This window comes from Bacillus sp. EB600 (assembly GCF_024494385.1).
In the GTDB taxonomy this organism is placed as follows: Bacteria; Bacillota; Bacilli; order Bacillales; family Cytobacillaceae; genus JAEVLT01.
This window is the reverse complement of record NZ_JAEVLT010000019.1, coordinates 1-57,671: the sequence shown is the minus strand read 5'-3', so window position 1 is coordinate 57,671 and position 57,671 is coordinate 1. Positions and strand designations below refer to the sequence as shown.

Genomic DNA, 57,671 nt, shown 5'->3' with positions numbered 1-57,671 from the left:
CCAATTGAATTGGCTGGGTTTATTAATGAATTTCTTATTCCAATGAAAGAAGATAGAGTTAAACCATCCATATTCCCGACAGACAATAATACAGCGGTGGTCGAAATAGATGTAATTTTAAGGGACTTAAATAATGAGTTAGAAAATTATTAATTAAAGACTATTTTTGAGAATCAGAAGTTTGTGAAAAAATGTACTTACGCTAACCCTTTACTTTAATAATGGTATTCAGCAATTGGGCGCTATTCCAGTGCAAGGGATTGTGTCCTTTTTAGTTAACATTTTTGACAAGAGTACTGCACAATTGACTCAGAGGAGGGAAGTATTCGAATTGAGAAACTTATTGTTGATCCCAATTTTTATTAGCATTATTATTTCATTTTCAACAGGCTGTTCGCATAATAAACCTAACGGAACAACCTCCACAACTGGGGTGGCAAATGGAATAAAAGACGAAGACCAATTCATCAAAGCCCAAAAGTGTGTTGGTAATGAAAGTAATTTTGAAGAATTTAGAAAAATCACAAATGGAAAGCAAGTCCATAAAGTAAAGGAAATTCTAAATGAACTTAAATGGGAATATGCAAAAAGAGATACTCTTCAACCGCCTGATTATCAATTTGTTTTTCAACCTAAAGACCCTAAAATAAAGGTACATGCAATATTGAACAAAATTTGGATTACTCCTGATAAAGACAGATTGGTGATTGGTCGAGGTGATAATCAGTATGCTCTTCAATTAACAAAAGAACAGTCAGCAGTTTTATTTGAAATTATATCAGGTGAAAAATTAGTGAAATGAGCACAGACAATGTTACTACTTTCTTATTCAACCCAGCTAATAGAAACTACCCAGTTATTCCATTAAAGGGCGCTTTTATGAAGTAACTAAAGCCTAATTTCTCGGTGTTGTAAACGAGAAATTAGGCTTTTTTATATTTGTTGGTTGACCCTAGGATAGCACGTTTTTTCTTGATCAGGTTAACTAAGTTAACTTAGTTTTATTGTTAACCTTTAATGATTCGATTTCTTTTTCGTTCGCCTGGAACATTTCTCCAAGGGTATTTATTTATATATCTAACCAGTTGTGAACCAGTCCTTTAATATTGCCTGTACTATCTTGAAGTTCATCAAAGATTATAGAAAGGAGGGCGAAACAAGAAATTTCTTCATTGTAGGGATTATTTTTATTGATATATTTTAAAGATAGCCATATGTGTTTAAAGGTCTTTTACCAACATGCATAACAGGGGACGGACATCGCTCCGTTCCCTGTTTTTAACTTATTTATTTTCTGTTTTTCCTTTACCTGTATCTTCATTACGATCAAATTTTTCATACAATCGAGCGAGTTTTTCATTGTATTGATCATGCACTTCTTGAAGCTTTTCTTGATATTTTCTTTCCACTTCTAAGATAGCACGTTCTCTTTCTATATCTTTCGAGTTGGTTAACTGAGTTAACTGGTTTTCAAAGTTAACCTTTAATGATTCGGTTTCTTTTTCGTTTACTTGGATCGTGCTGCTGAGCTTTTCTGTCAACTGCTCAACTTGTTTACGTTGATCTTGAACTGTTGCTTTTAATTGATGGATAGAAGATTCAAAATTACTTTCTTTTTGTTCAAATTCTGATTTCATTTGTTCTTTTTCTGCTGCATATTTCTCTTTCAACTCAACGTTCTCCGTAGCAAACCCTTTATATTCATTTACTAATGATGATAACGTATCGATCTTTTCTTTGTATTCCTGAATAAGGGCCTGGTTATTATCGTTTGTGGATCTTAATCCTTCCACTTGTTCAGATAAAGCTTGTTTGTCATTCTCAGATTGCTTTGAATCATCTTCTAATCGTTTTAATTCATCTTTTAATGTTTTAACATTACCCTGCAACTCAGAAATAGTTAACTCCTTGCTTTCTAGCTTGGTTTCTAATCCCTTCATTGCATCATCTTTTAAGTAATTAGCACGTTGAATCATATTGGCCACTAACTCATAAATGCGGGTAGTGTGCTTCTCTAATTCTGTTAAATCTTGCTTATAATCTCCGGAACCGTCCTTTAAGCTTTGAACCTCACTTACTGCTACAACTTTTTCAAACCACTCTTTTGAAGAAATCCCGGAAATATCGATCATATTCTTTACTTTGTCATATATTTCTTCACTTACTTTTACCCCAAACGTTTTGTCGGACATTTTTTTCACTCTCCAAAAGTTAACTTATTAACTATTATATATCAATAGGTTAACCGTGTTAACTAAAGTTAACCATTAAAGCAAAAATATATAAATAAATCCTAACAATTGTCACCTGTTATCCACCAGTCGAGCATTTTCCCATCATCTTCATCCCAGCATACCCAAATTTCCGTATTGTGACCTATATCCTCTTCTAACCATTCAAATCCTTCAATCAACACATAATCATTTAATTCATCATCCCAATCCATAACGGGGATTTTTAAAAGACCTGGTAGTTCTGCATCTTCGGTAAAATAATTTTTAGAAATCCATTCATGTAATTTGGTACCATCGGAAAATTCATCAACTGTAAATTTTTCTAAATCAAATTTCAATTTCCTTCCTTTCCTCCCTATAATTGATTCATTTTATTAATTAAGTCGTCTTTACTGGGGTTGGTATAAAGCAAAGTCGTATGAATATTGGAATGTCCTGCCTGGTTAGCCACTTCGTGAACGCTCATGCCTTTATTAATTGCATGAGAACAAAAGAAATGCCGTAAATCATGTGGAGTAATATCTTTCCGAAGCTTTTCAGCGTATTCTTTAAAGAGTTTATTAACCGTTGTTCTATCCATTTGTTTATTTCGATTGCTTACAAAGAGCTGTTCATTTTCAATGCCTTCTTTTTCACGTTCCTTTAACCAGGATTGAAGAGCTGCTTTTACTTTATCATTCATAAATACTGTTCTTGATTTACTACCTTTTCCGTTTTTTACAAGAATCTCACGAGACGTAATATTAAAATCATCCAATTTGAGGTTAAGAGCTTCAGAGATCCGTAATCCGGCATAAGCAAGAAGGGTCACAAGGGCATAATTTCGTTTATTCCCACTATCAAGTACCATCTGGCGAAACTTCTCAACATCTTTATACTCCACTTTGGCCAGTGAAGCATACTGCTGCTGAACTTTTACAAAATCTTTTTTCGTTAGAACCATGTCCTCCTGCATGTTGGATTCAATCAGGAATTCATTGAACTTGACTAGGGCGTTGATTTTGGTATTAATCGTTTTGGGTTTTGAATTTTTTATTGTTTTTAGGAACGAAAGATATTCTCTTATGTTTTCATGATGTAACCTCTGAAATTCGACTCCTTTTGATTGATCAAACCATTTTAGAAATCCGGAAACTGATTGAACGTATCCTTTGATTGTATTTTCACTTTTTCCATCCTTTTGGAGATATTGAATAAAGGAATCCATCCTTTTGCCACTCCCTATAAACTATGTAGAATTCTATTTTAGTAGTTCCCTTATAAACTATGTTGAAAAATATACCTAAATCATACCATCAACAGCACGAAAACTCAACATAGTTGACATTATGTTGAAAAGACTTATGAGAATAAATTTGGTTGATTTTAAATAAAACTCTTCTTATTATTAAGCTTATGTTTGCGGGAGAGTCCTGTTTATAAACTTATTAACGAATATGAAAGAAATTATTTCATAGTAAAAATCACACTTTATTAGGAAATATATAACTTCATTCTTAAGTTTTTTGTGAAAAGAAAGTATATTATTATTATTAAGATCTGTTTATGTATACTACTTCATTAGAATGACTTAATTGACTGTTAGAGATGTTATTTAGATGAATTGAGGTGTATATTATGACATTTGACTTTAGTAAATTCCTAAATCAAACAACGAAACCTAGGGAAGTCGATCCGATTAAATTATATGATAGCCTTCCAAAAGGACAAGTTAACGATTTGTGGAGGGGTCAGTACTTGGCGTTAGAAGGTTTGTCTTCAAATAGTGACAAGACAAATGTAGTGGTTAACTTAAACACCGGAGGGGGCAAAACAGTAATTGGGCTTTTAAAAGGCCAGTCCATGGCTAATGAGTCAGAAGGTCGTATTTTTTACTTGTGTGGGTCAAATCAGTTAATTAAGCAGACTGCGGCCGCTGCTGAAAAATTAGGATTAAAGGTTGCAACCTACTTTAATGGGGTTATGCAAAATGAACGTGAATTCAATCTCGGTCAGGTGCAGTGTTTAACAAACTATCAGACTCTATTTAACGGTAAAAACCGTCGCTTTCGTGATGACGTTCAAGGCATTATATTTGACGATGCTCATGTGGCTTCACATATTGTTAGAGATAACTTTACATTACGAATTACAGAGAACGAATTTCCAAGTACATATGCAACGGTTGTTGGACAAGTCCGTCCTTATTTTGAATCGATTTTTCGCACTCAAGAATTTGATCAAGTGGTAACATTCAAGGATGATCCTTCAGTTATATTCATTCCTCTTTTCGTATGGCATAACATAGTGGGAAGAGTTATAGAGGCATTAACCACTGAAGGTGTTTCATCTAATAGAAATACTTTGTTTACATGGGAACATTTACGGGATAATCTTGATCTTTGCTCTGTGTTTATAACCGGCGATACGATTGAATTTTCGACTTTTTTGCCTCCTGTGCACGAACTGCCTTTTATGTCTCATAATATTAGAAAAATATTCTTATCAGCTACTGTACAAGATGAGCCTGAATTTGTTCGTACGTTCGGTTTTTCACCAGACGCTCATGTAGACCCTAAAACAAGTGCTGGTGAGTCCGAACGATTAATAGTTGCGTCGTATATGAATCCAAAAATAAAAGATGAAATTTTTAATTATATTGTTCAACTAAGCCGTGAACAGAAAATATTAGTTATTCCCAAAAGCGATTATCGAGCTCGCAGATGGAGAGAGCATGAGATGCAGTTTTCAACGAACGACTTTTCAGATAAAGTTGAGGAATTCAAACGCGCATCATCTGGCATGTTAGTTGCGCCAGCACGTTTTGAAGGGATGGACTTTCCTGGTGATACCTGTCGTTTATTAGTTATTGATGGGCTTCCTTCTGGAACAGGGCTAATGGAGAAATTCCTGTGGAATAATTTAGGGGATAATAAATTTTTACAAGGTACAGTAGCTTCTCGGCTGGTACAATCAATGGGTAGAATTTCTCGTGGAAATGATGACTACGGTGCTGTTTTTTTACTTGGAGATGACATAGGAGATTGGATTACACGAAGAGCTAATCGTAATGCGCTCCCTCCTTTCACTAAAGCACAACTTAAGCTTGGAGAGGATTTGACCAAGGATTTAACATCCATTGAAGATCTTGCAGGTTTGGTTTCAACAGTGTTGTCTGTCCCTCGTAATGAAGGATGGACATCCATACACAAAGCACGTGTTCAACCGTTTTCAGCCACCTCTGAAGGTGTAACAAATGAAGAGGAATATCAAGGGGAGACTTTACAAACAAGGGTAGCCTTTGCGGAACGTCATTTCCTTAAACACTTATGGGATCGTAATTACAACAGAGCTATTCATGCCTTAGAACCAACTCTTGAAGAGCTTTTTCAGAATGACAAAGCGCAAGCAGCATGGCATGCTCACTGGATTGGATACGTTTATCTACTTAGTGGTAATAATTCTGCAGCAGAACGGTTTTTCAATAGATCTGGGAATGCATATCGAGCACTTGGACGAATTAGTTATCAACAGCAGTCAACACCTTCTTTGCCAATATTGATTAGTGGTGAGACACAAGCTGATCGTATTGCTAAAGTACTTAGTGAACGAGGTGATTTTAATTATGGATCATTTAGTGAGATGGACGGGCGTTTCGCAGCACTTTTTTCTGAAAAGAATTCATCAAATCAATACGAAGAAGCTCTTTATTGGCTCGGTCGTTATTTAGGGTTTGAAGCTAGTCGCCCTGATCAACTTTCAGGAATAGGACGTGGGCCAGATGTGTTTTGGTCTTCTCTGGAAGTTGACATTCTTCTCGAAAGCAAAGAAGACAAAAGAGATACTTCACAATACTCCAAAAAAGATATTGGACAATCTCACAATCATAAAGTTTGGTATAGTGAAGAGTTTCCAGAATCCCATCGGCTTAACAAGCTAATGATTATTGGACCAGATGTTCCTGCTAATCCAGCAGCTAGTCCAGGCGATATTATGCATATTTGGATGCCAAATGAAATTGCAAAGTTGGCTTCTCGAATCCGTGCATTACTGCTTGATACTTATCGTGAAACTGAGAGTGCAACATTTGTAGCTAAATTAAGTAGAAATTTAGAAGAGGTGGGACTTACATATCATGCTATATATGAGTCTCTTCCTAATAGGCCTATTAAGAGAGTTAAAGAATAATATTGCAAAGAGAATGCATTATAGCTAAAATATATGTTTCATTTGAAGCAAATAGAGAAGGTGATCTAGTAATAGGTTCACCTTTTTTTAGTTCGGACTTTTTGTTTATTTTTAGGTATTCCCTGCCCGAATTCGATTTAGGTTTTACCTAAAAATCCTTTAACCATACAATACCAAAATGTCAAATTGTTGGGCGGATTATCTCTACTCTGTTTTTATCGTATCATTCATGAATACGGTTCTTGAGTTGCTTTCTTTTCCATTATTCAATAAACTTCACGAGAAAGGACACTAAAGTTCTTTATTTTAAGTCAATCCTAGTACTATGTGAATGATATAATGGAACAAAAAGGAAGAATTACTATTGTGGTCTAAGATGGAAGGTTAGCTTACTAGGCCAATCTGAGTTTCAGTGAAGTAAAGAAAGTTACCGCTGAAGACAAGATGGATGAAGTTTAATGAGGGGGGAAGATTTTTGGGTAAAAAAGTTTTTACAAAAAAAGAGATAAATAAATTGTTATTTAGTGAAACACTTAAAAGAAGTAATCTTCCTTGGCTTATGGAATTATTAAAGAATAATAAAAATCTTAGTTATAGTGACTTAAATGTTACACAGAAACAAATTTTAAATGAAATGCGTTCAGATTTATTAAATAATTCTATTGAGGAATGGGGCACCACACTAGCTACAAACAACCGTTTAACTCTTGATCTAGGTCCTAATGAAGAAAAATGGGTAAAATGCCAGCTATGTGGAACAAAGAATCGATATATTCACTATATAAAAAATAAAATTACAAAAAATGTTATAAATGTCGGTAGTGATTGTATTGAAGAATTTGGTGCAATTGGTGAAATTGCTCATAAGGATAAAAGAAACTTAGTCTCTGATCAAATAAAGAATCGTCGTCTATTGAAACTGTTAGAAACTATACCCGATGCTAAAAGTAGAATTGAAAACTGGAATAAATTTTTAGGTGAAATAGATATTGTTCTTCCAAATAGAATTGAAATGCCCTACATAAATTTAGGAAAAAAAGCGGAAAAATTGTTCAAATCGATATTAAGTAAAAGCCAAAATGAAAAGGAAGTACACATATTAAAAACAATGTTTCTAAAGCAAAATGAATTTAAAGAAAAAATCCTAAAATATGTAGATAGAAACAAAAATCGAACCTTTGTGATGACAAGAGAAATTGACAGCTGGTTAAAATTTAATAAAGCAAATGAATATGCGAGAATTAGAGAAGTGATTAAACAAAGTGGTAATGGTTTCATCACATCTGAAATAGCATATGAAATAAATGAGCCGAAATTTTTGAAAATGATAGCAAACGAATACAACAAAAATATTGATAATAATATCATGAAAGTCGAACATGTTACTAATAATGGGTTTGTAATTTCAGTTTATCCTTTTTTAAACATTTATCTAGAGATTACAAATAGGGTTTTTACAAATAAATATGGTAAATTTGCCTTTGGAGAAAAAAATGAATTTGATATTGAATTCTTATTGACTAATTCTCGATGTTATAGAAACAAAGATAGGGATAAACTAATTGATGAATTGAAAAAAATGTTAAGTCATGTAGGCATGAAGATAGTTAAGATTGATATGAAAAATAATCGTATGGACATTGAATATTCTAGCAAAAAAATATTTATTAGGTTTGAATTAGAAAAATTTATTGAGAGCAACAAACATCACATTTATTTAAATAAACATCAGGAACTACAAACAGTAATAATAAAAAATAACAATACTTTTTCAGAATGGGAATATAGAAATCTTGTTAAGAAAGAAAAAGACATTAAAGAAGTTTATTATGGCGATACTACAAAGAAAAAAAGAAAATAATTTCTAAATAGTCACGGAACAACCCTGTTTGCGAGACCATTTACGAAAAGAAATTGAACAGTGTAATGATATCCTTTTTTGTGAAAAAGAGGGAAATAAGATATAATTTACGCTGGATGAACTTGAAAAGAATAAGCTGCCGGAAGCCCTAAAGTAATATATAAGGAGCGTTTTTGCCCAAAATTGAAGATAGTAGTTGACATTATAGTCAGTAAATAAAAATATATCAAAATTTACTTTTTTAACTGAGCCAAGTATATAAAAAGTGAAAGAGCCTACCAAATGATATGGTAGGCTCTTATTCAGCACACGGTCAAGAAAGTTTTCGAACAAGTATGTAAAACCGTGGCGCATGTCAGTTAGAAATGACCACATCTAACATGTCAGATGGGCAATGTAGTTTTTAACTTTAACTCTTTATAAGAATTTTATAGGAAAATATATACTTTGTCAATTTATTGATAAAGTATATGTTTTTTCTCGAGTACTTATTTGTTGATACTCTGAAACTCTAATATTTGTTTTTTCATTTTCTCATTTTCTTTTTGAAGCTGTTCTATTACTGTATTTAAGTGAATGTTTTGGTGAAAGATATCTGGAGCATAATGATAGCAAAGCTTTGCTTCAATTACCTGTTTTAAATTAGCTCCATAAGGAATAACAGTTGTTTTCATCTTTTTGTTCAATTCATCCACTGTGTCATTTGGAACTATGTATTGATCAACATTACAATTTAAATCGTTGATGATACGATTCTTTGATACACATCGCATTTGATGAAGTTCAATAATTGTATCTTGTGGAAACACGATACCATCTTTAGGGACAGAAATGATAACTTTTTCAATCTCTTTATCTAGTAACCCATCGTCCTCTGAAGTTGTAGGTGCAACAAGAACAAGGTCTTTAAAATTGTGTATTACTATTGCTGGGTGTGGCAAAGAGGATTCTCTTCCAGCATTCAGCCCAAAATCCACAAATACCTTTCTTCCTCTTGAGTACCTTTTCCCTGAAACTGCCCGAACAGGATGGTTTTTTGAGAGACCAAAAAACCCTATCTTGTTCCAAGTATCATTCCAAAATATAAAAGGTACTACCTCTTTAACTAGGTTATTATCTAGTATTGAGCTAGTATCGTTTAAAGTATATCTTAATTGGTTAGCAACATCTTTTTCTTGAGATACTATCTTTGTAGGATTGGTTGTTTTTAACTGCAACAGTCTCTTCGTGTTAATAGGCAAAATTTAAACGTCCTTTCTTCCAAAATATGAAAATATTATATCATGTTTTATGAAACAAAGAATGTTATATATTAATATCGATTTTATAGGGCTAGATGAGAGAAAGTATCCATCATTGAAGGAATAGCTTAACTGATTTGTCCCTTCTCTCGGCTTTCTTGCCCAAAAGATAAATTTTTTCAGATTAACCTTTAGTGAAAAGAGTTTTTTTAAAATAAACAAGTTGTAGTTTTTGAGGTATGTCCATAACTTAAAACTTCAGATCATTGAGGATATAGTCATGTAATATGTTTTTTTGTTATAGTATAGATGAACTAATATATAATTCGGTAAATAGTAGAAGTGATAATATTTTTAATTTTATAATGGAGAAATGAAACTATTTCTTTTTTTAATTTAAAAGTTACATTCAAGCAAGTTGTTTTTTTGTAACATAAATCGAAAGGATCAGAAATTATGGTTAATAAAGCAGTAGAAATTGACAACCCTGATTTTATCAACGACGACGGCACCAAGCTGTTTAATCATTTATACCAGGCTTGTAACATCCTCCGTGGCCCTGTAGCCGCAGATGAGTACAAGACCTATTTATTTCCAATGATGTTTTTTAAACGCTTATCTGACGTATATGATGACGAAACCCGTATTGCTTTGGAGGAGTCTGATGGAGATGAGGAATATGCAAACTTCCCTGAAAACCATCGCTTTGTAATCCCGGAGGGGTGCCATTGGAACGATGTCCGTGAAAAAATCTTCAACACAGGTGCGGCGATTCAATATGCAATGCGTGGTATCCAAAAAGCTAACCCTGACACACTCTTTGGGATCTTTGATGACTTTGACGAGGCGAAGTGGACGAATAAAGAAAAATTAAATGATGAGCGATTAAAAGACCTTATTGAGCACTTTTCTTCTTTAAGTTTAGATAACCGTTCTTTTTCCGCAGATGTAATGGGACAGGCCTATGAGTACCTCATTAAGAAGTTCGCTGATATTACAAAAGACAGCGCTGGAGAGTTTTATACTCCTCGAGCAGTTGTAAAACTACTGGTAAAGTTGCTAGACCCAAAGGCTGGAGACACTATCTATGACCCTGCCTGTGGTACAGGTGGGATGCTTATTGAAGCAAAAAACCATATAGGTGAAAAGAACCTCACTCTTGGTAAACTCTATGGCCAAGAGAAAAATTTATCCACTTCAGCTATTGCTCGAATAAATCTATTTCTTCATGGTGCAGATGATTTTAAAATTATGCGTGGCGATACATTGCGCAACCCTGCCTTCATTATGGATGACCGTTTGCAGACCTTTGACTGTGTTATAGCCAATCCGCCGTTTTCTTTAAAAAACTGGGGCGATGATATGTGGACTAGTGACCCGTATGGGAGAAACATTTTTGGTGTTCCAAATGCCAGCAATGGCGACTATGCCTGGGTACAACACATGATCAGCTCCATGGCTGCAAAAACTGGCCGTATGGCAGTTGTTTTACCGCAAGGAGTACTGTTTCGTGGCAGCAAAGAAGGTGATATCCGGAAAAAACTGCTTGAGTCTAATATGCTAGAATGCATTATTGGCCTTGCGGGGAATTTGTTCTATGGGGCCTCTCTAGCTGCATGTATCCTTGTGTTGAAAAAAAGTAAACCACTTACTATGCACCATAAGGTAATGATGGTGGATGCATCTGAAATTTACAAACCTGGTCGTGCGCAGAATTTCTTGTTGGACGAGCACGTTGAAAGGATTTTTCGGTATGCAACAGAAGAAAAAGACGTAGAAGGATTCTGCAAAGTTGTTTCTTTTGATGAAATCCGAAAACAAGATTATAACCTAAATATTCCACGCTATGTTGAAAAGGTGTCTGAGGAAGATCCGATTACCATCAATGAAGCCATAGAAAATCTAAAGAACAGCGCTGTAGAGGCTTATGCTACAGAAGAGCGCTTTATTTCGTTATTAAAGGAGGCGAGACTATACAATGAGTAGAATTACTCTCCAAGATTTAGAGAGATATTTGTGGGGCTCCGCTATTATCCTGCGAGGTACCATGGCAGCGGGTAGTTATAAAAATTATATTTTTCCTTTACTTTTTTATAAAAGAATTTGCGACGTTTATGATGAAGAATGCGAAATAGCACTGAATGAATCTGATGGTGATGTAGCCTACGCAAAGTTTGCAGAAAACCACCGTTTTCAAGTACCTGAAAATGCACATTGGAATAAAATTCGTGAAGTATCAATGAACATTGGACATGCAATTCAAAAAGCTTTACGTGATATTGAGCGAGCCAATTATGAGTTACTAAGTGGTGTATTTGGCGATGCAGCATGGACAAATAAAGAGAGACTACCGGACAATATACTGAAAGAACTTATTGAGCATTTCAGTTCTCAGGTTCTATCCATAGAAAACTGCCCTGAAGATGAGCTCGGTAACGGCTATGAATACCTTATCAAGCAGTTCGCTGATGACAGCGGACATACAGCACAGGAGTTTTACACAAACCGCACAGTAGTACACCTAATGACTGAGCTGTTGAAGCCAAAACCAGGAGAGTCAATTTACGACCCAACCTGTGGGAGTGCTGGTATGCTTATTTCTTCCATTGCATATCTCAAAGAACAGAATAAAGAATGGCGTACTGTCGAGCTATATGGCCAAGAGTTAAATCTATTAACCGCTGCGATCGGCCGTATGAATTTGTTCCTACATGGAGTTGAGAATTTTAAAATTGTACATGGAGATACTTTGAAGAATCCATATTTCTTAGACGATATAGGTAAACTACGCCAATTCGATATGGTGCTGGCCAATCCACCATATTCAATCAAGCAGTGGGATCGAGAAGCATTTTCTAGCGACAGCTATGGTCGTAACTTTCTTGGCACACCACCGCAGGGCCGTGCAGATTATGCCTTTTTACAGCATATCCTCTCAAGTATGAAGCCTGATACTGGACGGTGTGCAATTTTATTTCCACATGGAGTGCTGTTCCGTAATGAAGAGGCAGTCATGCGAAAAAAATTGGTTGAAATGGATTTGGTTGAGTGTGTAATCGGTATCGGTCAAAATCTTTTTTATAATTCACCAATGGAAGCCTGTATTGTAATCTGTCGAAATAATAAACCCAACCAACGCAAAAATAAAATATTGTTTATTAATGCAAGGGATGAAGTAACAAAAGATCGTTCATTTAGTTACCTTGAAGATACGCATATTCACAAGATTTCTGCAGCTTACGAGAATTTTGTATCTATACAGGGGTTTGCTGCTGTTGTAGGTAAGGAGGATGTTCTTAATAATAATGGTCTTCTCAGTATTCCTTTATTTGTGCGAGATGCTACAGTAGGTCTGACAGACGAAGCTGAGCAAGAATTTGAAGAGATCCTTAATGATTGGTTACTATGCCGAACAGAATTACACAGTAGATTAGAAGATTTGTTATCATCACTGGAAGGTGGTGGAAATAATGGTTAATAAAAGCAAATGGGCCAAGGTGAAACTTGGAGATGTTGCAAAGGAAAGCAAATTATCTGCCAAGTTTCCTTATGGTGATGGTTTTGACTGCATCGTGGGACTTGAACACTTAGATCCTTCATCTTTGAAAATCAAGCGGTGGATAGATATAACAGATAATACCGAGACAACGTTTACAAAGCTATTTAAGAAAGGCCAAGTATTATTTGGCCGTCGTAGAGCCTATCAAAAGAAAGCCTCCGTTGCTGAATTCAATGGCGTTTGTTCTGGTGATATTATAGTAATCGAATCTAATGGCAGAATTGATCCAGCATTATTACCATTCATCATTCAAAATGACTCACTTTTTAATTATGCTATGTCCATGTCCAATGGTTCTTTATCACCAAGAGTTAAGTGGGCTGATCTTTCAAAGTATGAATTCCTACTGCCACCCCTTGAGGAACAAAAACGAATTGCAGAGCTTTTATTGGCAGCAGATGAAGTTATACAGTCGTACAATAATAAGCTTAACGCTGAAATAAGGTTAAAACGGAAAATGGAAGATAAATATTTTTTACTACACGAAGTAATTAAAAAAACTCCCTGTTTGCCTTTGGATTGGAAAATAGGACATATTGATGAACTGCGGAAATTGACCCTCGGTTACCAAAGGGGAGTAACTATGATTTTGTTTCTTTTTTACCGATGGACACGGTTCATGAGGACGGTTCAGTTGGAAAAATCGAAATTAAAGAATTTGACAAAGTAAAGAAGGGTTATACCTATTTTGCTGACAACGATATTTTGTTCGCAAAAATTACTCCGTGTATGGAAAATGGTAAGGGTACCCTCGTAAGAAGCCTCCACAATGGTGTTGGTTATGGTAGTACAGAGTTTTTTGTTATACGGCCTAAAGAACAAAGTGATGAACTATTTCTCTACTATTTAACAATGTCTCGTGCATTTCGTAATAGGGCTGAGCGATGGATGCAGGGAACAGCTGGCCAGCGTAGGGTCCCAAAAGACTTTTTTATAAAAAGGCCAATTGCTATTCCTCTAGCTGAAGAAAGAGAAAAAATTGGAAAATTGTTTGATGATATCGAAACCAATATTCAATATTCAAAAAACATGTATCTCAAAGCTGGGCAAATGTTATCCTCACTGATAGCTTTCCATTTAGGATAAAGAGGTGAACTGCAATGTTTAATGAAGATAACACAATTGAAAAGTTAATCATAAAAACAGCAGTTTCCAATGGCTGGTCATACAGCGAAGCAGAAAACCTGCCCCGCCAGTATTCTGCTGTGCTGGTGGAGCAATATGTTTTTGACGCACTTATTAGACTAAATCCAGAAATTGCCGCTAAACCAGAGCGAGCTGACGAAGTGATGTACAAACTTCGCGCTATCCTACTCTCTTGTGAAGGGGAAGGCTTGGTACGTGCAAATGAGCATTTCATGGAATGGGTTCGCGGTGAAAAAACTATGCCATATGGGAAAAATGGTGACCACACTCAGGTGAAGCTCGTTGATTTTGACGATCCCAGTAATAACAAGTACATTGTCACAAACCAATGGGTATATCCTCGTATTGAGGGGGGACGTAGGTTTGACATCACTTTGCTGATAAACGGAATACCTGTGGTCATCGGTGAAACAAAAACTCCTGTTCGTCCATCAATCACATGGGTAGATGGTGCTAATGATATCAGTAGATATGAAAAAAGTGTTCCGCAGATGTTTGTTCCAAACGTTTTTAACTTTGCTACAGAGGGCAAATGTTATCGTTATGGCTCTGTAAAAATGCCGCTAAACCTATGGGGTCCATGGCATACCGGTGAGGATAAATCAGAAGGTACAATGGCAGATGTTAACCGTAGCATTACCATGATGTTAACACCAGAAATTGTGTTAGATTTCCTTATGAATTTCACCATGTTTGCCAATGATAAGAAATTCCGACGTATTAAGATTATTGCCCGTTATCAGCAATACGAGGGAGCAAATATGATCGTTGGGCGTGTTGTCGCAGGTTATCCCAAACGGGGACTTATTTGGCACTTTCAAGGTTCCGGTAAATCCCTGTTGATGGTATTTGCGGCACAGAAACTGCGGATGCATAAGCAGTTGAAAAATCCGACGGTAATCGTTGTTGTTGACCGCATTGATTTAAATACGCAAATCACTGCCACCTTTAATGCCTCAGAGATCCCCAACATGATCGGCGCAGATTCCCGTGAAGACCTTCGAAAATATCTTCAGCAGGATTTGCGAAAGATAATAATCACAACTATTCATAAATTCGGTGAAGCAGACGGGCTAATAAATAACAGCTCTAATATCATTGTTATGGTTGATGAAGCACACAGGACTCAAGAAGGTGACCTCGGCCGAAAGATGCGTAATGCTTTGCCGAATGCATTTATGTTTGGTCTTACGGGTACTCCTATCAACAAGGCAGATAGGAATACATTCTGGGCCTTTGGTGCTACCGAAGATGAAAATGGTTATATGAGCCGTTACACCTTCCAAGATTCCATACGAGATAAAGCTACACTACCATTACATTTTGAAGCAGTTGATGTAAAGCTTCATATCAATCGTGAAGCTATCGACGAAGCTTTTTCCGAAATGACCAATCAGTTATCTGAGGAGGACAAAGACGACTTAACCAAAAAGGCCGCCAAGATGGCTGTTCTTATTAAGTCACCTGATCGCGTCCGCGCAATTTGTGAACATATAACACGTCACTTTACTGAAAAAGTTCGACCCAATGGTTTCAAGGCACAAGTTGTAACTTTCGACCGTGAATGCTGTGTTCTTTACAAGGCTATGCTAGACGAACTCATTGGACCAGAGCATTCTGCTATTGTGATGCATACAGCAGGTGGTAAAGCAGATAAATTTGCAAAGTGGAAACTAAGCAAGGATGAGGAAGAAAAACTCCTTGATCGTTTTAGAGATCCAGCGGATCCATTGGAACTATTAATTGTTACGTCCAAGTTGCTAACTGGTTTTGATGCACCTATATTGCAAACGATGTATTTAGATAAGCCGATGAAAGACCATAATTTACTGCAGGCCATTTGCCGTACAAACCGCCTTTATGAAGGTAAGACACATGGCCTAATTGTTGACTATTTAGGAATCTTCGATGATGTAACTGCTGCGCTTGATTTTGATGAGAAGGCTGTCAGGAAGGTGGTTACAAACATTGATGGTATAAAAACTGATTTTCCAATTTGGTTAGCGAAGTGTATTAACTATTTCCCTGGTGTAGATCGTACAAAATCTGGTTTTGAGGCTTTGATGGAGGCACAAGAGTGTCTTGCTGACGTTAAGGTCAAAGATGCCTTTGCATCTGATTTTTCCGTTCTACATAAGGTGTGGGAAGCATTGTCACCAGATCCGATTTTGGCTACGTACCAATCAGACTATAAATGGCTGTCACAAGTTTATGAATCTGTGAAACCAGTCTCTGGAATTGGGGCACTTTTGTGGCATTCATTTGGTGCAAAGACCATAGAACTTGTTCATCAGAATGTCACAATAGATGATGTGCGTGATGATCTTGACGCACTGGTTTTGGATGCAGATATTTTGCAGGAATTCTTGGAAACGAATGATCCAAAAAAGAAAAGCCGCGAAGTTGAAATCAAATTAATCGCTAGGCTTCGAAAACACGCCAACGACCCTAAGTTTATTGCCTTAGGCGAAAGGCTTGAAAAGCTGCGTGAAAAGCATGAACAGGGGTTAATTCATAGTATCGAGTTCCTCAAATCCTTGTTGGAACTAGCTAAGGACGTTGTAAAAGCAGAGCAAGGTGTTGATCCACAAGAGGAAAAAGACAAAGCTAAAGCTGCTCTGACAGAATTGTTCACAGCAGTTCGTTCTGAAAAAACTCCAGTTATCGTTGAGAAAATTGTAAATGATATTGATGAAATTGTCCGTTCAGTCCGGTTCCCTGGGTGGCAGAAAACTACGGAGGGAGTTCGAACAGTTAAACAAAGTTTGCTAAAAACTATTCGCCTAAAGTATAAGATTCTCGATCAGGAAGTTTATGACAAGGCATATTCCTACATTGAAATGTACTATTAATTTGACCACTAAATATAGTTGGAATCATGTAATAATGCTGTAAAAGCATTTTGTAATGTTTTCTGTAATAAATTATCTACTTGATTTAATAACCAAATAGCTTAAATTAAAAGTGAGCAACAGGATGTTTATGCTAAAATCTTATTAAGATGAGTTATCTTTCGAGTGATAGTTATTAATGATATATGCAAACAAAAGGGCTGTTAACGGCCCTTTTGTATATTCTTCCCTTTCATATGAACTTAACTAGTCATATAATATACATTATATACGTTCATAACCCGATTTCTTATGTTATACTCATCATATAAGGTTAAAAATACTATTCTTTTAACCTGTTTTTTTCATACATAAACTCAGCATATAAGTTAAGGTCGTGAAGAAATTGTATCAAGATTATATTTTATATCTTCAGAAACAAGGAAAATCAAAAAATACCATCATTTCCTATTCAAATGATTTAAACAGTTTTTTCCATGAAACCAATATTAAACTGGATGATTATGTCACAGCAGCGGACATTCGAAAGTGGATCCACTCGATGCTGAATCCGATGGATATAAAACCACTTGCGACTTCAACTATAAACCGACGTCTCAATTCCTTGCGCAGCTTTTATACCTGGGCCACCAAAAATAAAAAAATACAGCAGAATCCGATGCAAGAAATACAAGACTTAAAATCTGCAGATGAAGATTCTGAAAAGATCATGTGGCTGACGGAAGATGAGTTTGAAGATTTACTTTATATAATTAGGAAGAAACCCGTCAAAAGCAGGGGAGTGAATCCGGAAGAAAAGTATCGCCGTGATCGGGCGATTATTTATTTGCTTACTTACGCCGGCTTACGCGTGGATGAACTTTCAAATTTAAAATTAACTAACATCGATTTAGACTTGAAGAGGATTCGAATCGTTGGAAAAGGGATGAAGGTCAGAACCATTCCTATTTCGAATACGCTGCTGGATGAAATTCAAGATTGGCTGACCTTCCGGGCAGAAATGGCGAATCAGAAACCGCAAGTAGAGGATTCTCCTTATGTTTTTTACAGCCAACGATCACCAAAGTTTACGGTACGTGGGATTCAGACGATGGTCGAAAATTACAGCTTGCCAAATAAAAAACTAACTCCCCATATGTTCCGTCATACGTTTTGCAAATGGATGCTAAAAGCGACGAATAATGATATTGAAAAAGTAAGAAGACTCGCCGGCCACAGTAACATCGCGACAACAAGTAGATACTTGAAGGATTCGTATAGTGATTTGGCAGATGCAGTGGATGCATTGCCTAAATTTTAGAAATGTGTAGACTATTTTTTTACCCTTTATCTTGAGGCGATGGTGTTTTCTTCAGAAGTGAGACCTTCAAATTCATTTTAGGAGAACAGCGCTCAGACTGATAAAAAGTAAAGAACGCTATCTGTCATGCTCCACAATCGGGCCATTTAATTGAATAACTTACTTTAAATAAAACTGGATATTTATGTAAAAAAATAAGTTAGATTGTAAAGGGTTGAACTAACGGTCAGTTGAATAAGAAGTAGAAATATCAGTATAGAATTATTATTACTTATCATTTTTTTCGAAGAAAATAAATGTAAACAAGCTTAATATTTTTCCGTTTTAGCACAAGCAAATATGTTATTGAGGACATACTCTTTTAATTATAAAGGAGATGATATATTTGGTGTTTAATGGAAAAAATTTTATAGGATGTTGTCCATTGGTTCCGATTCCAAAACCGCCACAGCAAAGATGCATCTGTCCTCCTGGACCACGGGGAGCTATCGGGCCAAGAGGAGCAACAGGAGCTACCGGACCACAGGGACCAGTAGGAGCAACAGGAGCTACCGGACCACAGGGACCAGTAGGAGCAACAGGAGCTACCGGACCACAGGGGCCAGTAGGAGCAACAGGAGCAACAGGAGCTACCGGACCACAGGGGCCAGCTGGAGGAGTATTAGCGTTTGCAGATTTTTTTGCATTGATGCCTCCTGATAATGCAGCAACAGTTGCTCCCGGTACTGACGTAAGTTTTCCACAAGATGGACCTACTAGTGGGACTGATATTACCCGTACTGGTCCCAGTACATTTAACTTGTCTGAAATTGGCACTTATCAGGTATTGTTCCAGGTAAGTGTGACCGAACCGGGCCAACTGATTTTAACTCTCAATGGCGCTGACCTGGCCTATACGGTGGTCGGACGAGCAACCGGTACTTCTCAGATAGTAGGAATGGCTCTTGTGACAACGACAAGCATCAATTCAATACTCACTGTACGAAATCCTGCTGGCGAATCCACAGCACTAACCATCACTCCTCTCGCTGGAGGAACAAGGCCTGTTTCAGCACACCTTGTTATCACGCGACTCCAATAGAAGGGGAAAATAGAATAAAATGCTCTATACAAAACAAAGCTGTAGGCAAGTTTGGTAGATAGCTTTTGAGCCCCTAACAACTCGTTACTAATTAGAGTTTCCAAGTACATCTGTAGCTAAAAAAGTAGAAATCTAGTCTTGATGAGTGTTTACGCTTTCACTGACAACGTACACTAGATTGTTTAACACAACCTCAGCCCCATCTTAGTCAAGAAAGGTGTACCGAAAATACATTAACACGTGTTTAGAAATTGAAAATTAAAACGGTTTTAGCAATCGATGGCTGCTAGTTCATTAAGTTTGGTTGTCAAAATAACAACCTTTTTTATTCCATAGTTCGAAGATTATATGTACAATAGAAGAGAAGGTGCTTTTTCAATGGAGTGCTTTTCTTCAATAAGGTCTTTGAAACGATCTTTCGCAATCGGGCGCTTTTGTTGTATAACGGACTTAGTCAAGGACTTATTAAGACGTTTTTGGCTCAATATGAGTGATCCCGTAAAAGTAAACGACTATTTTTGAAAGTAGCCCCATTTTTCAGCGGAAGAATGCGGCTTTCAGACGTTGAAAATAAATAACCTTATATCTACTTAATATTACCTGCCCTGTGTTCCGTACCATTTTAGTAAAGCACGAAAGAAGATCCTACAATGGTCAGTAGAATGAACAAGACCACGATTAACGCAAAAGAAACGTTACTAATGAATATAGATCTTGTAAAGACATAATAGTGAGGTATGTCTTATTTTTTTTGTACTATAACCCATTTAAAACTATAGAATATGTTAACTGTTTTCAGACATGTCATATAAGGACAAGAGAAGAGTGAATAACCTAATAAAAGAATCTAAGCCAATGAAATGAATCTGAATACCTTATATTGAGTCTATTCTTTTTTGAAAGGATATAAGGAGCGATGAAATGGAAAAAAATGAAATAGACAATGAGAGTTTAGAGCCAAACAACTCGTGTGTAATCGGACCGACCAATGCCGAAGAGCGTCGAAAAGAGGCCTATCAAGTTCGTGAAGAAGCTGCCCATTTCCAGAAGAAACTTCCTCTCCCGGAAAAGCCTTGTAATCATGATGAACACTTATTTTTTAATAAAATCGCTAACTATTCAAAGGGGCTGCCACACAATTCACTAGGAGAGGTTGACCTTAATGCTTATAAATCGTTTATTCACGCATTAAAGACAGGTAAACCAAAAGATTTTGAAAAGATCCCATTAGGCGGAGTTTTCAAATTATCCAATCCGCAAGCTGCGTATACATTAGACCTAGCTGGACCTGATAGTCACCATTTAGGTATCATGGCGCCACCGTCCTTCAGCAGTGCATGGGAGGCGAGTGAGATTGTTGAAGTTTATTGGCAGGCCATTACCCGTGATGTCCCTTTTGAAGACTATCACACCAATCCTCTGACCGAATTGGCCGCTTTAGATCTATCCAAATTTTCTGATTTTCGTGGACCAAAAGTGAATGGACTAGTCACTACACAGACCTTATTTCGAGGTAATGGGCCAGGCGACCTCATTGGGCCATACATCTCCCAATTCTTGTGGAAGGACATACCTTATGGAGCAACAACGATTACCCAGCGGTACAGTACCACAGTAGCAGGGGACGACCACATGACATCGTATGGAGAATGGTTAAATATCCAAAACGGATTACCTCCAACAACGAAGAATCAATTTGATCCGATACCTCGCTATATCCGTAATAGCCGAGATTTAGCCTCATTTGTTCACAAGGATTTTAATTACCAATCGATCCTTGATGCTTGTTTAATTCTATCGAGTTTAGGGGATTATGCACTTGATCCAGCTAATCCTTATCTGCATTCCAGAACTCAGGTTGGCTCATTACTTTTGGCACTCCTCATATTCTTGATTGGGTGGCCAAGGCTGCAAGGACAGCTCTTGAGGCCGGTTGGTTCCAGAAGTTTTTGGTCCATCGCCGACTCAGGCCAGAAGAGTTCGGTGGCCGCGTCCACAATCAATTGATAGGTGCTTCTAGTTACCCCATTAACCCTGAACTACTCAACTCAGAGGTTGTTTCCCAAGTTCATAGCAAATTTGGAACATACCTTTTGCCCCAGGCCTATCCGGAAGGCTGTCCGACTCATCCATCCTTTCCTGCAGGACACGCCTGTATGGTTGGAGCCGGAGTCACGATGTTAAAGGCATTTTTTAATGAATCATTTGTTATCCCCAATCCCGTCGTAACCTCATCTGATGGTCTCTCCTTACTTCCTTTCACAGGTCCTTCATTGATGATTGGGGGGGAATTAAATAAACTTGCATCTAACATCTCCCTTGGACGGGATGCTGCCGGCGTCCATTGGCGTTCTGATGGCATCGAAGGGCTAAAATTGGGTGAAGCAGTCGCCATCGGTATCATTCAGGATTACAGGAGGACTTACAATGAGTATTTTAACGGATTCACTCTGACTAAATTTGACGGAACTACCATCAAAATTGGATAGTATCTAAAAATCTTTAGATGCCTATCATTTATTATCTTATTTTATCTCCGTTAACTCTAGGAGAAAAAGCTGGCCACAGAAGTGTTTTATGAGGGTTTGGGGTGATTAAAATGGAAGATGACTATCCACCGACAAGGATTAAGAATAAGGTGTGAGAAAGAAGTTCATCCAGAGGTTAGAAGGGCTTCTCAAGAGTTTGCAAAGTGGTTAAGAAACGAATTGTTTTATTTTCAATAATGATAGTTTAAGAGGTCTTATAATATCTTTAAATGAGGTTAGAACTCAGTTTTTAAAATCTTCAGTTTTTAAATCAATTTTATTTTTTATAGACATAAGTGGAAAGTTCTGTCCAAATGGTCCAGTTTGAATATTATATCCTGAAAGATTAATAGTTCAGGTGGTTTTGGGTAGAAGAGCAGAATCCTTTATGTTTAGACCACAGGCCTTTTCGTTTGAAAATATGGATCGTGAAGGAAATGCTTTGTGCCTTGGGGAAACGGTTATTCTTCAAGAAGAGATTAATCCATTAATATCTCGTCTACGTGAATTTGGAATTATTGTAACAGCTCTTCACAATCATTGGCTTTTTGATAAGCCGCGTTTAATGTTTATCCATTTTGAATCCATCGATCGGCCACTATCTTTTTCGGCGAAAGTAAGAGAGGCTTTAGATGTGTTAACTACCCGTAATGTAGGTGTTCAATCGCAGGTAGATCATCCTGTTTCGAACAGACAAACAGAAGAGGAGTTTAATCCATTGATTAGTAAACTTCGCCAACACGATATTATTGTGACTGCCTTTCATAATCATTGGTTATTTGATCATCCACGACTAATGTATATACATTTTGAAAAAATTGATAATCCGATTCAGTTCGCCAAAGATGTTAAGGATTCCTTACGGGTGCTTACAACGAAAGAAGTTCGACCATAATAAAATTTCCTTGGTACGATTTCTTTATTTTAACAATGCGAAAATTTTAATACGACAAGCGCTTTCTTCCTTCCTAAATCATAATATATAGTCCTGGAGAATCTGCAATGGATCCTATTCTATGCTTATTCTTCGAGTATTAGATTATATAAGGGGAGTATTCATGCAAACAATTTCTGATCAAGATATTCGTAAAGCAGTAGAGGCAATACAAACAGCTGGAATGAGGGAGTTCTTAGTTGAAGAACCAATAGCAATGAGCCCCGGTCCACTATCTAAACGTTCAGGTCGCTTAGGCCGTTCTAGTTAATCTCGGACAAATAAACTGTTTTCGATGTTTCGGTTAAATTCCTATTTGGAGAAGTATACTTTTTTAAATAGGAATTTTTATTTAAAAACGGACAGATAGTTTTGCTAAATAAGACCGTCATATTCTTTTGCCTAAAGTAGGGAAAAATTCAAATGATCAAAAAGGAATATAATTGTATTTTTAATACATAAAAGTGAGTTCAAATAAAGGTTTAGTGATGAAGGGAAGCTTATACGATTAAAGTTCCAGTTGAAACAATGTCCCAACGATCTTAGGTATATTTATATTTTTCCCTAGACGATACAATATTGAACTTCCTACATCGGGGAATTCTATAATTATATAGATATTTTGCTTATAAGTGGCAGTTTTGTTAAAGAATAAAAAGTAATAATTGGGGTTGTTGAGACAAATATTAAAAAGATGGATATAGAGCGGTGAGACGGTCTTTTTTTAATTAAAAGGGATGAGAGAAATGGATAAATTCCGAAAGATGGAAAACACCTATGACCACCTACGAAAGTTATGGTTTGATTACGGGACACAAGAAGTGGTTTTTACATACCAGTGGTGGATTGAAATATTTGTTTTTATTTTTTCATTGTTTCTATGGTGGAGATTTGTCGATAAAACTCGGTTAAAAGAAATAAGTCTAGTTGGGCTGATTACAGCAGGAATTGCTTTCATTTTGGACCAAATTGGTACATCCCTAGATTTTTGGATATACCCTTATACTTTAACGCCATTAGAAAGAGATGAGTTTGCACCTGCTGATTTATCTATTATTCCCTTTATTTACTCGATGATTTATCAGAGATATTCTACGTGGAAAAAATACATAATAGCAACTATAATTTATGCGTTTTTTGCTTCATATATAGGAGAAAATATCTTTCAATGGCTTGGGATATATAAAATAAAAAAATGGAATCACTTATACTCTGTCCCATTATATATATTAATTGGAATATTTGTGAAAGCGGTTCTTCAAAAATTTAATTCAATTGAGTCACATTTCAAAAACAAAGAATAAATGTTACTGCTTTCACTAACTAGGTGCTTGAGTTGAATAAGCATCAGGCTGCATCAGCAGCTTTTTTTTATGGATTCAGAAGAAAATCCGAATGTAACATAATCTATAGTTAGCGACTCTCAATATAAGCTATCGACTCGTAGTGACTTCTAAATAGCAAAAGGACAAGCTTTTGCTTGCCCCAACACGACGGTAATCCACCCTTGGATTTGATATATTTTATTCAGTCCTTTAGGTTTGGTGCCTATATCAACACTTATTTGCGTTTTGTAATGAATGTAACATAATGGATGAAATGATACATTGGTGATGTATAACTAAATTATTAGTTTTAAGCGGATAGTGTTCATTTCTTCGTACATTGTTTAAGTCATTCGATAGTGAGTCAGTCGTATTCTCGCTTTTTATTTCGCAGTATTCACAATTTGTGTGTTTTTTGAGGACAATAACATATACACATGAAAAGCATTAAACATAAAATAAACCAAGTTCCAATGATCTCCATTTTTTTTGAATCTTACCTCGTAGAAGAGACAGAACTCACTCTTTTCCTTTGTTTTTTACTCTATACCGAAGCAATACTTCAAATATTCAAGAAGAGCTTGTATAATAAAAAAATTTAAAAAGGGTCTTATTAGGGAGTTGTCCAATCAAATCCTGTTCTTAAAAAATAAAATGATAGCAAGGGTACGCCCCCCTTTCTTTCCATAAAAAAGAACAGATATGCGTGTATCTGTTCTTTTTTCATTACTTAATAAATAGGATAAATTTTTCGTTTGGTGTTCCAATGTAACAAAATACAAGTTTTGTTACATTTGGTGAATTTCAGCTCTTTTGCTTTTTAACTTTTAGAATTCTAAATAGTGGAAAGTCAACCTTTGTCCAAGATTCTGCAAAATTACTAACATATTATTTTATAAGGTAATTTTTAAAAATTTTATGAGGTGATTTATATGGTTAACAATAACCGACCTTTTCAGGGATGTTGCCCACTCATACCTATTCCAAAACCCATAAAACATTTCCCCCCTCAAGGACCTAGGGGACCTAGGGGACCCCAGGGAGCTACTGGACCTCAGGGACCTCCAGGCCCTTCAATTCCAGGTCCAATTCCTACAACTAATTTATTGTACTTTACTTTTTCTGACGGTCAAAAACTTATATATACAAATGCTGATGGCTTAGCGGAATTCGGGACAACTCAGATATTATCACCAAACGAAGTTTCCTATATTAATTTGTTTATTAACGGCATACTTCAACCCCAAACTGTTTACCTCGTACAAGAAGGATCCTTAACGTTGTTAACACCAACAGCACCTGAAGCTGGTGTACCGATAACGCTTCAGTTTATTCTGATTAATCATTAAAAAAGCTAGTATCTATAAAAAAGTAACTGTATCTTTTATTAACCTTTTTATTAATGGTATATTACAACTGCAAAATCAATATATGGTTGAACTTGGAAAAATTACACTTACTTCCGGTGATGTACCCGAAGCAAAAAGTCCTATTATTCTTCAATTTGTGAGAATTAAGGTGTAATGGTGAGAAATTATGTATGTTTTGTGATTTTGTTTATACAGTGAACACAAATGCTGACAATTAGATGTCAGCATTTGCATGAAATAGGATTAGTTTATAACAAATTCAAGTACAATTGGAGTAGCAGGATCAAGTGTAGCTCCACCTACAATCGTTACTGCAGTAGTTGAAAGACCTGTTACAGTATCACTTGTTTGAAGTAAAGCATTAATATATAAATTTACAACTGGAGGTGAAGAAGGAAATGTTGAAACACCACCAGTATCATCAGTGAAATCTGTATTAGCATATGTCACATCAGCGCCTGCAATTGTACCAGCTCCAATGGTGCTTACAAATCTTCTTCCCGCCATGAACGGTTTAACGATAGGCATTTGTATTCACTCCTTTTTTTCAAGTTTACGGAGTTTGTGGAAGGATACTAAGCAAGTGTGCTTGTCCACTCCGGTATTATATTTTATTACTATCTTCTAACTTTGTGACGGCAGATGCTCTGTTTAATATGCTAATATTCCCATCTATATCCATTTGCCTGCCTTTTTTTCACCTTTGCTGATTTTGATTTAATATACTCCATCCATATCTGTAATCCACGCTTCCATTGCATTGTGCTTATTCAACAAAACTGGAATTCATCGAATGTAACAAAACCTCTATTAAGTTACATTCAGTTTGTTCTCTTGGCCAACGGATTTTCTCCATTAAAAAAAGCAGCTTGTTAGCTGCCCTGGTTTTGTATAACCTCCGTTCAACTTCTGTTCACCCTTTTGCTTTCCTTGCGAGTGCCTTTGTTGATTCTCCATGAAATGCCTTGCTTAATAAATTCATAAAATGGGCCACTGTCTAAACATTATAGTTAATTTACCCATAATATGGAAAATGGGATTCCAACCAATTCTTTTTTTCTAAAGGCACATTTCTTTGTGTCTTTTTTCTTGTAGTGTCCATTCACTTTTCCATAACGTAACTCAAAAAAACCGATCCACCCCCATGAGAATCGGTTTTGACAAAGTTTCCTCGTATTGCTACCCACATTTAGCCGAAATGAACCTGAGTAATTTTCTCTTTACAGGGAAAATCTATTACTAAGGGGGATTCCACCTTCCTTAATAAATGTATCTGTAGCACATTCCAACGGTCATCTACAGATACATTTTTAGTGACTTTATAACATTCGTTTTTTCATTTGGAGCACAAAGAACCTTCCCGTTCTTCCAACTTCGACTCTTCAACCTTCACTCACCAACTCTCTCTTACTCTTATCTACTGTCCAATTCTTCCTACATACTCTACACCCAGCTTCACATGTTTACTCTTCAGGCATATATACTTCGGAGTAACGTATACCTCAGCACGTCATAAGGTACGTTGACGGGGTGAGGTATGCGTTTGTTCACGGAGAAGTATATATGCCGGCCTTTCCTCTAATACAAAGGGACAGGGGGAAGTTTAACCCGTAAATAAAAACGCAATATGTATTGCTCTGTTTTTTATGTTTATATTTATAACTTTGATTACGGTTTTATCTGCAGTTTTTCAACTGATTTACCACAAAAAACCAAACCGAAAACAAATAACAAAAACCAATAATGCCTTAAATCCTTTGATCCTTCCTAACTTCATCAATCCACGGATTATAAACCATCATAATGGCTTTTTACTCTTCCTTTTTTACGCTTACTTTTATTCTTGTTCTTTTTCTTAATTTTTTTCTATTCCCTAACTCCTCGATCCTCTTACTTACTCACTTACACTCTCTAACTCACACTTTACTTTCCATACACTTACTCACTAACTATTCCCCACCATCCCCTTCACCCAAAATATATGATCAGGTAAGTAGGTTATTTATCTAAGGTCCAGCAGAATGGTCACGGATTGGAAATACGGAAATCCGTGACCATTCTGCTGGACCGGGTCTCGTTTTCTAAACAAAATGACTTGCATTTAATATTGGGGATGGTGGGAAGGTTTTTTACAACACTATTTACAACCTTTTTTTTGCTTTTATAGTGTAACAAGATTAGTTCCCAATTAGATAAACAGGATGATTTCACTTTAGAAAGAATCAAAGAAATAGACTTGAGTCAGGTAAGCATTGTTTAAACAAAAATGATTGAAAATATTTATTCACACAGCTCTGTTGTGAATGTTTTACAAATAATGTTTTAATTGTTTTAATTGTTTTAATTGTTTTCGGTGGCTATAAATCCAGTCGTATCAAGGGATGTAGCCCTCCAACTATAACATTTTTGGTTTTAACTATAACAAAAATGGTTCCAACTATAACATTTTTGGTTTTAACTATAACATTTTTGGTTCTGTAACTATAACAAAAATGGTTCCAACTATAACATTTTTGGTTTGACTATAACATTTTTGGTTCCAAGTATAACAAAAAATATCTTTTGTTATACTTCATTCTTTGTCATAATTAGATATATAGGGGAGGGGTTCTTTGGTGCCAGTCATAGTCGATTCAAATAGTAATAAGCTAGTCACTAAATCAAACATGCTCATCGAAGCGAATTACAAACTTGGAGTTGTAGAACAAAAGATTATTCTTTGTTTGGCCAGCAACATCCAGCCATCGGATTCAGACTTCAAAACATATACCTTACCCGTTAAAGAGTTTAATAAGTTACTAGGTCTTAAGGGGAATCCTAAATATACGGAATTAAGACAAATAACCAGAGAATTGATGCAAAAGGTTTTTGAAGTACGGATCAATAAAAAAGTGATTCAGGTTGCCTGGTTAAGCTATGTAGCTTATAACGAATCAGATGGGACAATTGACATTCGATTTGATCCTTTTCTTCGTCCCTATCTCTTGGAGCTAAAAAGGGAGTTTACAAGCTACAAACTAGAAAATGTAGTAAAGTTAAAAAGCTCTTATGCTATCCGAATTTATGAATTGTTAAAGCAATACGAAAAATTAAAAGAACGAACTTTTCTTTTAAAAGATTTACGAAAAATTCTCGGAACTGAAGACATTTATCCTGCATATGGAAACTTTAAGCAAAGGGTTTTAGTGCCTGCTCAAAAGGAATTACAAAAGAAAACAGATATAAGCTTCCAAATTGAAGAGGTTAAAGAAGGCCGCAAAGTAGATAAAGTAAAATTCGTCATATCAAAAGGCCAGAAACAACCTACAAAACAATTGGATCTTTTTGAGGATAGTTTACAAGGATTCCAAAATGCAAACTCATTTAAAGAGCAAGTTAAAAAATTCGCTTTTTCTATGGGTATCAAGATTAGTGATAATCTAATTGCATCCTGGAAAAAATTCGGTGAGGATAGAGTGATTGAATTAATGAAACACGTTCAAATGAGGCCAGATATTGATAATCCCATCGGGTACATAACTACTGTATTGAAAGCCTCCATATCAGAAGAAGAGGTTGCTGCCGGATCTGAATCACAGAAAATGTTATTTCATTTAATTTCGAGCTTTAGAAAATCGAATGAGTCTAAGCCAGCATGGTTTATAAAAGATTTAGCAATCGAAGAGCTACAAACAAAGTTTGGTTTAGATACCAATGAAGCTTCAACAACATTTGAGGATTTGAAAAAAGAGCTTTTTGAAGCTTTAAAAGTGGAAGAATCAGTTCAATCAAAAAACCTGTCTGAAAAAGACATAAATGATCAGAAAAAGGAAATTGAAAAGCTTTTAAGCAGTTGTTAGCCGAATAAGTAAAGCACCCAGGGGACTCCCTGGGCCTTTTTAATATTGTCTACATATCCCAAAAATCACTCATCTTTGCCACGGGATCTATCTTGCGGATCGCCTTTAGAGAGTATCTCTCCATTCCTTTATCATTCGGTCGATCCGTTCTTTGTAACGTTCATTCGTGAAAATCTCCTGGGTGGTGGTTCCGTGCTGTTTGGCATGGCGGGAAAAGTTAGAAGCGCTGACCCATTGGTTGCATTTAGGGCACGGCAGCTTCCCATCGACTTCCCACGATTTTGCTGTGAATCGGCTCTTGGTTGCTTCTTTAGAGGCTGCAATCTCTTTGAATACTTGTGTAGTTGCTTTTGTACTCGGTTCAACTACAACGTCAATCGTTTTGTCGTCAGTTGTATTTTCTTTTGGTTTGGATATATTTAGTTTACTTGTATTTTCCTTTGGACTGCCTGACATTTCGCGTTCTACAAGCAGGTAAACAGCTTCGCTAATAGATAACCCCAGTTGATCGCAATAGTCCTTAAAATCGCTGTATAAGCTTTTGGGAAGGCGTGCAGTTAGCACCTCGGTTTCTTCCTTTTTCCTTCTGTTCCTAGCGAATTGTTCTAAGTAACCCATTGACTACACTCCCTTATGTTCCATTCTGTTTCGTGTGTATTCAAATCTTTTCCTTCTTATTATCGTAGAAATATGAAAGTGGACAAGTTGTATTTGATTATATTCGGGATGTATTCAAAAAGAATGACAGTGAATCACGATTGTAGTCGTAATATCTTAGCATATTTTGTGAATAGAATAATAGATTATTTATCGAATCCAAAACCATAATCGGTTATTTATGCTTATATGGGCTTGTACGCGGTCTGAATGGCATATAAAAAAGAGTAATCTTTCTTGATTACTCTTTAGGCTTGTTGTTTACGTTCTTTTACTGCTCTATATAATGTTGCTCGAGATACTCCAGTCATTTCCGCTATTTCGTCTACTGTCATTGTTTGGCTATCGTATAGCTTTAATGCTTTTTCAACGTCTTTTTTATCCGCTTTTGGTCTACCACCTACACGCCCTCTTGCTCTTGCTGATTCAAGTCCTGCTTTCGTTCTATCTCTGATAATATCCCTTTCAAGTTCCGAAATGCTCGCCATTGTACGAAAGAAGAATCTACCCATTGATGTACTTGTATCAATCTGATCTTGAATAGAAACAAAATCCACTTCTTTTTCTGCAAATAGTTCTGATAGTTCAATTAAATGCTTTGTACTTCTGCTGATACGATCTAACTTATAAACAACTACTTTATCACCCTTTCTCAATTTATCAATCATTTTTTCTAATTGTGGTCTATCTTTTTTAGCACCACTCATTTTTTCTTGAAAAATTTCATCTACTCCGTATTTCGAAAAAGCGTCTAACTGTATTTCTAAATTTTGATCTTGTGTACTTACCCTCGCATATCCAAAAATCATAGGTATCAATTCCCTTCCTCGTTTTGTTACTCTTATTGTATCAAAAACGGTTATTAAAGCTGAGTTTTATTACGTAGTTTTTGAGATAAGTTTTGATACAAAATATATGATAAAAACAAGGAAAAACGGTCTAAACTGAGAGTACCTAAAAATGTATCATTAACCTTCGTTTTTGATATTACGCAGTAGTTTCTATTAACGAATAAATACTCTTTATCAATTTTCACCCGCTATCCATTCAAATAAAAAGACCGCCATTTAGACGGGCATGCTTCTTTTAGCTTCAATTCGGAAAAATATACTAGTTTAATATCATAAAATAGGCTATCTCCCATGTTCTAAGAATAAAATTGATTGGTCAAGTGCTGATTATCCGTTACGAACTTTTTGGCTTGTGGTTCGATTCGATATCGTGTAAATTCGTTTAAATGATTACGAAAACCGCTTAACAAAGCTATTTCTATCAGTTTTAACAATAAGGGGTACACAGCCCCATATCCATTTAGCTAACTGTTAAACGAGACCGCCTTAAGGCGTCTTAGTTGCTTTGAATGCAACTAGAACTGAGTTCAAACTGTATCCATTTCAGTTCCTTAAACCGTTATTATGTTACTTTCGGTTTCTGCGAAATAATGGAATAATCCTTTTGTCCCTTCGTTAGGTAACATTTTGAAAAATAAGTTACATTCAAACCAATATGATTTTTTCGAGGAGAAAAAGTAAGATTTACATGGGGCCTACTAGCGAAACGCAGATTTAAAGGTTTGAGTTCCTTTTAAGATACCCAAACCTTTTTGTACGATCGTATGTATGTTAAATTTTAAGACCCAATGCTCTGTTCTATTGCAGTTTCCCAACTTGAAAAATAATACAATGCATTCTTCATAAGCTCTGGATTTGATTTCTTTATTTGCTTCTTCCGAAGGAGCATTCCTTCTTTTTGCATCAGTTCAGAGATTTGATTCATAACCTCTTCTACACTCATACTTGTTTCCACTTAGTTCCCCCCCTTTCTGTTTTCGACTGTAATATAATTTCCGTCTACCCAAAAATAATACAACCTTTATGTAGAGGTGAATATTATATACAAGACAAGTTTACATAAAGCAACTTTTCGGAAGATAGAAAAACAAAAACCCCATGGTAGGGGGAGGTGGAGAACAAAATTTTATTTGTAAATAAAAGGGACAAGCTTTTGCTTGCCCCGGCACGACGGATACTACCCTTGGATTTGTTACATCTTATTCAATTATTTAAGGTTGGTATCTATATCGATACTTATTTTCGTCTTCAATAATTTTAAAGCATAATCACAGCGAAGATGCGAATGTAACGTAATAGAGGTTTGGTACATTGGTAAATTTAAGAGGTCAAGCTAATAGTAACTTAAAAAATGAGTTTACATAATAAACAGGATTTTATCTCAATTCGTCGTATTTTAAGAAAATGGACTTTTTACTTACTCCTTCGTATCTGTCCATGGAAGACACCGGTAGGAAACTATTTGTATTCATCTTAAGGAGAGTTGGAATAGTTGAAAAATCCTTCGTTTGAGGACATCCAGGAAGCGAGAAAACACTTTTTGGATCTTTATCATAAGTATTGGTTAGAAAACGCACTTTTTACGTGGCAATGGTGGTTTCTTGTAATAACGGTTATTCTTTCTTGGGTAGTGTGGTGGAAAGTCGTAGATAAACAGCGTATTCATTTGATTTTTAATTTTGGATGCCTAATGGCAATCATTTCAGTACTATTAGACATGATTGGGCTAAATCGTGGTGCTTGGGCGTATCCGATTCGTTTATATTGGGCTTGTATTCCTCCACTTGTACCTTATGATTTAACATATATCCCTGTTGTTTTTATGCTGATTTATCAACGTTACGGAAATGACACAAAAAAGGCATTTTTGGCATTCACGATTACTTCTGCAATAATCTCATTCGTTATTGAACTGTTCTTTATGTGGATTGGGGTTTATCGACTATACAAGTGGAAGACTATTTATTCATTTCCCATCTATATCGTAGTAGCACTTTTTGTAAGATTTCTTGTGGGAATTTTTGAAAAGAAAAGTCTTAAAAACACCTGAGTATATAGCCGATGAGGCTGCATTTTAGACGTCCTAACGAATGTAACATAATAGATGTTTTGTTACATTTGGAAAATTCCAGCTCTGAGTAAGTTTCTCTTTACAAGGGAAATCTATTACTAAGGGGGATTCCACCTTCCTTAATAAATGTATCTGTAGTACATTCCAACGGTCAGCTACAGATACATTTTTTTGTAATTGCCCAATCAAAAAATGTTATCGAGAATATAAATAAATTGGGTATTTGGTCAATACCTACGCCTCCACTAACCGCACATTTGGCGGTTTTTTGTGTTTAATGGAAAAACCGAATGTAACATAATATGTAAAAAAGTTACATTCATTATGAGTTATTGATTTTATTCTAAAACTGGATAATTGACCAAACCATACTTATTTTAAGAAATATAATATAGTATTTCCAAGAGTTAAAACCTTTTGGACAGGCCCTCCAACCTGTCCTTTTTTTACATAATCCATTGTTTACCCTAAAGGAAAATTAGCAGTAGGACAAGCGACCAGACTGTCAGCTTAAGTGAAAGAACTGATGCTGCAAACAATTGGGGAGCAGACTATTATCTTTCAATTCATATCAATTCCGGTGGGGGTACAGGTTTCGAAAGCTATATTTACCCAGGAGTTGGAGCCCCTACAACAACTTATCAAAATATCATTCATGAAGAGGTTTTAAAGGTAGTTGATTTTGCGGATCGTGGTGAAAAAACTGCTGACTTCTTTGTATTACGGAACTCAAAAATGCCAGCTTTGTTAACGGAAAATGGATTTATCGACAATGCAAATGATGCAGCTAAATTAAAAAATACAAGTTTTCTAACGACAATTGCTAGAGGCCACGCCAATGGGGTAGCTAGAGCATTTAATTTAACTAAAAAAACAACTGCTCTGTATAGAGTACAAATTGGTGCATTCAGTAACAAAACAAATGCGGACAACCTTGCAGCAGAAGCGAAAGCGAAAGGGTTTGATGCGATTATTGTACTGAGAGATGGTTTATATAAAGTTCAAATTGGTGCTTTTGCATCGAAGGAAAATGCAGATGCACTAGCAACAAAAGCAAGGAATGCTGAATTTAATGCCATTGTGATATATCAATAATTTAGTAGTTTTAAAGAATATAATATATTACATGACAAGGTTTTGAACTTCTTTTCTAAGAACAAAGGACAGACTTGGTGAATCTGTCCTTTTGGCATTTAAACAAATGTTTATAACCGAATGTAACATAATCTATAAAAGGTAACATTCACACAAAGCAGACAAAAAAGCCTTCCCAAAGATTGCGATTTGTGGGGAAGTCTTTACCAAAGGCAGCAATTATTTATTATTGTTGTGGATACACTGTCGAATGAGGAGTTGAAGGCTGTATAAATGTTCCTCCTACTTGGGGTTGCCAAGGCTGTTGTTGAAACCCTAATTGTGACATGCGTTGAACATCTTGGCTTAATTGGGTACATAATTGGTTAAGATGTTGAATTTGCTGAACAGCAGAATTTTCACGCTGAGCAAGCTGTTGAAGTTCATTAGAAATTTGTCTTAACTGTACGGTATTACTTTGTTCTGAGCTTTGCATTTGTTGTAATGAGCTTTGTATTTGAGAAATAAGTTGCGGATTGTACATGAGTGATCACTCCTTAGTAAATTGAAGTTAAGGTAACACGAAAATTATTTTGCGTAGAAATCAAAATAATATGTTCAATAGTCAAAAGAGTTATTTTTACCAAACATTAATTACACATAATTTAAATGAATTTTCTCATGATATTAGTATCGGGTACGTAACGGTTGAGCCAAGATCTATATATGCTCTTTAGGTGGTGTATATAGGTCGGCCAAAGATTATATATAGGTCATCTCCACATGGTATGTATATAGTCGGAGGGAAGATTCTATATGGTAGAGAAAGGTTTTATTGTAGTCGTACCTCTTGAAGGTATTATTACAATAAGGTCCCAATTTATTATATGAGGGTCGAGCGAAGATCGTACTGAGTGCCGTAGACTAAGTTGAGTACATGACTCAATGAAGTTAACGTTCATATATAGTCGAGAGGTTATATATGGGTAATCAGCTATTTATAATAGTGCAAGGTATATCGTTACGTGCTCGTACCAATTAGTACACAATTAAGTCACCCTTAAAGGGTGGCTTTTTACTTATGTAACAAAATAGACTTTTGGTCACATTGCCACGTATGCAGTATTTTTATGACAAAAATTCACCTGAATGCAGCATAATGGATGGACAGTTTAGTCCTTTTTCTGCTACTTTATTTTGATTAATCGATCCCATAGTTCATCTATTTCAGCAGAATTTAAAGTATGTTTGTACTTGTTTGGTATCCCATTATAAAGTTCTTTTATAACACCCTCCACAAAACGAATGATTTTTTGTTCTTTCAAGATTAGAACTTTGTTTTTATCATCCTGCATTGTTAACACTCCTTATGGATGAATTTCAAAACTTTGTTTATTAAACGAATGAGCAGTTAGTGAAAGAAGTAATTACCAATAAATATGCAGATTTTATCCCTTTATTGGTAAAAGGGAAAAAATTTTATAGGTAAAGGCAAACCGTTTGAGGATGGGAACATCTGCCCTTTTGTCGTTTGAAAAGGTTTAAAACCGAAAGTAACATAAAACATATTATGTAAACTAGCTACCTTGCAAAGATGTTTGCAAGTATATTTCTTTATATTTTTCTTTAGGATTTCGGCATATATGAAGGGAAAATATTTATCGTCCACTAACTGTAGTACGATAACGTCCTATAGGTGTAGTACGATATCGTACCCTAATTGTAGGACTATAAATGAGGAACTAAACCTGTAGTACGGCAAAAAGATTGAAGGATTTTCAATTGTTTTCCTAGAACGTATATTAGAACGCTACTGGGAGGCGATTAGAATGGATCACTATACAGAAAAAGCATACACATCAAAGGATGTATTTACGACTTTAGACATTGGAGATAGTACGCTTCGAAAATGGTGTCTTGCTCTCGAAAAAAGTGGATACGCATTTATCAGGAACGATAAAAATCGCCGTCTTTTTGTTGAAGGTGATTTAGTTGTTCTAAGGCATTTTCAAAACTTAGTAAATGAAAATATGCCATTGGAGAACGCTGCAAACCTTGTTGTAGACAGGTTTGGAAAGGGTGCGTTCCAGGTAAGCACGCATAGCGTTCTTGTAGAAAATGAGGAAAAATCACTTGAATTACAGCGTGATTCAAGCCGTTCTAATGAAGAATTAGTAACGTCATTAATTGAGTTTATAAGAACGCAAGATGAGGTAAATCGTAAGCTTATAGAGGACAACAGGGAACAAAAAGAATTTAACCACGAACTCCTGCAACGGCTAGATCAGCAGCAAGAATTTCTAGAACAGCGTGACGAACGAGCAGAAGAACGAGATAAAGAACGCCTGGAACGGCACGATAAAAGATTAATAGAATCTATAAGGGAAAGCCAGGAGACTAAAAAAATATATCTTGAGATACAACAGCAGCTGCAACAAATTGCATCTTCTCAAGAAGAGAAAAAGAAAGGTTTCTTTGTTCGATTCTTTGGTAAATAAAAAAGGGCTATCCAGATTTGGCTAGCCTTAGTTAACCTATTTCTTCTTATTTACCAATAGGTTAACTCGGTTAACTAGAGTTAACCATTTATTTTTAGCTTTAAATTGGTACCAGTATTATTTTGTATAACCGGCTGTTCTGGCTTCAATGACTGTAAAAACTGAGTAAATGACTGAGCTTGAAACAGTCTAAAGGGTAGATCCATATCGATGGCATATCGTTGCTCAGACAGTATTAAAACGTGGGGAAAAGGCTTAGACATAACATTGCTATGATACAACTCTACATATCTGTTAATCTTTTCATTCATCTGTTTTTCAGAGTATAAGGTCCTTTGAACCTCAATAAAGAAAGGTGTATCTCGGAAAATACAAAATATATCGGGTTCCACGGTTCCCTTACTGCCGTATTTTGGCTCGACTAAAAATGTAGTTAATTTCCCCAACCTCCGCATTTCTTTGTAAGTATTCAAGATTGCAAGGAAATGCCCGACTTTTGCGCTATTCCGTTTCATATTTACATCTGTCCCAAAATAAACATACGGCACGAATGATTTAGACCGCTGAATATGTCCATCCCTCAGCAATCTTAGTAAAACATGATTAGTGGAATCCTTTGGATTTTTCACATTCGAGAAGTGTATTTCTGCGATAGAATCCCGATCCATTACCCTAAATCTATTTAAATCTTTAATAATCGCTTTATCTCGGCTAGTTAGCATCAAAAAACACATCCCTTTCCGTTAGCACATCATCAGACTGCATAGAATAGCCATTACACCCGTTTTTCCATTCAATAGACTTATAGCTCTCTAAAACCTTTTTAGCCGCTTTCTCGGTCAAATATGGGGCTTGTATTTCTTCTAAGCTATCTCTTTTTAAATAAAACCTTCCTGGTGTCTCTCTGCTTATTTTTTCACTGCCTGGAGTGCCGATAATTTTAGAGTTTGATAGATCAGTTGTACGAAAACCCATCCGTACAGTTAATAAGGATCTTATTTTCGTGTCTAGAATATCGTGGGAAGGACGTTGCAACGATAAAATATTATAAATTCCCAATGCCCGACCTAATGAATCAATTTGTACAAGCATCGATTTAATATCCTTGTTATCCATCACCATAACGATTTCATCTATGGCCAGAAGGATGTAAGGAACTTTCTTATCAGCTGGCAGATCATCAACGTGCATAACACCTGTAGCATTCAATAAACGGCTACGGTTAAGCATTTCATTATAGACCTGTGACAGCATCCGTTCCAATTCATCCGGGAAAGTAGCTACACTTTTAACGTGCTGCACACCCTTAAATAAATGGAATTCAGACATTTTCAAGTCTCCCAAATAGAGGTGAAGCTCGTCAGGAGATTTATATTTTATGAGAGTGGTCAATATAGACCGTAACTGCGTACTCTTTCCGCTTCCTGGTTCCCCACTTATCAAAGCGTTCGGCTCCATTATGGCATCATAAACTACCCATTCGCCATTACGATCCATACCGCAAACGATAGGTATTTTAAAGCCTTCTATAACAGGCAATATATCGTTGCTATATCGGTAGGTTAATTCCTTTGTTATACCGGTTTTATAGACGGTTAAAACAAACCTTTTTATTTCTCCATCAAGTTCAATTTGTTTCCCAAACACTTGCTGAAACACATAAAAATTCTTTTTCAATAAATCGGGATTAATACCGGTAGGGAGAGTAAAGACATATTCAGTGGAATGATCGTTAATGGCTACAGAGTGGATTTTAGGCAGAATGTAACGGTCTCCGTTATCTGTGGAATAACTACGGTAAATTTGAGCAGTACGAAAGGCTTTTATAAGCTGTCTACGCGCTTTTAACTTTTCCCATATGCTCACCTTAACCACCTCAAAAATGTATTTGTCTCAAGAAAATACACGCTTGCTATCATTGCCGCTATAGGAATAAGAATTTTTAATGTATTTCCTAACCATGGAATGCCGCAATCATCTGCAAACTTATCCAATAAAGCTAACGCTATACAGCTGCCACCAGCGATTAAAATACCAGAACTAAACATTCTCACCACTCCTTTTTGTAGACGCTTCACGATGATTTTGCACTTACCACGATAGTAGTATATAAGTGCGCCCTTCGGATATTTTTCTGAAAACCTTAATTATCTGAATATTACCTTGTTTCCCCCGGACCCCCTTCCTTTTCTCCCGACTTCGCCTCTTATTAACAGATTTTGCTTTTCTTATTAAACCAACTTTTCTACCTGTACAAGTGCACTAGATATAGATTCTTGAAAGACTCTTAAAAAATTCTAATTTTCCTTTCGTAAGATTCTAGCGAGTATCTCATTCGCCCATATCTCAAGCTATGCCGCCCTGGTTGTCCATGTTTCCTCATCTCTGTAAAAAAATTTCAGAGATGAAACTTTTGTATAAGCTATGAAAAAAAGGTCAATCCTTGAGCTATAAACAAAGCTTGGGAGAGTGAAAGAATTGAATTGGTTTGGAATAGGAAAAACGAGGTCTAAACTTGGTAGATATATTGATCAACATGGTATTAGCCAAAAGGAGTTAGAAAAAGCTGGAGTTAGTAAAGCCACAGTTAGCCGCTTATGTTCCAGTGATGAACACCAGCCGACAATTAGCACAGCAAGAAAAATCATTAAATTTTTAAAAAAATTCGATAAGGGTATAGATTACGATAACTTTTGGAGTATGTAAAAGGTGCTGAATAACAGCACCTAAGGATTTTTTAATGTTCGGTCATGATGACCGCAATTTCTTAACACAATGGTATCTGGTTTTTCAAAGTGAAAGGTAATCCTTATATCCATGTTAGCACTGGCTTCGAATATGTAATCCCATCCCTCCATTTTCTTTGTACGAAGGGATGGGTGACTAAAATCTTCTAGTAGTAAAACTAAAGCTTTATCAATAGCTTTTTGGTATTGTTTGTCCAATCGGGCGTAAGATTTTACAAACCTGCGATTATAACCAAATTTCATTTTTCATCCCTGTTGAACTCATCACTATCTTCATGCAGTGATTTAAGCAAGTCCTCTATATTGTCAAAAGACTTCACACGCCCTGCTTTAATATCTTCCTCTGCTTCCATTTCTTCCTTTTGCCATTCTTCTGACCAAAACCATGCCTGATCTTTTGGAACGGAAATCATTGGGACAATGATAATTTTCCCATCCTCTAAACGACATTGAAGATTATCGCCTTCTTTAAGGTTTAAAGCTTCCACAAAATCCTTTGGAATCGTTACTTGGGATTTTCTCTTGAAACGGACGTTTTCTGGTTTCATTGTCACAGCACCTCGCTCTTTTGTTTGTGCCATTATATGATTCCCCTCCTTAGTATGACTATACAACTGTTCAACTTTCCAACTTTTATTATATCTCATAAACCGAAAAGGACAAATAAGAAGTTCTTCCGATTAGCCACAAGTAAATTGCATAAAACCTTTCTTTTTTATGCAGCAGCCAGGCATCTTCAGAAGCCGAAAACGTTGATTCATCAACGGTGTATAAAATTCTGTATAAACCATAAAAATAAACGACAACAAACCCCTTGAGCGACAAGGGGTTTTTATTTTGCCAACTTCCTAGAGTTGGTATTATGTTAACTAGATTTGTATAGGGTATACAATGCTGAGAAGGTGAAAAAACTACTTTTTTCCATGGGTTCTTTGAGTATTCTACATTAATTTTTGTGATATTTTGACATCTTTTGTAGAAAGGGTTTTCATTTGGTCTCATCTTTCTCATAATATCTTTTGATGTCTCTATACTTTATTATGGACCCACTACATATCTTAGAGACCCAAAAATTTCGATGAGATGGGGAGAAAAAGTGTCGATGATAGTCAATGCAGTAGGTGAAACAGAAGACTTACTAGAGTGTATTATAAAAAAAAGAAAAGAATTGATTGATCTAGGTATGAATTACGGACTTTTAGATAAAAAAACAATCCAGTGTAGTCAATATCTTGATAAACTTATAAATTTGCATATGAAATCTCATTCTGGTCCAACGAACATGCTTTTAGATAACGGAGCCAGTTTACCTAGAATTAGATACTTTTATGGTAATTATAAAGTTAGTGATTTCAAATATGAGGCAAAAACTGTTGAGCTTGCAAGAAATAATATTCGCTTCTTTTCTGCTCAATTGATTAATAATTTAGATTTAGCGACTCTTGGAGCTTCGACTGTTTTAAATCTAATTGGTAATGGAATTGCTGCCCTTTAAATTTATCGTAACACTCTAATGTTGGAAAACAAGCTATGAAAGACACATACTCTATCCTTGGTATCTTATAATTATTGAATGTGTAAGCACATATTTAAAATGAGCGCCTTTAAGGTGTTGCTGTTCCATGAAGGAAACGGAAGGGTTTTTTACTAGGGGAGATGTATTACAATCGCTTAAAACGCCGTATGGCGTCTGTCCATGGTAAGCGAACCGTAGGAAGCATTAAGAAAAGTATTCAAAGATAAAAGATTCCTAGAATAAAAAGAGGCTGACTCGAAAAGTTGTTATTTAATGTCCTTTTGAGTCAGCCTCTTTTTTACCGATAATTGGCTTTATGTTAACTAGATTTGTATAGGATATGCATCAATGAAACAACTATTCTCTGTCTTTTCCTTCCTTAATGGTATCTGTCATTTTATTGATTGCTTCTGTTAGATTATCTATCTTTCTTTCAAATCGTATCAAAAGATAGAAAGCTACAACGATAGGAAATCCTAAATTACCAACGAGAAATAACCAGGTGTCTATTTGTGCCCCCCCTTTTTAAAGTGCTTTAGTTTATAATATGTAATCTTTATATACGAGATTGTATGTATCACATGGTATCAGTAATACAGATTACAAAACACATTAGTTATATTAGATGTTCCATTTGGTCTTGATATTTAATACAACGTTTTTTTGCTACCTTACGTTAATAAATGGTGCTTTTGTTACATAAAAAAGGATCTTCGATTTGAAGATCCTTTTTCAATGCGGAAAATTAGCTTTATGTTAACCAGTTTTGTATAGGTTATACATGATGGAGTATTTAGCGGATATTATTCGCTAAGGCCATTTAACCCTTCTTTTGATAAATTCCGATTTTTGATAGGGATATTGAAACAGATAGTAACAATGCAAAATAATGTTAGAGGGGAATTAGTGGAAAGTCAACCTTTGTCCAAGATTCTGCAAAATTACTAACATATTATTTTATAAGGTAATTTTTTAAAATTTTATGAGGTGATTTATATGGTTAACAATAACCGACCTTTTCAGGGATGTTGCCCACTCACACCTATTCCAAAACCCATAAAACAATTCCCCCCTCAAGGACCTAGGGGGCCTAGGGGGCCTAGGGGACCCCAGGGAGCTACTGGACCTCAGGGACCTCCAGGACCTCCAATTCTAGGTCCAATCCCTACAACTAATTTATTGTACTTTACTTTTTCTGACGGTCAAAAACTTATATATACAAATGCTGATGGCCTAGCGGAATTCGGGACAACTCAGATATTATCACCAAACGAAGTTTCCTATATTAATTTGTTTATTAACGGCATAATTCAACCCCAAACTGCTTACCTCGTACAAGAAGGAGCATTAACGTTGTTAACACCAACAGCACCTGAAGCTGGTGTACCGATAACGCTTCAGTTTATACTGATTAATCATTAAAAAAGTAACTGTATCGTTTATTAACCTTTTTATTAATGGTATATTACAACCGCAAAATCAATATATGGTTGAACCTGGAAAGATTACACTTACTTCCGGTGATGTACCTGAAGCAGGAAGTCCTATTATTCTTCAATTTGTGAGAATTAAGATGTAATGATGAGAGATTATGTATGTTTTGTGATTTTGGTTATACAGTGAACACAAATGCTGACAATTAGATGTCAGCATTTGCATGAAATAGGATTAGTTTATAACAAATTCAAGTACAATTGGAGTAGCAGGATCAAGTGTAGCTCCACCTACAATCGTTACTGCAGTAGTTGAAAGACCTGTTACAGTATCACTTGTTTGAAGTAAAGCATTAATATATAAATTTACAACTGGAGGTGAAGAAGGAAATGTTGAAACACCACCAGTATCATCAGTGAAATCTGTATTAGCATATGTCACATCAGCGCCTGCAATTGTACCAGCTCCAATGGTGCTTACAAATCTTCTTCCCGCCATGAACGGTTTAACGATAGGCATTTGTATTCACTCCTTTTTTTCAAGTTTACGGAGTTTGTGGAAGGATACTAAGCAAGTGTGCTTGTCCTACTCCGGTATTATATTTTATTGCTAACTTCTAACTTTGTGACGGCAATTGACCTACAATATATGTGGAAACACAAAAATGTTGTTTAATCGGTTAAATAATTGATAACTTATAACATTCATATTGTTCGAGATTTCTACTTAATTCATAGGTGATCGATTTTCTGGTTAAACTGTCATTTTGGTCGAATTTTTGTTCGTGTCACACAGGCAAAGGTAAAGAATTTCCTTGTCATAAATTATGTCCGATTTTCAAGTGCGGGTTATGAGTAAACAATTTCTTTGTATTTAACAAAATTTAAGTTTTATAAGGGAAAATACTATGATTCTATTCGTATGGGTATAGGGAGGGATTTTAAGTGATTGTTTTAATCTTAGCAGGTGGGTTATCCCAATACGGGTATATTTACAACCTAAGTCTTGAAACGGTAGCTGTAGATGATCCTGTCATTTTTGATTCAAATGGAATAACTACACCTGGAATTACGCACACCCCCGGAACCTCTCAAATTGTAGTTACCAGTCCGGGATACTACGAAGTTACTTTCTCCGTGTCGAGTGTAGAAACCAGCCAATTCGCACTATTTTTAAATGGCGCGCCGGTTGCGGGAACAGTCTACGGTTCAGGTGCCGGTACTCAGCAAAACAACGGTCAGGCTATAATCGCGATAGCAGCCGGTGATGTTCTGACCCTTCGAAATCATACTTCTGCTGCAGCAGTTACCCTTCAGACTTTGGCAGGAGGCACACAAACAAACGTAAACGCTTCTATTGTCATTAAAAAATTAAATTAGTTTTGAATGGATATGAAACTCTCACAAAATCAAAGGGTATGAACTTAGCGTTGTAAATTACAATTTCCTGTCGCTACCCCATGCCCATCAAGTTAAGGCAAATTATTACCCCTAAAACGAAAAAAACGCTATTCTTTCTGTAATATGATGGAAAGGATGGTGTTTTTTATGTGCCGTGAGGTTTCAGATGAACTTACTCTCTTTTCACTTGAATTACAACAATCTTTATCTCCGCATGCTCTCAAACAGTTGTCCAAAAAGGTAGGTTTTGTTCAAAGGACGAGTAAGTACCCGGCCGAAGATTTAGTGGCGTTGTGCGTGTGGTTAAGCCAAAAAGTAGCGATGTGAGGAATGAATTAATTTAACCGTTTCTACGCTAAATGTAGAAAAGGTTGTAAATGATCCAATAAAACCTGTACCTATTCCAGTGACAAGGTATGGATGAAGGAGGTTTAATCGGGATATGTACATTGTGAGCCAACTAAGAATAAAACAACCGATAAGATTAATTGATAATGTCGGAAGTGGAAAATCGTGATGCCACCATGTACCAATGGATAATCCCAAGTAATAACGTGATAAAGAGCCTAAAACCCCAGCTATGCCAACAAAAATATAAACCATTTTCTTCACCTCTTTAGTAATTTCCCCTAAAAAAATAGACTCCTACCAGTAAAATTAATACGTACTGGTAGGAGTCATTAGCTCTAAGGCAATTAAGGCGAACTCCAACGCCTGTTCAAGATATATTAAACATTGTAGCAAAGAAATTATTCGCTCACCACTTTGATAAATTTAAAATCGAATCATATTGGGTGCTATAGTTTAAAAAAGTATCAGCTGCGTCTACAGCTTTTTTGTGTGTCCAATTGAAACTGAAAGTAACATAACTCTATTGGACGAAACCCAGCACTATAAACTAGCATCAACATAGCCTTATGTTTGATATTATGGCAACTGTTAATGATAGAGAATACTTCTTCTCGCGTTAAAACCTCTGGAAGTGTTTTGCGCTTTTTCTGACGTGGTATTTGAAGATAATTTAGAGTGCGATTCAATGTCACTGCAAAAAGGAAACGAATGGCAGCACTATAAGAATTAACAGTTCCTGGCGAAACTTTTTTCTCATGAATCAAGTGCGATAAGAACTTGCGAATGTCTTCCTCATCCAGTTGATCCAATGGAGAATTACAATAATCAAGAAAGATTCGTGCATTCAAGGTGTAAATCTCCAGGGTATTTTTCGATAACCCCCGAAGTAGAATATCTTCTCTCATTTGTAGTAAAATTTGTACTTTGTTATCCATGTTTTTTCTCCTCAATATTTATTAGCAGGAGACCTGCATGAAAATATTAAGGGATTAACAAGTTCAAGGATAGTGGATAAATTTAGGGTTTTGGGGTTTACCACCGCGCTAGCGGTTTAGTCCAATATTCATTATGTTACATTCGGTTGGAGCATAACTTAAAAAGTTATGACACTGTTTGTTTTCACACAAAATAAATGATGAGACTGCTTCGGTTCTTCACAGTCTCATCATTTGATTGAACCATCAATTCAGCATCTCCGACTCAAAAACCGGCAAGGGTCTACAGTTACCGTCACATTAAAAGAACAAGTGCTGGTATTTCCCGCTGCATCTGTTGCTGTACAAGTGACCGTTGTCGTACCAGGAGGAAAGAAAGAACCAGATGCTGGCGTACAAACAGCAGTAACACCAGGACAGTTGTCGCTTACGGTTGGTTCTGGAAAGTTTACAAATGCTCCATTTCGACCTGGATCATTAAATACCGTAATATCAGCTGGACAGGTGATAGCCGGTGGTTCAGTGTCATTTACAGTTACGGTAAACGTGCAAGAAGCAGATCCACCACAAGGGTCCGTAACCGTACACGTGACTGTGGTCGCTCCGACAGGGAAGAAGGAACCCGATGGCGAATTACAAACTACGGTAAAACCAGCAGGACACTCATCGGTTACCATAGGGGGTGGATAGTTTACGGTTGCTCCACAAACCCCAGGATCATTTGATATCGTTATATTTGGCGGACAACTAATCGTTGGAGGTGGCGTTGGTAAAAAGGCCTCCACAGTTTGGGTAAATGTCGCCAATATTGCTCCATCAGATTTTCTAACAATCTGGAGGGTATATGTGTAGCTTCCTGGTACATTGAATTGAATTGTAAAGTTACTACAGGCATTTTGTAACGGAAAACCGGTACTTGGACCAAACAATGCCCTTCCACTACTATCAAAGTGAATTATCTCAGGATTTCCAACTGGAGGGATAAAGGTCAAAACAAAGTCATTCCGTTGAGCTGGATTGGCCAATATGATTGGGATGGTAACGATTGTCCCTAAATCTGGAGGGGTTGCTGTTGTACATATCTGAAAGGGTATTGTTGTTCCTACAGGGACTATCCCAGGTAATGTACTTGTAATGCTAGCTGCCATGTAGATTCCACCTTTCTTACTTTAGACAAATCTCTAACGGCTTCAGAGGAGGTTTTAAAAAAAGATTAAGATGATTCCCTCAGGTGTAAAAGAAAGCTCCGTGTTTTGCTCCTTTCATCACATAATGAATCTGCTCATCCTCATTCCCCCCTTTTTAGACTCACATTAATATATGAACAATCTAATCTTTAAGAGTGGGTAATACAATAAGTTGTCCTTGCTTCAAAAAACGACCGTTTTAGAATTCTAAAAGTTAATAAGTAAAAGAGCTAAAATTCACCAAATGTAACAAAAACTCTATTATGTTACATTTGGTTTTTCTTCTGAATCCACAAAAAAGGCTGCTGATGGAGCCTGATACTCCTTCAACTCAAGCTACCCCTTACTTGAATAATCCCCTTGCATTTATTGCACCTTTTCGCAAAAACAATGGGATCGCCTAAACATCCCCAACATATAACCTCCCATTAAATTCAAAGTGTGTGTATGTTTGTCCATACCAACCAAAGATATTTTCATATAATGTACAACCCCAAATAAATAGGAGGTGAAGGAACATTGAAAAACCGAAATAGAGGTTCACCTAAGAATTATTCGAAAATTGTCATCTTATATATAATTCTCATTGGGGTATATCTATACTTGGCGTTGTTTGGAAAAGTATAGGTGTTTTTAATACGTTTTCTTAGGAGAGCGTATTTTTTACTTAACTTCAGGATTTGCTTTAATTGTTGTCCTCTTTATCCTATTAATTATTGTTGGTTCGTTTTATATGAGTTACTAATTTTCACTTGAACATACAAAAAACTGCGTCATCCGGATAAACTGAACCCCTTGAAATATCAAGGGGTTCAGTTTGGCCAACTTCCTAAAATTGGCTTTATATTTCCACTGAATCTAGCAAAATACTGGGTTTCCTATTACTATCGAACAGCTTATTGGACATTCAAACAGATCAGGACGATTATTTCCAACTGGGAAAAGAATTGTTAACTAGTTAGTAGTATTCATCCGATAATTTAAGATATAAACCAGTATGTAGAACCTGTGTAGGCGGTAGTATAGAAAAAAGTGAATTTTTTGTTTGGTCTAACCACTTATCACCCACCCGCATAGCAGGTGGTTTTTTGTTTCGCACGCTATCGCGAGCTCAACTGACTAAAGTCATAATAAATAAATCAGTGGATTTTTCTTAAAAAAAATCCACTGTTCTTCTTGAAAAAAATGAGTAAGCTTTTGTATTTGTATCAATTAGATTCCTCACAATTTGGTCTATTAATTTTCCCGTGGTAAACTAAGAACATTCTTTACCCTTTTAATGAAATTTGCGATATTACCTATTCTAAAAAAAATTTATCGGAATAGAAAGTAATTGCACTTTAAAAAAAGTGTATCGTGTTACGATATACTTATCAATAATATAAAATTAAGAAGGTTGATTTCTTTATGACTCTATCTAAAGACGCTTATATATTCTTGTCAGAATTTAGATACCAATTACGTAAATTTCTTAGCTTTAGTGAATCTGCTGCCCGGGAACTCGGAATTACACCTCAACAACATCAGTTGTTACTAGCAATAATGGGATTTCCTCAAAGAGATTTTGCTACTCCTCGGGAGCTATCGGAACGATTGCAAATCACTCATCATGCATGTGTTGGCTTAATAGACCGGTGTGAACAATTGAGCTTTGTTTCTCGAAGACGGAATCCAGAAGATGGCCGTAGTGTCCTTGTTGAAGTAACTCAGGAAGGGAAAGAGATATTGGAGAAGTTATCAGAAACTCATCTCGAAGAAATTAATCGTATAAAATTTTTAAAAAAATTCGATTTAAATTAACCCCTCATTTTACGTAGCTATAACTGTAAATTCAAGGTGTAATTAAAAAGAGTAAAAATTATAGCACACTTCTATTTGGCTAAATACACCAAAGTAGATGCTGCTTTTCCATCATGTCAATTAGTGTTAGGATGATTCAAGAATCCAACACACACAAGAGGCGCATAACATTCGGGTGGAAATACAAGAGTATATTCAAGCTGATATCCCCTTTTTAGGGGTTTCTTTTTGCTATTTTTATCTGGTTTAACACGAATGATATTAGGAATATTATTAAAGTTCAAAATAAATTGATTATTTTGAACCTCCTTGGATTAAGGTGAAAAATGCTGATAATGTGCTCTTTGCAATAATTGTTTATAACCTTATTTTAACTATGGTTTATTCTGAATAAAATCAAAGAACGCATGGAAAATTTCAATTGATTGATAAAACATTAAGTCAACAGCGGTCGCTGCAAAAAAAATTATGGCTGGGTGACTAATCCAATGCATTTTCGTTCCTCCCTCTAAAAGTATTAATATATCAGTGGTTACTATTCAAAGAAACCCTAGGAATCGGTGGTGGTTTACATTGATAATTATATCGTAACGCGATATAATTATCAATGTAAAGTTAAAGAATGATGATTCTTCATGAAACCCACTTTGCGAATATAATCACGATTATTAAGTATCAGGAATTTATTAATTTCAGCAGTTGCTGCAACTATAAAAAAAAAGCGGAAAGAAATTATTGATATAGAAAGCTATACAATTGAACATATCATGCCTCAAAATAAGAACTTATCTACCGAATGGCGAAAAGACATCGGCGAAAATTGGGAAGAAGTTCAGCGGATCCATCTCCATACTTTAGGAAATTTGACGTTGACAAGATATAATTCCGAATTGAGTGATAAACCATTTAAAGCAAAAAGGGATATGGATGGTGGTTTTGCCGATAGTCCGGTACGATTAAATAAAGGGTTAGGTCAGCTTGAAACTTGGAATGAACAAGAAATTATGAATAGAGGTAAGAGACTTGCTGAGCAGGCCATTTTAGTTTGGAATTATCCAGAACTATCTGAAGATGTGGTAGCAAAATATAAGAAAAGGGCAAATGAAGGTGAGAATGTAATTTATACAATTAATGATTTCCCCGATTTAACTGGTAATATGTTAGAACTGTTTGAGGAACTTAGAAAAAGGATAGGCAACCTTGATAGTTCAGTAAGGGAAGAATTCAAAAAACTTTATATTGCTTATAAAACTACAACAAATTTTGTTGATATAGTACCTCAAAAGAGCAGATTACGATTAAGTCTAAATATGGCTTTTAATGAGGTACATGATCCAAAGGGGATTTGTAAAGATGTTACTAACTTGGGAAGATGGGGTAATGGTGATGTGGAGATAGGTATTTCCACGTTCGAGGAGATTGAGGATGTTATGTACCTGATAAAACAGTCTTTTGATAAGCATCGAGGTGAAGATCAGTAAAGTATACTTCTCTTTTAACTTGATCCCAAGGTATCTAAAGAAATAGGATGTGCTGGATAGTCTTAAAACGCTATCCAGTTTTTTTATTAGAATTAGATAAATAATTGATTCAATTCTAATGGAAAAGATTCCTCTTTTCTAAATATGTGCATGATTGAATTTTTAAATGTTTTCAAGCCAATTCAATTTTTATCAATCTGGCACCCTTAAGGCTGCGTATTTTCTTCAGAAATAAGAACTTTATAGATCCTAGATCAAGAGCATAAATAACATATTTAGGACGGCTGCACTACGGACTGATCAGAAAGGAAAGAATTATCAAGACTAAAGGTGAAAATTTGTTGATAATAATAAGCTCTTACATATTAGTTATGTATAATATGTAATATGTGCCCTTGACTTTGAACCTTGCAGGGGCGTGTTTCTCATGGATAGGGAGCAGGTTACTCCTACTCCAACACCTATCAAGGTTACACGCCCCTTCCAAAGTAAAGGGATCGCTAACGCTCACATATTATACATTATACATAGTGAACATAAATTGTTTAGTCCGTTTAATGTGTAAAAGATGTTAAATTTTCACCAAAAAGGCGTACATTTTGAACATAATGTACGCCGATTTTTTTGGTCTGGTTAAAAAAGTGCCTTTCTGTCATTCCGTACGTGTCGCTTTGGCACTAAATGGACCGATAACCACGGTCTGTACAGCTAGCGCCTACATTCCGTAGGTTCCTGTTCCATTTACGGCAAGCCGCCGTACCAAACGAGCCGAAAAACTTTAAGACCTTGGGCTCCTCGCCCAAACCCAGCCAACGGTAGCCCGTTGGATCGCTATAATGCTCGGGGCAAGGTTTATCTCCTTCTTTGTTCTCCTTATTGTAATCGTTTGCTCATTAGGGCAGTCAAGGGTGCTACGCTTGCGCTTCGCAAAGTTTGTGAACTTTTTTAAGAAGAGCGTTTAAAAAACTTCACAAACTTCAAGCCCATTGACAGCCCTTTTCGCAAAGATTTGTTGAGGTCAAACAAAAAAGGAGTGATAGAGGATGAGAACAAGTTGTCATAGGTTGAAGGTAGCAAAATCAAGCACAGGCTATTATGTAGGTAGATTTTTTCAAGAAGATGAATCCAGTACACTATTTGTTCGACTCACTGATGATTTCATCCACAAACAAGAAGCTCTCGAGTGGATCGAATCCATCATGGAAGAAATCACAGAGAGGAAAGAGGGGGACTGAGTTCTCCTTTTTTCTATTCTCTTAAAAAGTGTACCGTACACGATTCCTGGCTTAAGCCAGGAATCGTGTCGCTCGCTGCGCGTTGCTCCAAATGATTGAAAGAGAATTGACGGCTTTTTGGGGGCATCGAACCCCCAAAAAGGCGTACTGCCTCCAAGCTCACGCAAGGAGACAGTACGCGATTTTTACTCACAGTCTTTCGGTCGAAATCCTGTTGAATAAAAATTGCTAATATTAATTGAAAAGCTCGGCGTCGAGCCTCGCCTTTCAACCGATGCTGCTACCTTTCGGCAGCTGTTCGCCTCGGACGCTTGGGCCAGTTTTTTAATGGCAAAAGGGCTTCGAGCCCTAATGCCATTAGGCGGTCCTATACCTTTCGGTATGTACGGCCGCCCTTTCTAGCGTTAGTAAGCCTTCTTTGTTCTCCTTATTATAATGAGTGGGCTTATGACCGTGTGAAGGGCGGGCGTCAGGCAAACAAAATCGGCAAAGCCAAGTAGGCTAAGGAGCAGTAAGAAAGCAAAAAACGCTTTCCAACTGCCCCTAAGTCATTGGGCTTCACTCGATTTTGAACGACAACGGGCAAAAAGCAGGCCCGTTGCCTATGCCTGCCTGGCAAGTTCGCTTCTTCGTAAGCGAACCCTTCACACGGTTTGCGCCCATCATTGCTTCCTTCTCAAACAAAGAAAGGGAGTGTTACAAATGGAAAAAGTATACGAAATTCAACGTATTAAACAAGTCATTCAAGAGGTTGAAGGAGGAGAACAATATATTGTTCGCTCCCCTGAAGATGGGGCGAAAATAGCCTCTCAATTTATTGGAGATGATGATCGTGAAGTATTCTTTGTCATGAGCCTGAATACGAAAAATCGTGTCGTTGCTGTTCATCGTTGTCACGTCGGAAGTTTGAATGCCAGTATTGTTACGCCAAGAGAGGTGTTTAAGTCTGCCATCCTTAATAACAGTGCATCCATCATTGTAAGTCACCAGCATCCATCCCAAAATGTAGAACCATCGAGAGAAGACATAGAGGTAACGCGTAGATTAGTAGAAGCAGGTCAGATTCTGGGAATTGAACTCCTTGATCACCTGATTGTGAATGCCAATGCTGAATACTACAGCTTAAAAGAGAAAGGGTACATCTAAGAATCGAAGGAGAGGGGGGAAGTTCTCCCTCTTCTTTATATTTTTGTTTTTTAGTCGTTTGTCTTGTTTAGGGGCATTGAGCCCCAAATCATGACCACCAGTCCAACGGGTGGTTTGAACAACGGCTATAAGCCTATATTACCGGCCAGCGTCTAAAGGCGCCGGCTTTCATTTTAATTCAAGCCTCTATTGCCTTTGCCACTTTTGCCACCCTTTAAAGGGTATTGGTATTACTTGCTACCCTTTGAAAGGGTCCGTATATTCTTTTACACTTAATTTATCTAATGCAATATCATGTTTTTCTTGATCTTGGATGTATTTTTTTATCGTAGCTTCATTTAATCCTACTGTGCTCACACAATATCCCTCAGCCCAAAAATGCCGATTTCCGAATTTATATTTCAAATTTGCATGCTTGTCGAAAATCATTAATGCGCTTTTGCCTTTTAAATATCCCATGAAACTTGAAACAGATATTTTGGGCGGAATACTCACCAACATATGAACATGGTCTGGCATGAGGTGACCTTCTATTATCTGTACACCTTTATAGTTACAAAGCGTTCGTAATATTTCACCTATACTCCTTCTATATTGATTGTAAATTATTTTTCGTCTATACTTTGGAGTGAACACAATATGGTACTTACATAACCATTTTGTATGTGCTAAACTATTTGCTTTATTTTCCAATTAACTCACTTTCCTTTCTAATTTTAGAGGCTTGAACAATCTCTATTATAGAAAAAAGTGAGTTTTTTGTTTGGTCTAACCACTTATCACCCACCCGCATAGCAGGTGGTTTTTTGTTTCGCACGCTATCGCGAGCTCAACTGACTAAAGTCATAACAAGACTGCCTCATCCATGCTGCGCATAGATGAAGCATCCTAGAAAGCTTTCATTGCTCTATTGATATTGACCAATGTAATTTAATGGAACTGTAAATTAATGTTCAATTAAATCGACAAATATTTTACAATCTTCGATTTATAATGAAGCTAGAACAGATCTATTAATGTCCAAAAAGATTTTCCTACACTTAGGATAAGGGAGATGTAATAGTGGATTTTTATGAAAAGCTGCCTACTGACTTTTTAATCGCATTTTATGATGAAATGATGAAAAATATTGAAAAAGGCTTATTAACAAAAACTATGTATTATGAATTAGGTCTAATCATTTCAGTTGCTAATCGAAGAGGGATAACACTGGGACAACCATGTGACTTTGAACAGATCGTGGATCAAAAGGATCTGAATGATTTCATTCAATTAGCGTATAAAAGTAATGGGATAAGGGATGTTTCGCATCCAGTGGATTTTTGCTAAAAAATCAAAAAAATCCCCATATTCACAATGTGACAATGCAGGATTTTTAATTAAACTTCTGTACATGTTCATTTTTCCTTTTTTGATACAGCGTGATGAGCTCGTCTAATTTCCGACTATAACGAAGAGTGTCATCGCTATTTAATCCAGTTTCTTCTGCAATTAGGATCAAATTCTTTCTCATTAGGTTGATCCTGTGTTCTAATTCATCGTCCTCTACAAACATTATCATAACTCCCTTGGTCGTTATGGATTGGTGTTAACCTGCATACAAGAAATATTATGCGAAAAATTTCACATAATTGGAATAGTTGCGACAAAACTTCTTAAATATTTACAAAAACCAGTAGTAGGATTTTATTTTTAGATTTTGGGGTTGCTGTTTTGAAGTTGACTTAGTCAACTTTTTATTTTATTCTATTGTTGACTAAGTCAACAGGAGGGGATAAGATGAAAAGCTCAGCCAAACGCATCGTTGAAACTTTCCCGAAATTTAAAGGCAGAATAAAGGCTTATGAGAACATTGATTTAGTGAAAGAAGCATTAAAAGATTTAACTGAAGTAGAAGCCACTTTTTTAAAATTAGCTTGGTTTTTTGAGGCCCCAGAATATGAAAGTTTTAATATACGATGGCTGTATGAATTTTTAGATGATGAGTGGCTTGAATTCGCATTAGAATTAATGGTTCAGTTCTTTCGAGAGGATACGTATTTAATTCAAAAACCTACCTTATCCATTCTGCGAGACCCTGGAGAAAATTATTTCAATCAAAAACAGTTTGCTGACTTTTTGTCTGAAAACGGCTTACATTACGATAAACGGAAGTTGAATGTGTATTACAGCCGAGGAAAGCTGCCAAAGGCAGATATTGAACTTGCAGGAACCCCGTATTGGAGCAAATATACAGTTGAAGATTTTTATGAGCAGGAGAAAAAACGTTTAAAAAAGGAATAATTCCTAACTATGGTGGTATGCTTCGTTTAACGCATGGATAGGTTAATATATTTATACTATTGGATGGAAAAATGAACCAACTTAAGAGTTGTTAAGGTTAATCAGTTATTATAAAGACAAGCTTTTGCATAAAGACCCCCTTGTTTATAAATGCTCTCGAGGAACCGGATTTCCATCGAGAGCTATTTTTTTAAGTTTGGTTGGAATATGGGAATCTGACATTAAAAAAACATCGGAAATAGAAACGATGTCTTATAATCTATAAGCCTTTTTTGTTAAGATAATCATCCACGATTTTCTTAACAGTTACTTCAAGAGGATTTTCATTACTTGTTGCTTCCTTGTCTTTAATGGTAACCATCTTCATTTCTTTATGGAACTCGATTTCAACTTCATCTTTTTGAGACACACCCAATTCTTCTAAAAAAGTCGATGGTATTATGAATCCAAGTGAGTTTCCGATCCTGATTATGTTGCGTTTCAACAATAACCTTCCTTATATGTGTTCTTTAATAAGAACTAATGTTCTATATTTAGAATGATACTCCAAAAAATACCAAGCAAATAAAAAAGAATTAAAACAATGTAAGAAAATGATGTTATAAAATAACTGTGTTATTTGCCTTTTTTAGGCCCGTTAGGAGCGTCTATAATGCTTGGTATAAAGTGTGCTGATGAAAAGCTTTTAGAACGCTTTAAATCGTTTATAGAGTCCTATAAACAGTTAAAGGAATCTAAACAAAAAGAAAAAAACCGAGGATTAATATTCCTCGATCTTTTAAATTATGTAATTTTATAGATTCACAGAAAATAAAAAGAGAAATTAGTATTAGCCCCATCCTTCGCTGAAATACCCGTGATAACCCCAGATGTTACCTCCGACCATTTATTATTATAAATGTAAACGCTTACATAAGTCAAATGATTTAGTTGTTATTTCATAAATATGTCATAAATAATAGCTAAAATAATGGCTCCTCTTGCAGTTTCTATATGTCTTTCCAAAAAAGAACCTATAAAAAAACAGGTTCGAAAATGAGAAGTTAAATAATCGGCGTGAAGTTTTTTAGTTTCATATAAAAAAGCGTAATCAGTAGTTACACTTTTTACTCCTATTCACTAGAAAGGCAAATTTGAATGATCCTGCTCTATACTTCTCCATTCCGATTTTTCCAATTCCCGAACTAAATCAGTAATATCCTTATCGCCATCCACAATAACCTTTTCTAACTTGGCATGATAAGACATTTCTTTTTTTATCTGCTTCCAGAAATCTAAAGCCACTTGCACAGGTTGTTTGCCCCTTAACCGAAAGGAACCACTCTGTGTTAATCTGCTATTAGCAATATAATGTATTTCTATTGTCACATTCATTTCTTTAAACCTCTTTATGCAGTTATAGTTAAATTATAACTTAAAGAAAATAAACGAACAAACATTCTTAATGCTATTTTCCTTTTTCTTCTCCTGATATCTGCTACCAGATAACTTTTTTAAATATCAAAGAAATCATGCGTTTTAGCCCTCGGATCTACTTCACGAATGGCTTTCATAACTTTCTTGATGGTTGGCAGTGTTGGAGAATAGTCATTATCAGATGAGATTTTACTGATGGTATTTCGACTAATTTTGGTTTTACTTGCCAGCCATTCTTGAGTAATTCCTCGTTTATCTAACCATTTGCCAACCCTTGACCTGGATTTTCCTTGAAATAATCCAAACATACAATGTTCTCTCCTTAATCAATGTCTATTTTACTACCGTTATGGACAAGAACTTTGAAATTTATACAAGTCCACTTTGAAAGAGAAAAATATTCTGAAAATTATCCAAGTCGACTTTGAAAGTATTCCAAGTCGACTTGGAATATTGTACAAGCCTATGTCCATATGATTTAACAAAGGGTTGGTGCCAACTGGCGTCATCTGGTGCCAGATCTAATTTGATAGGAATAGAGGAGGAAAAAATATATGGTTTATCGTCCATCTGTCCGGTATGCAGACGTATATCAAAAATATGTAGAAGAAGTGAATGAATCAACTCATTTAGATCGCAACCAAATCATTCGTCTAGCCCTTTTTGTAGCAGCACATTCTCAAGAATATCAATCTATTCTAAAAAAATATAAAAAAGATGGTGCCTGCCTCCCTCAACCTGATTGGAATTTGGATCAAGAAGGTTATTGGAAAAATCAAAACTATATTCCAAAACAAAAAAGGCTAGAAATGCCGGCATATAGGGAAACAATCAAAGTCATTAATAAAGGTGGAATTAAATATGTGCCTAAGGCCTCCCCCCCACCGATGGATCCCGTTAAGACTGTTACAGTGTAACTCGGTTGACATTGACAATATCCAATACATTTTTCAAAAAGGAGGTTTTATGATGATTGAAGGGAAGGGACTAGGAAATAAAAGAGTAAATCGGGTGAATATAAGTTTGTCCAATCGATACTTTAGTAAACTAAAAAGGCTTTCTATCAGTTGTAATATGAGATGGACAACATTGGCTGGTTTAATGATTGAAATGTTTTTAAACGATGCTAATTTAATGAAAAAAATCCAGGATGAATATTGCACCGAACCGGCCTTCAGAGTGTTATCAATGAATGATAAACAAAAGAATTACGTAATTTATGGGGAAGACCAATGAGTTGGGTCAGTTTCATCTCCGGTGGTTTGGCCGTTCTTTTCGCCTTTGCTTTGTTTAATAATGAAAAGGAGGAAATCGAAATGGAACAAGAGAGGGTAGTAGGGAATGGATTCGCTTTCTCAACCGGTAGATACGTAACATTATCTTGCCAGACTTGCCGGAAGCTAAAGAGGCACCAAGAAATCGAAACGAATCTGTATGAATGTTCAAAATGTAAAAGACTTGTGGATCTGAGAAGACCTATGTAACAACCAGATTAATCTATATATTTTTTTACTATAAAACGAAAAAAGCCGATTCCAAATTGGAAATCGGCTTTTAATGTAATTTAGTTTATTGAACGCGTAATACTGAGTTCATGTTGTTTTAATGTTTAATGTAAATTAGCCTGTTTTACTTTCTTCTAGGGCCAGTTGCCAACTTGGGTAATAATACAAAGCACTCCGCATTAAATCAGGATAAAGTTGTTTTACCTCTTTTTTCTTTAGAGATTTACCTTCGTTCTGTAACCTCTGGATCTGAGTAATGACTTCCTTTGATGTTAATGGCACATCCATTCTTCATTCCTCCCTTTCCAAGTTCACATTATTATCTTCCCCATTGACTAACAACTGTAAACATATGGACATATTCGTTGCCCCTATGTTTCAGCAAAGCTTAACATAAAATAATGAGCAGTGTGAAGAAATGTGCTCTATTTGGTAGTAACAACGATAAACAGTTTGAGCCATTGAGAAGTTTAATTTTGAGTATCCTTTAGCGTATAAAATCTGCGTTTTGACTGGACCCGTAACTGTGGTTTTAAGACAACTAGCCTTAAGGCTAGTTTTTTTCTTTAGAAATAACTATAAAAAGCCCTGGTTAAAAATCTAAAAAATTGCGTTGGCCGGCAGCACTACAGAATGTAAGAAAGGGG

Annotated in this window: 59 protein-coding genes, 6 pseudogenes and 1 riboswitch (1 of these 66 running past the window's edge); of the genes and pseudogenes, 38 read left to right on the top strand and 27 right to left on the bottom strand. The window is 36.0% G+C overall.

The genetic code is table 11. The features are described 5' to 3' along the window. Positions 1–153, top strand: the final stretch of a protein-coding gene (locus JN080_RS18005; RefSeq protein ID WP_256237367.1) for a DUF2750 domain-containing protein. Its footprint begins 222 nt before the window's first position; 153 of the gene's 375 nt are visible here — the last part of the coding sequence; the start codon falls outside the window, past its left edge; it ends in the stop codon at positions 151–153. 178 nt (positions 154–331) lie between these two features. Continuing rightward, positions 332–802 carry a hypothetical protein gene (locus JN080_RS18000; RefSeq protein ID WP_256237366.1) on the top strand — a complete coding sequence of 157 codons (471 nt, stop codon included), beginning with the start codon at positions 332–334 and terminating at the stop codon, positions 800–802. A gap of 481 nt (positions 803–1,283) precedes the next feature. Here the strand turns inward: JN080_RS18000 and JN080_RS17995 are convergent, their stop codons facing one another. The 3 genes from JN080_RS17995 to JN080_RS17985 form a co-directional block, all read right to left on the bottom strand. After that, positions 1,284–2,192, bottom strand: coding sequence for a hypothetical protein (locus tag JN080_RS17995; RefSeq protein WP_256237365.1), 909 nt, complete (start codon positions 2,190–2,192; stop codon positions 1,284–1,286). A 101-nt stretch (positions 2,193–2,293) separates the two neighbouring features. Further along, positions 2,294–2,572, bottom strand: a complete 279-nt coding sequence (locus tag JN080_RS17990) for a hypothetical protein (protein WP_256237364.1) — start codon at positions 2,570–2,572, stop codon at positions 2,294–2,296. 17 nt (positions 2,573–2,589) lie between these two features. Further along, the gene (locus tag JN080_RS17985) at positions 2,590–3,441 is read right to left on the bottom strand and encodes a tyrosine-type recombinase/integrase (protein ID WP_256237362.1); all 852 of its coding nucleotides are present in this window, start codon (positions 3,439–3,441) and stop codon (positions 2,590–2,592) included. A gap of 530 nt (positions 3,442–3,971) precedes the next feature. Between JN080_RS17985 and JN080_RS17980 the strand changes: the two genes are divergently transcribed. Next, a complete protein-coding gene (locus tag JN080_RS17980; RefSeq protein WP_256237361.1) occupies positions 3,972–6,401 on the top strand; it encodes a helicase C-terminal domain-containing protein in 2,430 nt (809 codons plus the stop codon). Between the two features lie 475 nt (positions 6,402–6,876). After that, entirely contained in the window at positions 6,877–8,262 is a 1,386-nt protein-coding gene (locus JN080_RS17975; RefSeq protein WP_256237360.1) for a hypothetical protein, read from the top strand. Positions 8,263–8,750: 488 nt separating this feature from the next. Here JN080_RS17975 and JN080_RS17970 read toward each other — a convergent pair whose 3' ends face one another. Beyond that, entirely contained in the window at positions 8,751–9,503 is a 753-nt protein-coding gene (locus JN080_RS17970; protein ID WP_256237359.1) for a type II toxin-antitoxin system PemK/MazF family toxin, read from the bottom strand. 456 nt (positions 9,504–9,959) lie between these two features. On the opposite strand from JN080_RS17970, the gene JN080_RS17965 reads away from it, so the two are divergent. From JN080_RS17965 to JN080_RS29485, 7 genes are all read left to right on the top strand, one after another. Beyond that, positions 9,960–11,489 carry a type I restriction-modification system subunit M gene (locus JN080_RS17965; RefSeq protein ID WP_256237358.1) on the top strand — a complete coding sequence of 510 codons (1,530 nt, stop codon included), beginning with the start codon at positions 9,960–9,962 and terminating at the stop codon, positions 11,487–11,489. Beyond that, entirely contained in the window at positions 11,482–12,981 is a 1,500-nt protein-coding gene (locus JN080_RS17960) for a type I restriction-modification system subunit M (RefSeq protein ID WP_256237357.1), read from the top strand. Before JN080_RS17965 ends, JN080_RS17960 begins: the two co-directional genes overlap by 8 nt. Continuing rightward, positions 12,974–13,732 (top strand): restriction endonuclease subunit S, encoded by a 759-nt coding sequence (locus tag JN080_RS17955; protein WP_256237356.1) that lies wholly within the window; start codon positions 12,974–12,976, stop codon positions 13,730–13,732. Before JN080_RS17960 ends, JN080_RS17955 begins: the two co-directional genes overlap by 8 nt. After that, positions 13,669–14,148: a restriction endonuclease subunit S gene (locus tag JN080_RS17950; RefSeq protein ID WP_256237355.1), complete on the top strand. Its 480-nt coding sequence runs from the start codon at positions 13,669–13,671 to the stop codon at positions 14,146–14,148. The genes JN080_RS17955 and JN080_RS17950 overlap by 64 nt, the downstream gene beginning before the upstream one ends. Positions 14,149–14,162: 14 nt before the next feature. Beyond that, entirely contained in the window at positions 14,163–17,060 is a 2,898-nt protein-coding gene (locus JN080_RS17945) for a type I restriction endonuclease subunit R (RefSeq protein ID WP_256237354.1), read from the top strand. Positions 17,061–17,445: 385 nt separating this feature from the next. Continuing rightward, positions 17,446–18,360, top strand: a complete 915-nt coding sequence (locus JN080_RS17940) for a tyrosine-type recombinase/integrase (protein ID WP_256237353.1) — start codon at positions 17,446–17,448, stop codon at positions 18,358–18,360. A 424-nt stretch (positions 18,361–18,784) separates the two neighbouring features. Further along, a complete protein-coding gene (locus tag JN080_RS29485) occupies positions 18,785–19,441 on the top strand; it encodes a collagen-like protein (RefSeq protein ID WP_305474240.1) in 657 nt (218 codons plus the stop codon). Between the two features lie 622 nt (positions 19,442–20,063). Here the strand turns inward: JN080_RS29485 and JN080_RS17930 are convergent. Further along, positions 20,064–20,150 carry a YjcZ family sporulation protein gene (locus JN080_RS17930; RefSeq protein WP_256237402.1) on the bottom strand — a complete coding sequence of 29 codons (87 nt, stop codon included), beginning with the start codon at positions 20,148–20,150 and terminating at the stop codon, positions 20,064–20,066. 212 nt (positions 20,151–20,362) lie between these two features. Here JN080_RS17930 and JN080_RS17925 point away from each other — a divergent pair, with 212 nt between their 5' ends. The 7 genes and pseudogenes from JN080_RS17925 to JN080_RS29910 all read left to right on the top strand — a co-directional run bounded on the left by JN080_RS17925 (position 20,363) and on the right by JN080_RS29910 (position 25,752). Next, complete coding sequence (locus JN080_RS17925) at positions 20,363–21,448, top strand: hypothetical protein (protein ID WP_256237352.1); 1,086 nt, start codon at positions 20,363–20,365, stop codon at positions 21,446–21,448. Continuing rightward, positions 21,391–21,930 carry a vanadium-dependent haloperoxidase gene (locus JN080_RS17920; RefSeq protein ID WP_256237351.1) on the top strand — a complete coding sequence of 180 codons (540 nt, stop codon included), beginning with the start codon at positions 21,391–21,393 and terminating at the stop codon, positions 21,928–21,930. Before JN080_RS17925 ends, JN080_RS17920 begins: the two co-directional genes overlap by 58 nt. Before the next feature lie 397 nt (positions 21,931–22,327). Further along, positions 22,328–22,864: pseudogene (locus tag JN080_RS17915) on the top strand (DUF1259 domain-containing protein); the annotation flags it as partial. A 163-nt stretch (positions 22,865–23,027) separates the two neighbouring features. Further along, complete coding sequence (locus JN080_RS17910; protein WP_256237349.1) at positions 23,028–23,174, top strand: hypothetical protein; 147 nt, start codon at positions 23,028–23,030, stop codon at positions 23,172–23,174. A gap of 475 nt (positions 23,175–23,649) precedes the next feature. Next, positions 23,650–24,207 carry a CBO0543 family protein gene (locus JN080_RS17905; RefSeq protein WP_256237348.1) on the top strand — a complete coding sequence of 186 codons (558 nt, stop codon included), beginning with the start codon at positions 23,650–23,652 and terminating at the stop codon, positions 24,205–24,207. Between the two features lie 1,034 nt (positions 24,208–25,241). Continuing rightward, positions 25,242–25,577 (top strand): annotated as a pseudogene (locus JN080_RS17900) (DUF4183 domain-containing protein); the annotation flags it as partial. Next, complete coding sequence (locus tag JN080_RS29910; protein ID WP_375141690.1) at positions 25,570–25,752, top strand: DUF4183 domain-containing protein; 183 nt, start codon at positions 25,570–25,572, stop codon at positions 25,750–25,752. The pseudogene JN080_RS17900 and the gene JN080_RS29910, both read left to right, overlap by 8 nt. A gap of 89 nt (positions 25,753–25,841) precedes the next feature. Here JN080_RS29910 and JN080_RS17895 read toward each other — a convergent pair whose 3' ends face one another. Further along, complete coding sequence (locus tag JN080_RS17895) at positions 25,842–26,126, bottom strand: DUF4183 domain-containing protein (RefSeq protein WP_256237332.1); 285 nt, start codon at positions 26,124–26,126, stop codon at positions 25,842–25,844. Positions 26,127–28,264: 2,138 nt separating this feature from the next. On the opposite strand from JN080_RS17895, the gene JN080_RS17890 reads away from it, so the two are divergent. Next, positions 28,265–29,437, top strand: a complete 1,173-nt coding sequence (locus JN080_RS17890) for a replication initiation protein (RefSeq protein WP_483861547.1) — start codon at positions 28,265–28,267, stop codon at positions 29,435–29,437. Positions 29,438–29,542: 105 nt separating this feature from the next. Here the strand turns inward: JN080_RS17890 and JN080_RS17885 are convergent, their stop codons facing one another. The 3 genes from JN080_RS17885 to JN080_RS17875 all read right to left on the bottom strand — a co-directional run bounded on the left by JN080_RS17885 (position 29,543) and on the right by JN080_RS17875 (position 31,900). Further along, positions 29,543–30,055 carry a hypothetical protein gene (locus tag JN080_RS17885; RefSeq protein WP_256237346.1) on the bottom strand — a complete coding sequence of 171 codons (513 nt, stop codon included), beginning with the start codon at positions 30,053–30,055 and terminating at the stop codon, positions 29,543–29,545. Positions 30,056–30,342: 287 nt separating this feature from the next. Further along, entirely contained in the window at positions 30,343–30,903 is a 561-nt protein-coding gene (locus tag JN080_RS17880) for a recombinase family protein (protein WP_256237401.1), read from the bottom strand. Between the two features lie 820 nt (positions 30,904–31,723). Continuing rightward, a complete protein-coding gene (locus tag JN080_RS17875) occupies positions 31,724–31,900 on the bottom strand; it encodes a hypothetical protein (RefSeq protein WP_256237345.1) in 177 nt (58 codons plus the stop codon). 537 nt (positions 31,901–32,437) lie between these two features. Between JN080_RS17875 and JN080_RS17870 the strand changes: the two genes are divergently transcribed. Continuing rightward, the gene (locus JN080_RS17870) at positions 32,438–32,995 is read left to right on the top strand and encodes a CBO0543 family protein (protein ID WP_256237344.1); all 558 of its coding nucleotides are present in this window, start codon (positions 32,438–32,440) and stop codon (positions 32,993–32,995) included. Positions 32,996–33,499: 504 nt separating this feature from the next. Beyond that, positions 33,500–34,111 (top strand): annotated as a pseudogene (locus JN080_RS17865) (N-acetylmuramoyl-L-alanine amidase); the annotation flags it as partial. Positions 34,112–34,337: 226 nt separating this feature from the next. On the opposite strand, the gene JN080_RS17860 reads toward JN080_RS17865, so the two are convergent. Both JN080_RS17860 and JN080_RS17855 read right to left on the bottom strand, forming a co-directional pair. Beyond that, positions 34,338–34,634 carry a hypothetical protein gene (locus JN080_RS17860; RefSeq protein ID WP_256237343.1) on the bottom strand — a complete coding sequence of 99 codons (297 nt, stop codon included), beginning with the start codon at positions 34,632–34,634 and terminating at the stop codon, positions 34,338–34,340. Between the two features lie 643 nt (positions 34,635–35,277). Further along, a complete protein-coding gene (locus JN080_RS17855; protein WP_256237342.1) occupies positions 35,278–35,445 on the bottom strand; it encodes a hypothetical protein in 168 nt (55 codons plus the stop codon). Positions 35,446–35,919: 474 nt separating this feature from the next. Between JN080_RS17855 and JN080_RS17850 the strand changes: the two genes are divergently transcribed. Next, entirely contained in the window at positions 35,920–36,588 is a 669-nt protein-coding gene (locus JN080_RS17850) for a hypothetical protein (RefSeq protein WP_256237341.1), read from the top strand. An 80-nt stretch (positions 36,589–36,668) separates the two neighbouring features. Here JN080_RS17850 and JN080_RS17845 read toward each other — a convergent pair whose 3' ends face one another. The 3 genes from JN080_RS17845 to JN080_RS17835 are packed head-to-tail and all read right to left on the bottom strand — an operon-like array spanning position 36,669 to position 38,636. Continuing rightward, the gene (locus JN080_RS17845) at positions 36,669–37,310 is read right to left on the bottom strand and encodes a replication-relaxation family protein (protein WP_256237340.1); all 642 of its coding nucleotides are present in this window, start codon (positions 37,308–37,310) and stop codon (positions 36,669–36,671) included. Further along, positions 37,300–38,454: an FtsK/SpoIIIE domain-containing protein gene (locus JN080_RS17840; RefSeq protein ID WP_256237339.1), complete on the bottom strand. Its 1,155-nt coding sequence runs from the start codon at positions 38,452–38,454 to the stop codon at positions 37,300–37,302. Before JN080_RS17840 ends, JN080_RS17845 begins: the two co-directional genes overlap by 11 nt. Next, on the bottom strand, positions 38,451–38,636 hold the full coding sequence (locus JN080_RS17835) for a hypothetical protein (protein WP_256237337.1): 186 nt from the start codon (positions 38,634–38,636) through the stop codon (positions 38,451–38,453). The genes JN080_RS17840 and JN080_RS17835 overlap by 4 nt, the downstream gene beginning before the upstream one ends. A 430-nt stretch (positions 38,637–39,066) precedes the next feature. Between JN080_RS17835 and JN080_RS17830 the strand changes: the two genes are divergently transcribed. Continuing rightward, positions 39,067–39,294: a helix-turn-helix transcriptional regulator gene (locus JN080_RS17830; RefSeq protein ID WP_256237336.1), complete on the top strand. Its 228-nt coding sequence runs from the start codon at positions 39,067–39,069 to the stop codon at positions 39,292–39,294. A 20-nt stretch (positions 39,295–39,314) separates the two neighbouring features. On the opposite strand, the gene JN080_RS17825 is transcribed toward JN080_RS17830, so the two are convergent. Then, positions 39,315–39,578, bottom strand: coding sequence for a cytotoxin (locus tag JN080_RS17825; RefSeq protein ID WP_256237335.1), 264 nt, complete (start codon positions 39,576–39,578; stop codon positions 39,315–39,317). Then, positions 39,575–39,916 carry an AbrB/MazE/SpoVT family DNA-binding domain-containing protein gene (locus JN080_RS17820; RefSeq protein WP_256237334.1) on the bottom strand — a complete coding sequence of 114 codons (342 nt, stop codon included), beginning with the start codon at positions 39,914–39,916 and terminating at the stop codon, positions 39,575–39,577. The genes JN080_RS17825 and JN080_RS17820 overlap by 4 nt, the downstream gene beginning before the upstream one ends. Positions 39,917–40,437: 521 nt before the next feature. On the opposite strand from JN080_RS17820, the gene JN080_RS17815 reads away from it, so the two are divergent. Beyond that, the gene (locus tag JN080_RS17815) at positions 40,438–40,830 is read left to right on the top strand and encodes an aspartyl-phosphate phosphatase Spo0E family protein (protein WP_256237333.1); all 393 of its coding nucleotides are present in this window, start codon (positions 40,438–40,440) and stop codon (positions 40,828–40,830) included. Positions 40,831–41,208: 378 nt separating this feature from the next. On the opposite strand, the gene JN080_RS17810 is transcribed toward JN080_RS17815, so the two are convergent. Then, positions 41,209–41,361 carry a YvrJ family protein gene (locus JN080_RS17810; RefSeq protein WP_256237400.1) on the bottom strand — a complete coding sequence of 51 codons (153 nt, stop codon included), beginning with the start codon at positions 41,359–41,361 and terminating at the stop codon, positions 41,209–41,211. Positions 41,362–41,922: 561 nt separating this feature from the next. Here JN080_RS17810 and JN080_RS17805 point away from each other — a divergent pair. Both JN080_RS17805 and JN080_RS17800 read left to right on the top strand, forming a co-directional pair. Beyond that, a pseudogene (locus tag JN080_RS17805) lies at positions 41,923–42,273 on the top strand (DUF4183 domain-containing protein); the annotation flags it as partial. Next, on the top strand, positions 42,266–42,430 hold the full coding sequence (locus tag JN080_RS17800) for a DUF4183 domain-containing protein (protein WP_309144692.1): 165 nt from the start codon (positions 42,266–42,268) through the stop codon (positions 42,428–42,430). The pseudogene JN080_RS17805 and the gene JN080_RS17800, both read left to right, overlap by 8 nt. 89 nt (positions 42,431–42,519) lie before the next feature. On the opposite strand, the gene JN080_RS17795 is transcribed toward JN080_RS17800, so the two are convergent. Beyond that, entirely contained in the window at positions 42,520–42,804 is a 285-nt protein-coding gene (locus JN080_RS17795) for a DUF4183 domain-containing protein (protein ID WP_256237332.1), read from the bottom strand. A gap of 425 nt (positions 42,805–43,229) precedes the next feature. On the opposite strand from JN080_RS17795, the gene JN080_RS17790 reads away from it, so the two are divergent. Together JN080_RS17790 and JN080_RS17785 are read left to right on the top strand one after the other, a co-directional pair. Then, complete coding sequence (locus JN080_RS17790; protein ID WP_256237331.1) at positions 43,230–43,664, top strand: BclA C-terminal domain-containing protein; 435 nt, start codon at positions 43,230–43,232, stop codon at positions 43,662–43,664. Between the two features lie 168 nt (positions 43,665–43,832). Then, positions 43,833–44,006, top strand: a pseudogene (locus JN080_RS17785) (IS4 family transposase); the annotation flags it as partial. Between the two features lie 3 nt (positions 44,007–44,009). Here JN080_RS17785 and JN080_RS17780 read toward each other — a convergent pair. From JN080_RS17780 to JN080_RS17770, 3 genes and pseudogenes are all read right to left on the bottom strand, one after another. Beyond that, positions 44,010–44,288 (bottom strand): annotated as a pseudogene (locus tag JN080_RS17780) (CrcB family protein); the annotation flags it as partial. Positions 44,289–44,349: 61 nt separating this feature from the next. Beyond that, a riboswitch (Fluoride riboswitch) is annotated at positions 44,350–44,409 on the bottom strand. A 91-nt stretch (positions 44,410–44,500) separates the two neighbouring features. After that, on the bottom strand, positions 44,501–44,971 hold the full coding sequence (locus tag JN080_RS17775; RefSeq protein ID WP_256237330.1) for a tyrosine-type recombinase/integrase: 471 nt from the start codon (positions 44,969–44,971) through the stop codon (positions 44,501–44,503). Positions 44,972–45,222: 251 nt separating this feature from the next. Beyond that, a complete protein-coding gene (locus JN080_RS17770) occupies positions 45,223–46,119 on the bottom strand; it encodes an HYR domain-containing protein (RefSeq protein ID WP_256237329.1) in 897 nt (298 codons plus the stop codon). 697 nt (positions 46,120–46,816) lie between these two features. Between JN080_RS17770 and JN080_RS17765 the strand changes: the two genes are divergently transcribed. From JN080_RS17765 to JN080_RS17745, 5 genes are all read left to right on the top strand, one after another. Next, positions 46,817–46,903, top strand: a complete 87-nt coding sequence (locus tag JN080_RS17765) for a YjcZ family sporulation protein (protein WP_256237398.1) — start codon at positions 46,817–46,819, stop codon at positions 46,901–46,903. Positions 46,904–47,565: 662 nt separating this feature from the next. Beyond that, entirely contained in the window at positions 47,566–47,958 is a 393-nt protein-coding gene (locus JN080_RS17760; protein ID WP_256237328.1) for a MarR family winged helix-turn-helix transcriptional regulator, read from the top strand. 674 nt (positions 47,959–48,632) lie between these two features. Continuing rightward, entirely contained in the window at positions 48,633–49,439 is an 807-nt protein-coding gene (locus JN080_RS29665; protein ID WP_309144691.1) for a GmrSD restriction endonuclease domain-containing protein, read from the top strand. Between the two features lie 1,043 nt (positions 49,440–50,482). After that, complete coding sequence (locus JN080_RS17750) at positions 50,483–50,674, top strand: hypothetical protein (protein WP_256237327.1); 192 nt, start codon at positions 50,483–50,485, stop codon at positions 50,672–50,674. Between the two features lie 702 nt (positions 50,675–51,376). Further along, a complete protein-coding gene (locus tag JN080_RS17745) occupies positions 51,377–51,820 on the top strand; it encodes a JAB domain-containing protein (RefSeq protein ID WP_256237326.1) in 444 nt (147 codons plus the stop codon). Positions 51,821–52,057: 237 nt separating this feature from the next. On the opposite strand, the gene tnpA is transcribed toward JN080_RS17745, so the two are convergent. Then, positions 52,058–52,513 carry an IS200/IS605 family transposase gene (gene tnpA / locus JN080_RS17740; protein ID WP_256237325.1) on the bottom strand — a complete coding sequence of 152 codons (456 nt, stop codon included), beginning with the start codon at positions 52,511–52,513 and terminating at the stop codon, positions 52,058–52,060. A gap of 369 nt (positions 52,514–52,882) precedes the next feature. On the opposite strand from tnpA, the gene JN080_RS17735 reads away from it, so the two are divergent. Next, positions 52,883–53,149 carry a hypothetical protein gene (locus tag JN080_RS17735; RefSeq protein WP_256237324.1) on the top strand — a complete coding sequence of 89 codons (267 nt, stop codon included), beginning with the start codon at positions 52,883–52,885 and terminating at the stop codon, positions 53,147–53,149. Positions 53,150–53,195: 46 nt separating this feature from the next. Here the strand turns inward: JN080_RS17735 and JN080_RS17730 are convergent, their stop codons facing one another. Further along, positions 53,196–53,375 (bottom strand): aspartyl-phosphate phosphatase Spo0E family protein, encoded by a 180-nt coding sequence (locus tag JN080_RS17730; RefSeq protein WP_256237323.1) that lies wholly within the window; start codon positions 53,373–53,375, stop codon positions 53,196–53,198. Between the two features lie 224 nt (positions 53,376–53,599). Between JN080_RS17730 and JN080_RS17725 the strand changes: the two genes are divergently transcribed. After that, positions 53,600–54,103, top strand: a complete 504-nt coding sequence (locus tag JN080_RS17725; RefSeq protein WP_256237322.1) for a hypothetical protein — start codon at positions 53,600–53,602, stop codon at positions 54,101–54,103. Between the two features lie 259 nt (positions 54,104–54,362). Here JN080_RS17725 and JN080_RS17720 read toward each other — a convergent pair whose 3' ends face one another. The 3 genes from JN080_RS17720 to JN080_RS17710 all read right to left on the bottom strand — a co-directional run bounded on the left by JN080_RS17720 (position 54,363) and on the right by JN080_RS17710 (position 55,827). Next, on the bottom strand, positions 54,363–54,587 hold the full coding sequence (locus tag JN080_RS17720) for an AbrB/MazE/SpoVT family DNA-binding domain-containing protein (protein ID WP_256237321.1): 225 nt from the start codon (positions 54,585–54,587) through the stop codon (positions 54,363–54,365). 635 nt (positions 54,588–55,222) lie between these two features. Beyond that, positions 55,223–55,477 carry a hypothetical protein gene (locus tag JN080_RS17715; protein WP_256237320.1) on the bottom strand — a complete coding sequence of 85 codons (255 nt, stop codon included), beginning with the start codon at positions 55,475–55,477 and terminating at the stop codon, positions 55,223–55,225. 119 nt (positions 55,478–55,596) lie between these two features. Then, positions 55,597–55,827, bottom strand: a complete 231-nt coding sequence (locus JN080_RS17710) for a helix-turn-helix transcriptional regulator (protein WP_256237319.1) — start codon at positions 55,825–55,827, stop codon at positions 55,597–55,599. A 246-nt stretch (positions 55,828–56,073) separates the two neighbouring features. Between JN080_RS17710 and JN080_RS17705 the strand changes: the two genes are divergently transcribed. Genes JN080_RS17705 through JN080_RS17695 form a run of 3 tightly spaced genes read left to right on the top strand, consistent with a single transcriptional unit; the run spans position 56,074 to position 57,003 of the window. Further along, a complete protein-coding gene (locus JN080_RS17705; RefSeq protein ID WP_256237318.1) occupies positions 56,074–56,436 on the top strand; it encodes a hypothetical protein in 363 nt (120 codons plus the stop codon). A gap of 52 nt (positions 56,437–56,488) precedes the next feature. Next, the gene (locus JN080_RS17700) at positions 56,489–56,755 is read left to right on the top strand and encodes a hypothetical protein (protein ID WP_256237317.1); all 267 of its coding nucleotides are present in this window, start codon (positions 56,489–56,491) and stop codon (positions 56,753–56,755) included. After that, positions 56,752–57,003, top strand: a complete 252-nt coding sequence (locus JN080_RS17695) for a hypothetical protein (RefSeq protein ID WP_256237316.1) — start codon at positions 56,752–56,754, stop codon at positions 57,001–57,003. The genes JN080_RS17700 and JN080_RS17695 overlap by 4 nt, the downstream gene beginning before the upstream one ends. A 135-nt stretch (positions 57,004–57,138) precedes the next feature. Here JN080_RS17695 and JN080_RS17690 read toward each other — a convergent pair whose 3' ends face one another. Beyond that, entirely contained in the window at positions 57,139–57,312 is a 174-nt protein-coding gene (locus tag JN080_RS17690) for a hypothetical protein (protein WP_256237315.1), read from the bottom strand. Positions 57,313–57,671 lie beyond the last annotated feature (359 nt).

Excerpts from the sequence above, each read along its gene's own strand:
- JN080_RS17995 (WP_256237365.1), bottom strand. The coding sequence starts at position 2,192 with ATGTCCGACAAAACGTTTGGGGTAAAAGTAAGTGAAGAAATATATGAC.
- JN080_RS17985 (WP_256237362.1), bottom strand. The coding sequence starts at position 3,441 with ATGGATTCCTTTATTCAATATCTCCAAAAGGATGGAAAAAGTGAAAAT.
- JN080_RS17965 (WP_256237358.1), top strand. The coding sequence starts at position 9,960 with ATGGTTAATAAAGCAGTAGAAATTGACAACCCTGATTTTATCAACGAC.
- JN080_RS17960 (WP_256237357.1), top strand. The coding sequence starts at position 11,482 with ATGAGTAGAATTACTCTCCAAGATTTAGAGAGATATTTGTGGGGCTCC.
- JN080_RS17955 (WP_256237356.1), top strand. The coding sequence starts at position 12,974 with ATGGTTAATAAAAGCAAATGGGCCAAGGTGAAACTTGGAGATGTTGCA.
- JN080_RS17950 (WP_256237355.1), top strand. The coding sequence starts at position 13,669 with ATGGACACGGTTCATGAGGACGGTTCAGTTGGAAAAATCGAAATTAAA.
- JN080_RS17945 (WP_256237354.1), top strand. The coding sequence starts at position 14,163 with ATGTTTAATGAAGATAACACAATTGAAAAGTTAATCATAAAAACAGCA.
- JN080_RS17925 (WP_256237352.1), top strand. The coding sequence starts at position 20,363 with ATGGAAAAAAATGAAATAGACAATGAGAGTTTAGAGCCAAACAACTCG.
- JN080_RS17910 (WP_256237349.1), top strand. The coding sequence starts at position 23,028 with ATGCAAACAATTTCTGATCAAGATATTCGTAAAGCAGTAGAGGCAATA.
- JN080_RS17905 (WP_256237348.1), top strand. The coding sequence starts at position 23,650 with ATGGATAAATTCCGAAAGATGGAAAACACCTATGACCACCTACGAAAG.
- JN080_RS17895 (WP_256237332.1), bottom strand. The coding sequence starts at position 26,126 with ATGCCTATCGTTAAACCGTTCATGGCGGGAAGAAGATTTGTAAGCACC.
- JN080_RS17890 (WP_483861547.1), top strand. The coding sequence starts at position 28,265 with ATGCTCATCGAAGCGAATTACAAACTTGGAGTTGTAGAACAAAAGATT.
- JN080_RS17885 (WP_256237346.1), bottom strand. The coding sequence starts at position 30,055 with ATGGGTTACTTAGAACAATTCGCTAGGAACAGAAGGAAAAAGGAAGAA.
- JN080_RS17880 (WP_256237401.1), bottom strand. The coding sequence starts at position 30,903 with ATGATTTTTGGATATGCGAGGGTAAGTACACAAGATCAAAATTTAGAA.
- JN080_RS17860 (WP_256237343.1), bottom strand. The coding sequence starts at position 34,634 with ATGTACAATCCGCAACTTATTTCTCAAATACAAAGCTCATTACAACAA.
- JN080_RS17855 (WP_256237342.1), bottom strand. The coding sequence starts at position 35,445 with ATGCAGGATGATAAAAACAAAGTTCTAATCTTGAAAGAACAAAAAATC.
- JN080_RS17850 (WP_256237341.1), top strand. The coding sequence starts at position 35,920 with ATGGATCACTATACAGAAAAAGCATACACATCAAAGGATGTATTTACG.
- JN080_RS17845 (WP_256237340.1), bottom strand. The coding sequence starts at position 37,310 with ATGCTAACTAGCCGAGATAAAGCGATTATTAAAGATTTAAATAGATTT.
- JN080_RS17835 (WP_256237337.1), bottom strand. The coding sequence starts at position 38,636 with ATGTTTAGTTCTGGTATTTTAATCGCTGGTGGCAGCTGTATAGCGTTA.
- JN080_RS17825 (WP_256237335.1), bottom strand. The coding sequence starts at position 39,578 with ATGAAATTTGGTTATAATCGCAGGTTTGTAAAATCTTACGCCCGATTG.
- JN080_RS17820 (WP_256237334.1), bottom strand. The coding sequence starts at position 39,916 with ATGGCACAAACAAAAGAGCGAGGTGCTGTGACAATGAAACCAGAAAAC.
- JN080_RS17815 (WP_256237333.1), top strand. The coding sequence starts at position 40,438 with ATGATAGTCAATGCAGTAGGTGAAACAGAAGACTTACTAGAGTGTATT.
- JN080_RS17795 (WP_256237332.1), bottom strand. The coding sequence starts at position 42,804 with ATGCCTATCGTTAAACCGTTCATGGCGGGAAGAAGATTTGTAAGCACC.
- JN080_RS17775 (WP_256237330.1), bottom strand. The coding sequence starts at position 44,971 with ATGGATAACAAAGTACAAATTTTACTACAAATGAGAGAAGATATTCTA.
- JN080_RS17770 (WP_256237329.1), bottom strand. The coding sequence starts at position 46,119 with ATGGCAGCTAGCATTACAAGTACATTACCTGGGATAGTCCCTGTAGGA.
- JN080_RS17760 (WP_256237328.1), top strand. The coding sequence starts at position 47,566 with ATGACTCTATCTAAAGACGCTTATATATTCTTGTCAGAATTTAGATAC.
- JN080_RS17750 (WP_256237327.1), top strand. The coding sequence starts at position 50,483 with ATGAGAACAAGTTGTCATAGGTTGAAGGTAGCAAAATCAAGCACAGGC.
- JN080_RS17745 (WP_256237326.1), top strand. The coding sequence starts at position 51,377 with ATGGAAAAAGTATACGAAATTCAACGTATTAAACAAGTCATTCAAGAG.
- JN080_RS17730 (WP_256237323.1), bottom strand. The coding sequence starts at position 53,375 with ATGTTTGTAGAGGACGATGAATTAGAACACAGGATCAACCTAATGAGA.
- JN080_RS17725 (WP_256237322.1), top strand. The coding sequence starts at position 53,600 with ATGAAAAGCTCAGCCAAACGCATCGTTGAAACTTTCCCGAAATTTAAA.
- JN080_RS17715 (WP_256237320.1), bottom strand. The coding sequence starts at position 55,477 with ATGAATGTGACAATAGAAATACATTATATTGCTAATAGCAGATTAACA.
- JN080_RS17710 (WP_256237319.1), bottom strand. The coding sequence starts at position 55,827 with ATGTTTGGATTATTTCAAGGAAAATCCAGGTCAAGGGTTGGCAAATGG.
- JN080_RS17705 (WP_256237318.1), top strand. The coding sequence starts at position 56,074 with ATGGTTTATCGTCCATCTGTCCGGTATGCAGACGTATATCAAAAATAT.
- JN080_RS17700 (WP_256237317.1), top strand. The coding sequence starts at position 56,489 with ATGATTGAAGGGAAGGGACTAGGAAATAAAAGAGTAAATCGGGTGAAT.
- JN080_RS17695 (WP_256237316.1), top strand. The coding sequence starts at position 56,752 with ATGAGTTGGGTCAGTTTCATCTCCGGTGGTTTGGCCGTTCTTTTCGCC.
- JN080_RS17690 (WP_256237315.1), bottom strand. The coding sequence starts at position 57,312 with ATGGATGTGCCATTAACATCAAAGGAAGTCATTACTCAGATCCAGAGG.